54 protein-coding genes and 1 tRNA gene (1 of these 55 cut by a window edge) are annotated in these 57,127 nt (G+C 70.2%); 31 read left to right on the forward strand and 24 right to left on the reverse strand.

Annotated features, from left to right (window positions below; all coding sequences use genetic code 11):
- Positions 1–597 precede the first annotated feature (597 nt).
- On the forward strand, positions 598–1,026 hold the full coding sequence (locus tag RM423_RS26270) for a recombinase family protein (RefSeq protein ID WP_311423963.1): 429 nt from the start codon (positions 598–600) through the stop codon (positions 1,024–1,026).
- A gap of 123 nt (positions 1,027–1,149) precedes the next feature.
- Complete coding sequence (locus RM423_RS15575) at positions 1,150–2,244, forward strand: recombinase family protein (protein WP_311423964.1); 1,095 nt, start codon at positions 1,150–1,152, stop codon at positions 2,242–2,244.
- Here the strand turns inward: RM423_RS15575 and RM423_RS15580 are convergent.
- Positions 2,209–2,293, reverse strand: a tRNA-Leu gene (locus RM423_RS15580). The two genes, RM423_RS15575 and RM423_RS15580, sit on opposite strands and share 36 nt — an antisense overlap.
- A 61-nt stretch (positions 2,294–2,354) precedes the next feature.
- Here RM423_RS15580 and RM423_RS15585 point away from each other — a divergent pair.
- Positions 2,355–3,677 carry a M20/M25/M40 family metallo-hydrolase gene (locus tag RM423_RS15585; RefSeq protein ID WP_311423965.1) on the forward strand — a complete coding sequence of 441 codons (1,323 nt, stop codon included), beginning with the start codon at positions 2,355–2,357 and terminating at the stop codon, positions 3,675–3,677.
- 24 nt (positions 3,678–3,701) lie between these two features.
- On the opposite strand, the gene RM423_RS15590 is transcribed toward RM423_RS15585, so the two are convergent.
- The 7 genes from RM423_RS15590 to RM423_RS15620 form a co-directional block, all read right to left on the reverse strand.
- Positions 3,702–3,929 carry a DUF5703 family protein gene (locus RM423_RS15590; protein WP_311423966.1) on the reverse strand — a complete coding sequence of 76 codons (228 nt, stop codon included), beginning with the start codon at positions 3,927–3,929 and terminating at the stop codon, positions 3,702–3,704.
- A gap of 74 nt (positions 3,930–4,003) precedes the next feature.
- Positions 4,004–5,389, reverse strand: a complete 1,386-nt coding sequence (locus tag RM423_RS15595) for an ABC transporter substrate-binding protein (RefSeq protein WP_311423967.1) — start codon at positions 5,387–5,389, stop codon at positions 4,004–4,006.
- A gap of 31 nt (positions 5,390–5,420) precedes the next feature.
- A complete protein-coding gene (locus RM423_RS15600) occupies positions 5,421–6,269 on the reverse strand; it encodes a carbohydrate ABC transporter permease (RefSeq protein WP_311423968.1) in 849 nt (282 codons plus the stop codon).
- Positions 6,266–7,126, reverse strand: coding sequence for a carbohydrate ABC transporter permease (locus tag RM423_RS15605; RefSeq protein ID WP_311423969.1), 861 nt, complete (start codon positions 7,124–7,126; stop codon positions 6,266–6,268). The genes RM423_RS15600 and RM423_RS15605 overlap by 4 nt, the downstream gene beginning before the upstream one ends.
- A 290-nt stretch (positions 7,127–7,416) precedes the next feature.
- Complete coding sequence (hrpB, locus tag RM423_RS15610) at positions 7,417–9,927, reverse strand: ATP-dependent helicase HrpB (RefSeq protein WP_396327741.1); 2,511 nt, start codon at positions 9,925–9,927, stop codon at positions 7,417–7,419.
- A 43-nt stretch (positions 9,928–9,970) separates the two neighbouring features.
- Positions 9,971–11,377, reverse strand: coding sequence for a glucose-6-phosphate dehydrogenase (locus tag RM423_RS15615; protein WP_311423971.1), 1,407 nt, complete (start codon positions 11,375–11,377; stop codon positions 9,971–9,973).
- A gap of 74 nt (positions 11,378–11,451) precedes the next feature.
- Entirely contained in the window at positions 11,452–13,050 is a 1,599-nt protein-coding gene (locus RM423_RS15620; RefSeq protein WP_311423972.1) for a molybdopterin-dependent oxidoreductase, read from the reverse strand.
- Positions 13,051–13,164: 114 nt separating this feature from the next.
- Here RM423_RS15620 and RM423_RS15625 point away from each other — a divergent pair, with 114 nt between their 5' ends.
- Positions 13,165–14,943 carry an LPXTG cell wall anchor domain-containing protein gene (locus RM423_RS15625; RefSeq protein ID WP_311423973.1) on the forward strand — a complete coding sequence of 593 codons (1,779 nt, stop codon included), beginning with the start codon at positions 13,165–13,167 and terminating at the stop codon, positions 14,941–14,943.
- A 62-nt stretch (positions 14,944–15,005) separates the two neighbouring features.
- On the opposite strand, the gene RM423_RS15630 is transcribed toward RM423_RS15625, so the two are convergent.
- The gene (locus tag RM423_RS15630) at positions 15,006–16,922 is read right to left on the reverse strand and encodes an AAA family ATPase (RefSeq protein ID WP_311423974.1); all 1,917 of its coding nucleotides are present in this window, start codon (positions 16,920–16,922) and stop codon (positions 15,006–15,008) included.
- A 53-nt stretch (positions 16,923–16,975) separates the two neighbouring features.
- A complete protein-coding gene (locus RM423_RS15635; protein ID WP_311423975.1) occupies positions 16,976–17,944 on the reverse strand; it encodes an aldo/keto reductase in 969 nt (322 codons plus the stop codon).
- A 64-nt stretch (positions 17,945–18,008) separates the two neighbouring features.
- Here RM423_RS15635 and RM423_RS15640 point away from each other — a divergent pair, with 64 nt between their 5' ends.
- From RM423_RS15640 to RM423_RS15660, 5 genes are read left to right on the forward strand one after another with little or no spacing between them, the layout of a single operon-like run.
- Positions 18,009–19,058: an LLM class F420-dependent oxidoreductase gene (locus RM423_RS15640; protein ID WP_311423976.1), complete on the forward strand. Its 1,050-nt coding sequence runs from the start codon at positions 18,009–18,011 to the stop codon at positions 19,056–19,058.
- Entirely contained in the window at positions 19,055–19,897 is an 843-nt protein-coding gene (locus RM423_RS15645) for an undecaprenyl-diphosphate phosphatase (protein ID WP_311423977.1), read from the forward strand. The genes RM423_RS15640 and RM423_RS15645 overlap by 4 nt, the downstream gene beginning before the upstream one ends.
- 11 nt (positions 19,898–19,908) lie before the next feature.
- Positions 19,909–20,640 (forward strand): histidine phosphatase family protein, encoded by a 732-nt coding sequence (locus tag RM423_RS15650; protein ID WP_311423978.1) that lies wholly within the window; start codon positions 19,909–19,911, stop codon positions 20,638–20,640.
- 10 nt (positions 20,641–20,650) lie between these two features.
- On the forward strand, positions 20,651–21,223 hold the full coding sequence (locus tag RM423_RS15655; RefSeq protein ID WP_311423979.1) for a DUF3090 family protein: 573 nt from the start codon (positions 20,651–20,653) through the stop codon (positions 21,221–21,223).
- Entirely contained in the window at positions 21,216–21,977 is a 762-nt protein-coding gene (locus RM423_RS15660; RefSeq protein WP_311423980.1) for an SCO1664 family protein, read from the forward strand. The genes RM423_RS15655 and RM423_RS15660 overlap by 8 nt, the downstream gene beginning before the upstream one ends.
- Positions 21,978–21,980: 3 nt before the next feature.
- On the opposite strand, the gene RM423_RS15665 is transcribed toward RM423_RS15660, so the two are convergent.
- Positions 21,981–22,424, reverse strand: a complete 444-nt coding sequence (locus RM423_RS15665; RefSeq protein WP_311423981.1) for an SRPBCC family protein — start codon at positions 22,422–22,424, stop codon at positions 21,981–21,983.
- 122 nt (positions 22,425–22,546) lie between these two features.
- On the opposite strand from RM423_RS15665, the gene mshC reads away from it, so the two are divergent.
- Positions 22,547–23,779: a cysteine--1-D-myo-inosityl 2-amino-2-deoxy-alpha-D-glucopyranoside ligase gene (gene mshC / locus RM423_RS15670; RefSeq protein WP_311423982.1), complete on the forward strand. Its 1,233-nt coding sequence runs from the start codon at positions 22,547–22,549 to the stop codon at positions 23,777–23,779.
- 21 nt (positions 23,780–23,800) lie between these two features.
- Here the strand turns inward: mshC and RM423_RS15675 are convergent, their stop codons facing one another.
- The gene (locus tag RM423_RS15675) at positions 23,801–24,568 is read right to left on the reverse strand and encodes a PP2C family protein-serine/threonine phosphatase (RefSeq protein WP_311423983.1); all 768 of its coding nucleotides are present in this window, start codon (positions 24,566–24,568) and stop codon (positions 23,801–23,803) included.
- Positions 24,569–24,570: 2 nt separating this feature from the next.
- Complete coding sequence (locus RM423_RS15680) at positions 24,571–25,434, reverse strand: PAC2 family protein (RefSeq protein WP_311423984.1); 864 nt, start codon at positions 25,432–25,434, stop codon at positions 24,571–24,573.
- A gap of 171 nt (positions 25,435–25,605) precedes the next feature.
- Here RM423_RS15680 and RM423_RS15685 point away from each other — a divergent pair, with 171 nt between their 5' ends.
- On the forward strand, positions 25,606–26,316 hold the full coding sequence (locus RM423_RS15685; RefSeq protein ID WP_311423985.1) for an HAD family hydrolase: 711 nt from the start codon (positions 25,606–25,608) through the stop codon (positions 26,314–26,316).
- Here the strand turns inward: RM423_RS15685 and RM423_RS15690 are convergent.
- Positions 26,300–27,247, reverse strand: a complete 948-nt coding sequence (locus RM423_RS15690) for a RecB family exonuclease (RefSeq protein ID WP_311423986.1) — start codon at positions 27,245–27,247, stop codon at positions 26,300–26,302. The genes RM423_RS15685 and RM423_RS15690 overlap by 17 nt on opposite strands.
- Before the next feature lie 78 nt (positions 27,248–27,325).
- Entirely contained in the window at positions 27,326–28,042 is a 717-nt protein-coding gene (gene lepB, locus RM423_RS15695; RefSeq protein WP_311423987.1) for a signal peptidase I, read from the reverse strand.
- Positions 28,043–28,176: 134 nt separating this feature from the next.
- On the opposite strand from lepB, the gene RM423_RS15700 reads away from it, so the two are divergent.
- Positions 28,177–29,415, forward strand: coding sequence for a M50 family metallopeptidase (locus RM423_RS15700; RefSeq protein WP_311423988.1), 1,239 nt, complete (start codon positions 28,177–28,179; stop codon positions 29,413–29,415).
- Between the two features lie 20 nt (positions 29,416–29,435).
- Entirely contained in the window at positions 29,436–30,410 is a 975-nt protein-coding gene (locus RM423_RS15705) for a tRNA (adenine-N1)-methyltransferase (protein ID WP_311423989.1), read from the forward strand.
- 27 nt (positions 30,411–30,437) lie between these two features.
- On the opposite strand, the gene RM423_RS15710 is transcribed toward RM423_RS15705, so the two are convergent.
- Complete coding sequence (locus RM423_RS15710) at positions 30,438–30,731, reverse strand: ferredoxin (protein ID WP_311423990.1); 294 nt, start codon at positions 30,729–30,731, stop codon at positions 30,438–30,440.
- A 196-nt stretch (positions 30,732–30,927) separates the two neighbouring features.
- Between RM423_RS15710 and arc the strand changes: the two genes are divergently transcribed.
- The 5 genes from arc (at position 30,928) to prcA (ending at position 36,352) form a co-directional block, all read left to right on the forward strand.
- Complete coding sequence (gene arc, locus RM423_RS15715) at positions 30,928–32,670, forward strand: proteasome ATPase (protein ID WP_311423991.1); 1,743 nt, start codon at positions 30,928–30,930, stop codon at positions 32,668–32,670.
- 76 nt (positions 32,671–32,746) lie between these two features.
- Positions 32,747–34,264 carry a depupylase/deamidase Dop gene (gene dop, locus RM423_RS15720; protein ID WP_311423992.1) on the forward strand — a complete coding sequence of 506 codons (1,518 nt, stop codon included), beginning with the start codon at positions 32,747–32,749 and terminating at the stop codon, positions 34,262–34,264.
- A gap of 171 nt (positions 34,265–34,435) precedes the next feature.
- On the forward strand, positions 34,436–34,642 hold the full coding sequence (locus tag RM423_RS15725; RefSeq protein ID WP_311423993.1) for a ubiquitin-like protein Pup: 207 nt from the start codon (positions 34,436–34,438) through the stop codon (positions 34,640–34,642).
- Between the two features lie 77 nt (positions 34,643–34,719).
- On the forward strand, positions 34,720–35,493 hold the full coding sequence (gene prcB / locus RM423_RS15730; RefSeq protein ID WP_396327742.1) for a proteasome subunit beta: 774 nt from the start codon (positions 34,720–34,722) through the stop codon (positions 35,491–35,493).
- A 64-nt stretch (positions 35,494–35,557) separates the two neighbouring features.
- Complete coding sequence (gene prcA, locus RM423_RS15735) at positions 35,558–36,352, forward strand: proteasome subunit alpha (protein ID WP_311423995.1); 795 nt, start codon at positions 35,558–35,560, stop codon at positions 36,350–36,352.
- Positions 36,353–36,387: 35 nt separating this feature from the next.
- Here the strand turns inward: prcA and RM423_RS15740 are convergent, their stop codons facing one another.
- Positions 36,388–36,933 carry a QcrA and Rieske domain-containing protein gene (locus RM423_RS15740; protein ID WP_311423996.1) on the reverse strand — a complete coding sequence of 182 codons (546 nt, stop codon included), beginning with the start codon at positions 36,931–36,933 and terminating at the stop codon, positions 36,388–36,390.
- A gap of 149 nt (positions 36,934–37,082) precedes the next feature.
- On the opposite strand from RM423_RS15740, the gene RM423_RS15745 reads away from it, so the two are divergent.
- Both RM423_RS15745 and RM423_RS15750 read left to right on the forward strand, forming a co-directional pair.
- A complete protein-coding gene (locus RM423_RS15745; protein WP_311423997.1) occupies positions 37,083–37,631 on the forward strand; it encodes a sigma-70 family RNA polymerase sigma factor in 549 nt (182 codons plus the stop codon).
- Entirely contained in the window at positions 37,628–38,314 is a 687-nt protein-coding gene (locus tag RM423_RS15750; RefSeq protein ID WP_311423998.1) for an anti-sigma factor family protein, read from the forward strand. The genes RM423_RS15745 and RM423_RS15750 overlap by 4 nt, the downstream gene beginning before the upstream one ends.
- 85 nt (positions 38,315–38,399) lie before the next feature.
- Here RM423_RS15750 and RM423_RS15755 read toward each other — a convergent pair whose 3' ends face one another.
- From RM423_RS15755 to RM423_RS15770, 4 genes are all read right to left on the reverse strand, one after another.
- A complete protein-coding gene (locus RM423_RS15755) occupies positions 38,400–39,065 on the reverse strand; it encodes a class F sortase (protein WP_311423999.1) in 666 nt (221 codons plus the stop codon).
- 34 nt (positions 39,066–39,099) lie between these two features.
- On the reverse strand, positions 39,100–39,792 hold the full coding sequence (locus RM423_RS15760) for a DUF4397 domain-containing protein (RefSeq protein WP_311424025.1): 693 nt from the start codon (positions 39,790–39,792) through the stop codon (positions 39,100–39,102).
- Complete coding sequence (locus RM423_RS15765) at positions 39,789–39,950, reverse strand: hypothetical protein (protein WP_311424027.1); 162 nt, start codon at positions 39,948–39,950, stop codon at positions 39,789–39,791. Before RM423_RS15765 ends, RM423_RS15760 begins: the two co-directional genes overlap by 4 nt.
- A 181-nt stretch (positions 39,951–40,131) precedes the next feature.
- A complete protein-coding gene (locus RM423_RS15770) occupies positions 40,132–41,016 on the reverse strand; it encodes a hypothetical protein (protein WP_311424000.1) in 885 nt (294 codons plus the stop codon).
- Between the two features lie 345 nt (positions 41,017–41,361).
- Here RM423_RS15770 and pafA point away from each other — a divergent pair, with 345 nt between their 5' ends.
- From pafA to RM423_RS15800, 6 genes are all read left to right on the forward strand, one after another.
- Positions 41,362–42,720 carry a Pup--protein ligase gene (gene pafA, locus RM423_RS15775; RefSeq protein ID WP_311424001.1) on the forward strand — a complete coding sequence of 453 codons (1,359 nt, stop codon included), beginning with the start codon at positions 41,362–41,364 and terminating at the stop codon, positions 42,718–42,720.
- 80 nt (positions 42,721–42,800) lie between these two features.
- On the forward strand, positions 42,801–43,811 hold the full coding sequence (locus RM423_RS15780; RefSeq protein ID WP_311424002.1) for a helix-turn-helix transcriptional regulator: 1,011 nt from the start codon (positions 42,801–42,803) through the stop codon (positions 43,809–43,811).
- A gap of 18 nt (positions 43,812–43,829) precedes the next feature.
- The gene (locus RM423_RS15785) at positions 43,830–44,774 is read left to right on the forward strand and encodes a helix-turn-helix transcriptional regulator (protein WP_311424003.1); all 945 of its coding nucleotides are present in this window, start codon (positions 43,830–43,832) and stop codon (positions 44,772–44,774) included.
- A gap of 10 nt (positions 44,775–44,784) precedes the next feature.
- A complete protein-coding gene (locus RM423_RS15790; protein WP_311424004.1) occupies positions 44,785–44,979 on the forward strand; it encodes a hypothetical protein in 195 nt (64 codons plus the stop codon).
- On the forward strand, positions 44,976–45,908 hold the full coding sequence (tatC, locus tag RM423_RS15795; protein ID WP_311424005.1) for a twin-arginine translocase subunit TatC: 933 nt from the start codon (positions 44,976–44,978) through the stop codon (positions 45,906–45,908). Before RM423_RS15790 ends, tatC begins: the two co-directional genes overlap by 4 nt.
- Before the next feature lie 420 nt (positions 45,909–46,328).
- Positions 46,329–47,747: an MFS transporter gene (locus RM423_RS15800; protein ID WP_396327743.1), complete on the forward strand. Its 1,419-nt coding sequence runs from the start codon at positions 46,329–46,331 to the stop codon at positions 47,745–47,747.
- Positions 47,748–47,762: 15 nt separating this feature from the next.
- Here RM423_RS15800 and RM423_RS15805 read toward each other — a convergent pair whose 3' ends face one another.
- Positions 47,763–48,545 carry a hypothetical protein gene (locus tag RM423_RS15805; protein ID WP_311424007.1) on the reverse strand — a complete coding sequence of 261 codons (783 nt, stop codon included), beginning with the start codon at positions 48,543–48,545 and terminating at the stop codon, positions 47,763–47,765.
- A 91-nt stretch (positions 48,546–48,636) separates the two neighbouring features.
- Between RM423_RS15805 and RM423_RS15810 the strand changes: the two genes are divergently transcribed.
- Both RM423_RS15810 and RM423_RS15815 read left to right on the forward strand, forming a co-directional pair.
- Positions 48,637–49,242, forward strand: coding sequence for a hypothetical protein (locus RM423_RS15810; protein ID WP_311424008.1), 606 nt, complete (start codon positions 48,637–48,639; stop codon positions 49,240–49,242).
- Between the two features lie 33 nt (positions 49,243–49,275).
- Positions 49,276–52,092, forward strand: a complete 2,817-nt coding sequence (locus RM423_RS15815) for a DEAD/DEAH box helicase (protein ID WP_311424009.1) — start codon at positions 49,276–49,278, stop codon at positions 52,090–52,092.
- A gap of 46 nt (positions 52,093–52,138) precedes the next feature.
- Here the strand turns inward: RM423_RS15815 and RM423_RS15820 are convergent, their stop codons facing one another.
- Positions 52,139–53,086, reverse strand: coding sequence for a 5'-3' exonuclease (locus RM423_RS15820; RefSeq protein WP_311424010.1), 948 nt, complete (start codon positions 53,084–53,086; stop codon positions 52,139–52,141).
- A 22-nt stretch (positions 53,087–53,108) separates the two neighbouring features.
- On the opposite strand from RM423_RS15820, the gene RM423_RS15825 reads away from it, so the two are divergent.
- Complete coding sequence (locus RM423_RS15825; RefSeq protein WP_311424011.1) at positions 53,109–54,086, forward strand: carbohydrate kinase family protein; 978 nt, start codon at positions 53,109–53,111, stop codon at positions 54,084–54,086.
- Positions 54,087–54,119: 33 nt separating this feature from the next.
- Here the strand turns inward: RM423_RS15825 and RM423_RS15830 are convergent, their stop codons facing one another.
- The gene (locus RM423_RS15830; protein WP_311424012.1) at positions 54,120–55,151 is read right to left on the reverse strand and encodes a LacI family DNA-binding transcriptional regulator; all 1,032 of its coding nucleotides are present in this window, start codon (positions 55,149–55,151) and stop codon (positions 54,120–54,122) included.
- A 106-nt stretch (positions 55,152–55,257) separates the two neighbouring features.
- Between RM423_RS15830 and RM423_RS15835 the strand changes: the two genes are divergently transcribed.
- Positions 55,258–56,856, forward strand: coding sequence for an amidohydrolase (locus tag RM423_RS15835; RefSeq protein WP_311424013.1), 1,599 nt, complete (start codon positions 55,258–55,260; stop codon positions 56,854–56,856).
- Positions 56,853–57,127: the beginning of an apolipoprotein N-acyltransferase gene (gene lnt, locus RM423_RS15840; protein WP_311424014.1), read on the forward strand. It continues 1,396 nt past the right edge of the window; only the first 275 of its 1,671 coding nucleotides appear in the window; its start codon is at positions 56,853–56,855; the stop codon falls past the right edge of the window. The genes RM423_RS15835 and lnt overlap by 4 nt, the downstream gene beginning before the upstream one ends.

Below are 57,127 nucleotides of genomic sequence, written 5' to 3' on the forward strand. Positions count from 1 at the left end.
GCCGCAATCGAGACTTACATCGACGCCTGGAACGAACGCTGCCAGCCGTTCACCTGGACCAAGACCGCCGACGAAATCCTCACCAAAGCAACCGGCGGTCAAAGATCATCGTTCACGCGACACTAGGTGTGCCGCCAGCAGGAGCCGACCCCGTGGCGGCCGCTCAACGTTATCCGTTCTCCACAGCGTGGCGAATTAAGTTAGGTAATTGATAAGAAGTTGCGGTCGCGACGGCACTTGAGGTGCTGATTCTCGGAGTTCAGTGACGTCAGATCACCTGAAATACCGGGAGTTGAGCGCCATGTTCCGCGATGAGCTCGATGGCCGCGGGTGTGGTGCCGGAGGCAGACAACTCGCCGATGAGCAGGGGCGGAGCAGAGCGATGCCTGACGACCCACGGCCGGTACGAGTCGTGACTCCTGACGAACCGCCGGCTCTTACGCCTGGTGCCGCCTACGCATTGCTCCGGCTATTGCGCGCTGCGGCTGATCAATGGGTGGATGGACGGGAGGCGGTCGTGCAAGGCGGGTTCGGCCACGCCGGGCGCGACGAGGAGCAGGGGAGGGCAGCCTGCTGCGGTTCGCGTTCTGTGGTCGGGTGTCCACGGAGGACCAGCAGGATCCGGATGCGTCGAGGAACTGGCAGCTCGCGCGCGCCCGGGCCTTGACCGAGCGGCACGGTGAGATCGTCACTGAGTTTTTCGACATCGGGCAGTCGCGGTCGATCCCGTGGAAGCGCCGGCCACGAGCGGCCGAGTTGTTGGGCCAGCTGAAGGATCCTGACCGTGGCTTCGAGGCGGTCGTGATCGGCGAGCCGCAGCGCGCGTTCTACGGCAACCAATACGGCCTCACCTTCCCAGTGTTCGCCCACTACGGCGTGCAGCTGTGGGTGCCCGAGGTCGGCGGACCGATCGACCCGGAGTCCGAAGCCCACGACCTGGTCATGTCGGTGTTCGGCGGAATGAGCAAGGGGGAGCGGACCCGGATCAAGATTCGCGTCCGGGCTGCGATGTCAGCCCAGGCGTAGGTCGAGGGTCGCTACCTGGGTGGCCGGCCGCCCTACGGTTACCGGCTGGCCGACGGCGGCCCGCATCCGCACCCGGCCAAGGCAGCCGACGGCCGGCGACTGCACCGACTCGAACCCGACCCGGTGTCCGCTCCCGTCGTCGCCAGGATCTTCACCGAGTACCTGGCCGGGCGGGGCATGTTCTCGATCGCCGAGGGACTCACCCGAGACGGCATCGCCTCACCATCAGCCCACGACCCGGAGCGCAACCGCCATCGCAGCGGGGCTGCCTGGTCGAAGAGTGCGGTGCGGGTGATCCTGTCCAACCCTCGCTACACCGGCCGGCAAGTTTGGAACAAGCAGCGTAAGGACGAGGTGCTCATCGACGTCGAGGATGTCGCCCTGGGCCATGAGACCAAGATGCGCTGGAACACCCCGGACAAGTGGGTGTGGTCAGCCGACCAGGTACACGATGCCCTCGTCGATACCGAGACCTTCGAGCACGCCCAACAGGTCCTTGCGGCGCACGGCGCCGGCCGCGCCACCCGCGAACGGCACCGCGTCCGCCACCAGTACGCGCTACGCGGCCTGCTGCACTGCGGCTGCTGCACCCGGCGCATGCAGGGCCAGTGGAACCACGACGAGGCCTACTACCGCTGCCGTTATCCCCAGGAGTACGCGCTCGCCAAGACCGTCGAGCATCCCCGCAACGTCTACCTCGCCGAACGCGATGTGCTCCCGGCCCTCGACGATTGGCTCGCTCAAGCTTTCGTCCCGATCCGACTGGCAATCACCGTCGAGCAGCTGTTCGCGTCCCAGCCCGAACGCGTCGCCGATTCGGACGATGGGGCCACTGCGCACACGATCGCCGACTGCGACGCGAAGCTGGCTCGCTACCGCGAGGCACTCGAAGCCGGCGCCGACCCCGCCCTGGTCGCAGCCTGGACCGCCGAGGTCCAGGCCCACAAAGCTCAAGCACTAGCGGCCCGGCGAACGAAGCACGGACAGCCCCGGATGACAAGCGATGAGATCCGAGCCCTGGTCGACACCCTCGGCAACATTGGTGCCATGCTCGCAAACGCTCATCCCGAGGACAAGGCCGAGGTCTACCGCCAACTCGGCACCACGCTGACCTACGAACCGAACAAGCGCCTCGTCCGCGCAGAAGCCGGCATCAGACCCCAACCGTGGGGTTATGGGAAGTGTCCGAGGGGGGACTTGAACCCCCACGCCCAATAAAGGGCACTAGCACCTCAAGCTAGCGCGTCTGCCATTCCGCCACCCGGACGAGTGCGAACGAGAGTCTATCCGACGGCAACGGGCGCTCCACACACTGGTAGGAACTACGTATGACCGCAGCGCCTGGGAGCAACGCTCCGACCACCAAGACCGCGTCCGACGAGGTAGCTGAGCTGCTGTCGGACCTCATCCGGATCAACACCTCGAACCCGACCCACCCCGAGCGGCCAGCCGCGGAGTGGGTGGCTGAGAAGCTCGCGGAGGCGGGCATCGAGTCGACGATCCTCGAATCGGCACCCGGCCGGGCCTCGACCATCGCCCGGGTGCGGGGCAGCAATCCCGACCGCAAGCCGCTGCTCATCCACGGTCATCTCGACGTCGTCCCCGCGGATGCCTCCGAATGGTCGGTGGACCCCTTCGGCGGCGAGATCAAGGACGACTACGTCTGGGGCCGCGGTGCGGTCGACATGAAAGACATGGACGCGATGACGCTGGCGGTCATCCGGGACTGGGCCCGCAACGGCGTCCAGCCCGAGCGCGACATCGTGCTGGCCTTCGTCTCGGACGAGGAGGCCGGCGGCCGGCAGGGCGCGCACTGGCTGGTCGACAATCACCCGGATCTCTTCGCCGACTGCACCGAGGCGATCAGCGAGGTCGGTGGCTTCTCGCTGACCGTCGGCTCGGACCTGCGGCTGTACCTGATCCAGACCGCTGAGAAGGGCATCGGCTGGCTGAAGCTGCGTGCCGAAGCACGGCCGGGTCACGGCTCGATGGTGCATACCGACAACGCGGTCACCGAACTGGCCAAGGCCGTCACCCGGATCGGCGCGCACGAGTTTCCGCTGCACGTCACCCCGACGGTCCGGCAGTTCCTGAGCCGCATCGCCGATGTCACCGGCCTCGATATCGACCCGGAGAACCCCGAGGCCGCGCTGGCGCACCTGGGCGGCATGGCACGGATGATCGGGGCCAGCCTGCGCAACACCGCCAACCCGACCATGCTGCAGGCCGGCTACAAGGCGAACGTGATCCCGTCCAGCGCCGAGGCGACCATCGACACCCGGTTCCTGCCCGGGCACGAGCAGGAACTGTTCGACACCATCGACGAGCTGATCGGGGAGCACGTCACCCGGGAGTTCATCGCACACGACATCGCCGTCGAGACCGACTTCGACGGCGAGCTCGTGGACGCGATGGCGGCCGCCCTGAAGGCGGAGGACCCGCACGGCATTCCGGTGCCCTACCTGATGTCCGGCGGTACCGACGCGAAGTCGTTCTCACAGCTGGGCATCCGCAACTTCGGCTTCTCACCACTGCTGCTGCCACCGGAGCTGGACTTCTCGTCCCTGTTCCACGGCATCGACGAGCGGGTGCCGATCAGCGCCCTGCAGTTCGGCGTACGCACCCTGGACCGATTCCTGCGCAGCTGCTGAACTAACTGCCCGCTGAACTAACTGCTAGGCGCTGAGGCCGGGCATCGGAACCTGCTCGGCCCGGCGCCTGCGGCGCAGCAGCACCTGACGCGAGCCGTCGGTGTATTTGCGGACGCGGGCCAGCTCCCAGCCGCCGTACTCGGCGTGCAACGCGAGACGCACCGCCGCGTTCACCCTCGGGACGTCCGAGGGGATCCGCAGCGGTGCGTACTCCCAGTCCGGGTCTGAGTCCGCCATGTTCTGGATCGGCATCCTCTGATTGTGCTCCTGCGCCCCGCCACCGGCGGCAGCCGGGACCTACTTCGCGTCCCGGCGGCAGCCGGGACCTACTTCACCGCGGCGTTGTACTTGCTGATCAGCGCCTTGGCCTGGGTCGCCGCCTCGTCCAGGGCCGCCTTCGGGTCCTTGTTCGAGGTCAGCACCGACTCGATCGCGTTCTCGACCAGCGCCCGGACCTGCGGCAGCGTGCCGAGCAGGCAGCCCTGGGTCGGAATGCCGGCGGCGCTTGCGGCCAGCTGGTCGATGGCGGTCTTGAACTGCGGCTTCTGCGCCAGCCACTGCTTGTCGACGGGCTCGTTCAGCGCGGCCTTGGACACCGGGAAGTACCCGGTCTGGGTGTGCCACTGGGCGGAGTTCTCCGGCTGCACCAGGAACTTCTCGAACTCCCAGGACGCTCGCTGCTCAGCGGCCGAGTGCCCGGGGCCGTCGATCCACAGCGACGCGCCACCGATGATCGGGCCGCCGGTGTCAGAACTCTGCACCTTCGGAAACGGTGCGGTAGCCACCTCGAACTTGCCGGCAGCGGCCTTGACGTAGCCACCTAGCGCGCCGGTGGACTCCAGGTGCATCGCTACGGTGCCGGACTTGAACGCCGCCTGGGCGTCGTCGGTCTTGCGGCCGGTGTTGGTGGCCAGGCCGTCGGCGACCATTCCCTTCCACCAGGTCAGTACCTTGACCTGCTCCGGGTCATCGAAGGTCACTGCGTCCGCGCGCTTGCTTCGGCCGTTGTCGTTGTTGCAGTACGTCTTGCCCGCCTCAGCCGTCAGCTGCTCGAAGAACCAGCCGTAGATGGCGGCGTTGAACCCGTACTTGGCCGCACCCGAGGACTTGATCTTCTGCGCGGCCGTCCGGATCTCGTCCAGCGTCGTCGGCGGCTTCGCCGGGTCCAGACCTGCCTTGGTGAACGCCGTCTTGTTGATGTAGAGCAACGGGACGGAGGAGTTGAACGGCATCGACTGCAGCTTGCCGCTACGCGAGTAGTAGCCCTTGATGGTCGGCTGCAGGTCGTCCAGGCTCATCTTGTCCACGTCGGCGAAGGACTGCGCGGGGATGATCTGGCCGGAGTCGGTCATGAAGCCGGATCCGACGTCGTACACCTGGATCATGGACGGCGTCTGCTTGGCCTGCACCGCGGCCTTGTACTTGGTCACCGTGTCGTCGTAGCTGCCCTGGAAGGTCGGCTTGACGGTGATCTTGCCCTGGTGGGCGGCGTTGAACTTGGCGACCAGCGCGGTCAGCGCATCGGCGTTGGCGCCCTTCATGGCGTGCCAGAAGTTGACCGTCACCGGGCTGCTGCCCAGCGCGGCGGCACCCGGTGCGGTGCTGGTGCCCGCCCCGTCACTCTTGGAACTGCCGCCACCACAGGCCGCGGTCAACGTCAGAGCGGCCACGACAGCTGTCGTCGACAGCCCGCTCCACAAGCCTCGCTTCATCGATTTGCCTTTCACAGGTAGGTGCATCACGTCAGCGGACCGCACCAGCGGTGAGTCCGCGGATCAGGAACCGCTGGCCGAAGGCGACCAGCAGCGCGGTGGGAATCAGCGCCATGCTGACTCCCGCCAGGATCAGACCCGGGTTGGCCTGCTCGGCGTCGTTGAGGGACGCCAGGCCGATCTGCAAGGTCTGCATGTTGGGTGAGTCCGTGATCAGCAGCGGCCAGAAGAACTGGTTCCACGCCGACAGGAACACGAAGATGCCGACACTGGCCATGGCCGGGCGCGACAGCGGCAGCAGGATCCGGAACAGGAACCGGAAGTGCCCGGCGCCGTCCAGCGTCGCCGCGTCGCGCAGCTCGACCGGGAAGCTGAGGAAGGCCTGCCGCAACAGGAACGTTCCGAAGCCGCCCGCCAGGAACGGCAGCATCAGCGCCAGGTAGTTGTTGCGCAGCTGGTGGTCGGCCATGAACAGGAAGTTCGGGATGATGATGGCTTCCCACGGCACCATCAGGGTGAGCAGGAACAGCGCGAAGAACGCCCGCTTGAACGGCAGCGCCATGAACACGAAGGCGTACGCCGAGAGCACCGCGCAGAAGATCTGCGCCAGCGTGATCACCACTGCCACCAGCGTGGAGTTCAGGTACTGCCGGCCCAGTGGAATGGCGTGGAACACGCCGCGGTAGTTCGACAGCGTCAGGCTGTGCGGAAACAGCGACGGGGGAGCGGAGGCGATGTCTCCGGGACCCATCACGCTGCCGACGACGGTGTAATAGACCGGGAACAGCACCACGACGGCGAGGACGAGCAGGGCCACCACCCGGGCGACCCGTCCGAGTGAGAGGCCCTTCAGGCCGCCGGATTCCTCCCGCACGCTCATCGGTAGAACACCTTTCTCTCCAGGACGCCGAACTGGATGGCGGTCACCACGATGACGACGGCCAGCAGCACGATCGCCTGTGCCGAGCCGGTGCCGTAATCGGAGGCACCGTTCTCGAACGCGGTGTGGTAGATCCAATAGACCAGGGTGGTGGTGTGCCCGGTCGGACCGCCCTTGGTCAGCAGCCGGATCTGGCCGAAGCTCTGCAGTGCCGAGATGGTGTCCACCACGACGAGAAAGAAGAGGCTCGGCGTGATCATCGGCATGGTGATCGACCGTGCGATCCGGAAGGTGCTGGCACCGTCGAGCTTGGCCGCCTCGTACAGCTGCTCGTCCACTCCGCCGACCCCCGCCAGCAGCACCAGCATGTTGTAGCCGACGCTCATCCACACCGTCGTGATCGCGATGCTGATGAGTGCCGTACCCGGGCTGGTCAGCCAGCTCACCGGCGAGAAGCCGAGTGAGGTGACGAGGTAGTTGACGATGCCGATCGCCGGGTTGAACAGCGCCGCGAACACCACCGACGCCGCGGCGACCGAGTACGCGAAGGGCATCGCGAACGCCGAGCGCATGATCCGCAGCCCCCGGATGGGTTGTTGTAGCAACAGCGCCAGTACCAGGGCCAGCAGGATGCTCGGAATGACCGTCAGCAGGACGTAGCCCGCCGTGACTCCGAGAACCTGCCCGAACTCCGGATCCTGCAGCACCGACTTGAAGTTGGCCAGGCCGACCGACCGGTCCGCCCGGCCGAAGAGATCCTGTCCCGTCGTGCTGAGCTGGAAGGTGCGGTACAGCGGCCAAAAGATGAAGAGTCCGAAAACCACCAGCGAGGGAGCCAGCAGGACGAGGCTGAGCACCCTCTCACGGCTGGCACGCTTCTTATGGCTGGTGCGCTGCGGGCTCGCATCCGAGCGCACCGTTTCGCGACGTGCACTGAGCCGTGTCGTCTGAATTCCGCTTGCCAATCTGCCCCCACTAGCGCTGGCGGATCGTCGGCGAGCGACCCGAGAAGTGAAACGTAACCGAAACAAGGTGAATGGGACGCTAACCCGAGCCGTCCGTTACCGGTCCGAAGCACGGCAGCTGTCTTTACGGACCCGTGCCGTGCTTTCCGGACCCGTGCCATGCTTTCCGGCCGATCGAACATTCAGCTCTTCGGCCACGGATGGCGGGTCGGCTGGGCGCGCAGCGGATCCTCCGGCCACGGATGGCGCGGATAGCGGCCCCGCAGTTCAGCCCGCACCTGGGCGTAGCCGCCCCGCGTCCAGAACGAGGCCAGGTCGGCGGTCACGGCGACCGGCCGCCCCGCTGGTGAGAGCAGTCGCAGCACCACCGGCGCCCGGCCGTCCGCGAGCCTCGGAGTCACCAGCCAGCCGAAGACCTCCTGCAGTTTGACGGCCAGGTACGCCGCGCCGTCCTCGTACTGGACGCGGATGCGCGACCCGGACGGCACCTCCAGCCGCTCCGGCGCCAGCTCGTCCAGACGCGCGGCGGCCGGCCAGGGCAGCAGCCGGCGCAGGGCCCGGCCGGCGTCGATCCGCTCCAGGTCCGGCCGCCGGCGCACCGTTCCGAGGTCCGGTCCGAGCCAGCTTTCGAGCCCGGCCAGCAGCGCCTCGTCGCTGACGTCCGGCCACGGGCTCCCGAGCAGGGCGTGGCAGAACGCCAGCCGGGACCGCAACTGGACCGCGTCGGCCGACCACCTCAGCACACCGAGGCCGGACAGCCGCAAACCCTCGCGCACCGCTTCCACTACCGCTGCCGGGTCGGGATCGGGCAGCGGCCGCTCGGTCAACGGAATCGCACCGAGCCGGTCCACCCGCCGCAGCCGCAGGTCGCCGGCGACCCAGCCGATCTCGTCCACCGTCCGTAGCAGCGAGGCGCCGGCCGCACGAGCCGTGCCGGCATCTATCGCGACCGCCAACCGCACCCGCGCCACCGCCCGTCCGGCGGGCCGGTCCGCCACCGCGACGGCGATCCACTCCGACCCGCTCAGCGCCGACCCGGCGGCCAGCTCCGCGCCGGTACCGCCGGCCATCAGGTAGTCCGCACTGCCCGGAACGCGGACCCGCGCCAGCCGCTCGGGAAAGGCCAGCCCGGTCACCAGGCCCGCGGTGAGATCGTCGGCAAGCCGCCGGGGCCTGCTCGGGGACGCGACCCCGCGACTCAACCGGCGGACCTCGTCCCGCCACCGGTCCGTTCCACCGGGGCGGGCGCCGGCTCGCAGGCTCCGCCACAGTGCTACCAGGTCGTCCGAGCCGGCGGCGGAGTCCTCCGACAGCATCGCCACCACCTCGGCGGCCCGGTCCACCCCGACCACCGCCGAGCCGTCCAGCAACGCGCGGGCCAGCCGAGGATGGGCGCCGATGGCGGCGAGCTCGCGCCCCCGGGAGGTGATCCGGCCGGTGCCATCGACCGCGCCCAGCGCCCGCAGGGTCTCTTCAGCGACGTCCAGCGCGGCGGGCGGCGGCCGATCCAGCAGCGCCAGGCCGTCCCCGCGCGGCTGGCCCCAGGCCGACACCGCGAGCGCGAACCCGGTCAGGTCGGCGACGGCGATCTCGGGCTCGGCGTGCTCGGCCAGGTGGGCGTGCTCGGTCTCGGACCAGCAGCGATAAACCACCCCCGGGCCCTGCCGCCCGGCGCGTCCGGCCCGCTGCTCGGCCGCCGCCCGCGACACCCGCGTGGTGATCAGGGTGCTCAAACCCCGGCTGTGGTCCGTCCGGGGCTCCCGGGACAGGCCGGCGTCGACGACGATGCGGACCCCGGGCACGGTGAGGCTGGTCTCGGCGAGCGCGGTGCTGAGGACGATCCGGCGCTGGCCGGAGGGCCGCAGCGCCCGGTCCTGCTCGGCCGCGGACTGCCGTCCGAAGAGGCTGAGCACCGGGACGGCCGAGCCCAGCCGGCGCGCCACGCTCTCGATCTCGCGCTCACCCGGCAGGAACACCAGGACGTCGCCGGGGCCGCTGTCCACCGCGCGGCGGACGGTGCCGGCCACCGCGTCGAGAAACTCCGGATTGACCCGGGCATCGCGCAGCAGCGGCAGGCCGCCCGGCACCCACCGGACCTCGACCGGATGCCGGCGCACCCGGGCCTCGACGACCGGGGCGGCGCCACCACCGCTACCGGCGCCGCTACCGCCGAGGGTCAGCGCCAGCCGGCCGGTGTCGGGCGTCGCCGAGGTCGCGACCAGGGTCAGGTCCTCGCGCAGGGTTGCCCGCGCGTCCAGGCAGAACGCCAACGCGAGGTCGGAGTCCAGGTGCCGCTCGTGGCACTCGTCGATCAGCACCGCGCGGACGCCGGGCAGCTCCGGATCGCGTTGCAGCCGCTGTACCAGCAGGCCGGTCGTGACGACCTCGACCCGGCAGTCCGGGCCGACGACGCGCTCACCGCGAATGGCGTAGCCCACCCGCTCACCGAGCGGCTCGCCCAGCAGCGCCGCCATCCGGCGCGCGGCCGCCCGGGTGGCGATGCGGCGAGGCTCGGCGACCAGCACCCGTCCCGGGCCCAGATCGGCCATCGCGAGCGGCAGCAGTGAGGTCTTGCCGGCTCCGGGCGGGGCGACCAGGACGCCGGTGCCGGCCGCCGCGCTGGCGTCCAGAAAGCGGTCGAGCACGGCGCGCACCGGCAGGTCCGCGCCCGGTACCGACGGCTCGGGAAGCAGCCGCGCGGAGGTCAACGGCGGCTCGCGGGTTTCGGCACGGCGGTCACTGGCCCAGCAGCCAGCCGTCCGGCGCCGCCAGCTTCTTCGCCGCGGCAGGCCCCCAGGAGCCGGGCTGGTACGTCTTGAGCCGCGGGCGCGTCGAGAGCAGCGGGTCGGCGGCCTTCCAGACGTGCGCCAGGCCGTCGGGCCGGGTCACCAGTGACCGGTCGCCGGTCAGCACGTCGTGGATCAGCCGGACATAGGGAGGTAGCGGCTCCTCCGCCGCCACCTCCGAGATCGGCACCCGGGCGCTCGCGACCCCTAGCTTCAACCCGACCCCGGGCGCCTTGGCCACCATCCGCAGATCGATCTCGCCACTTCCGTCCAGAGCGAAGCGGAGCACATTGCCGTCGGGCGGCAGGTCGCCGAACGGCCCGACCGGATCCCGCAGGATGAGGCTGACCGTCTGGCGGGTCTCCGCCAGCCGCTTGCCGGTGCGCAGCAGGAACGGCACGCCCCGCCAGCGAGGCGTATTGACCCACAGCCGGGCCGCAACGTAGGTGTCGGTCTTCGAACCCCGCGCGATCCCGTCGAGGTCGCGGTAGCCGGCGAACTGGCCGAGCACCACCTCGTCCGGATCGAGCGGACGGAACTTGGCGATGATCGACTCGCGGGCCGCCTGCAGGTCGGCCGGCTCCAGGCTGGCCGGCGGTTCCATCGCGACCTCGGCGGCGACCTGGAACAGGTGGGTGACCAGCATGTCCAGCACCGCGCCGGTGTGGTCGTAGAAGTCGGTCCGGTCGGCGACGTCCAGGGTTTCGGGGCAGTCGATCTGCACGGCGCGGACGTGGTCGCGGTTCCACATGCCCTCGAAGACCCGGTTGGCGAAGCGCAGGACGTGCAGGTCCTGGGTGGCTTCCTTACCGAGGAAGTGGTCGATGCGGTACACCTGCGACTCGTCCAGCACCTGGTGCACGGCCCGGTCGAGCTGGCGGAAGCTCTTGCGCGAGGTGCCGAACGGCTTCTCGTAGACCACCCGGGCGTTCTCTGCGAGGCCGTGCTTGCCGATGCTGTCGGTCAGGTCGATGAACGCCTGCGGCGGTACCGCCAGGTAGTGGATCAGCTGCGCGTCCTCGCCGAGGTCCTGCCGCGCCTGGCGCACCGCCTCGATCAGCGGGCCGCCGTCGTCGTTGGCGAAGTCACCACCGGCGAAGCGCAGCTTCTTGCGGAACTGGCCCCAGGTGCGGTTGTCCGGCTTCGGCCCGAACTGCTCGAGCGACCGGTGGACGTGGCCGACGAAATCCTCGTGGGCCACGTCGCCACGACCGCTGCCGATGAGGCGCCAGTCCTCGGGCAGCAGACCCTGCTCGGCCAGGGTGTAGAAGGCGGGCAGCACCATGCGCCTGGCCAGGTCGCCGGTCGCGCCGTACAGCACGAAGATCGCAGGAGTCGGACGTCGAGCGGTTGCCATCGCGAGACCCACTTCAGTAGCACGGACCGATAGCGGCCGTTCAGGCCACCGTTCTCCACGTTAGCGCCGGTTGATCATCGCGCCCGGACTGTCACCTCGTGCAAGCCGGTGGCGCCCGCCGGGAAGGGGCGCGCGACGGCTTCGGACTGCGGCCGGCCCCCGGCGTCGAAGGCCCGCACCCGCAGCCGGTGGGCGCCGCGCGAGGTGGGCGTCCAGAGGTAGACCCACTGGCGCCAGGTGTCGGTCGAGGGAACGGGAGCCAGCACGGCCTGCTGCCAGGCACCGCCGTCCACCTGGACCTCGACCCGGGACACGCCGACGTGCTGGTCCCACGCGACCCCCGCGACCGGAACCTGCGAGCCCACCGCGACGAAGCCCGAGGACGTCGGCCGATCGATCCGCGAGGACAGCAGGACCGGACCGCGCGCCGCCCAGCCGCCGCGCACCCAGTACGCCTGGTGCGCGGCGAAGGTGGTGGCCTCCAGGTCGACGATCCACTTGCAGGCCGAGACGTAGCCGTACAGCCCCGGAACCACCATGCGGACCGGGAACCCGTGCTCGGTGGGCAGTGGCGCGCCATTCATGCCGACTGCCAGCATCGCGTCGCGGCCGTCCATCACGACCGCGGTGGGGGAGCCGATGGTCATGCCGTCGGCCGACACCGCCAGCAACTGGTCCGCGCCAGGACGCACACCGGCCTCGCGGAGCACGTCGGCGAGCAGCACGCCCCGGAACTTGGCCGTGCTGATGAGCGAGCCGCCGACCTCGTTGGACACGCAGGCGAGCGTGACCCAGCGCTCGACGAGCGGCCGGGCGAGCAGGTCGGCGTAGCTCAGCGTCAGTTCGCGGTCAACCAGGCCGTGGATGCGCAGCTGCCAGGTGTCCGGGTCGACCTGCGGAACGGAGAGCGCGGTGTCGATCCGGTAGAACTTCGCCGCCGGGGTCAGGAACGGCACGCCGCTCTTGCCGAGGTCGAAGGCCGCTTCGTTGGCCGCTGCGCTGTTCGCGACGGCGCCGGCGCTGGAGACGGGCTCCGGCAGCCGGATCGCCGCCCGCGCCGCCGAGGCGTTGTAGCGGGTGCGCTGCAGCGCCCGGCCCCCGAAGCCGCCGATCACCGCGAATGCCGCCGCCCCCACCCCACCGCGCAGGAACTGCCGCCGGTTGGCCACCAGCGTGGCCGGTCGGGTCGCCGCGTCTAAACCGGCACCGGTGCCGGTGCCGGTGACGGAACCGGTGCCGGTGACGGCACGCACGAGCGCCGTCAGCGCGGTCATCCCGGCCAGCGTCCCGAACACCGAGGGAACCACGTCCGTGCCCTGGTGGCCGTTCGCGGTGAGCGCGCAGTAACAGCCGACAGCACCGAGGACGGCCACCCCGAACAGCCCGAGCGCGAGCCGGCGCACCGCTGCCACACCGATCAGGACGGCCAGCACCGCGACCGCGAGGTAGATGCCGGTGAGCAGCACCCGCTTGTCGTCGGTGCCGAACTCGCGGATGGCCCAGAGCTTGACCGGCTCCGGAGTGAGGGTGATCAGGCGGTTTCCGATCGCGATCACCGGCGAGGCCACCGGCCGGACCAGGGACGCGACGAGCTCGCCGGCGCCCACCGCGACGGCTGCCGACAGGATGCCGACCAGCCCGCTCAACGCCAGTCTTCGGGTGTGGAGGTTCACGACACCATGATGACCCGCCTAGCCTTGAACGGCGCGTCGCTTAACAAGGAGTTGATACTTGGCGACTATTTGGCTAAAGTGCCTCGACTACCCACTCCTAAGAAAACGGGGACCATGGCCCACATCACCCGGCTCGTCGGCGCGTCAGCCGCCGGTCTACTCCTGCTCGGCGCCAGCGTGACGCTGGCTACCGGAGCAGGCGCGGCTACGCCCGCTCCGCTGACCGGTTCGGCCCCCGCGTACGCGCATGGACCCGCCCAGATCACCTTCAGCTACAGCATCACGCTCGCTGACCCGCTCACCTCGGCCGTGCTGACCACCCACCAGGACGCGGCGCTGCCTGCCGACCTGGCCGGCGTGCAGGTCGACGGCGTCGCGGTGCCCCCGACGCAGGTCAGCCGTCCGGACTCGGTGGACATCGCCATCCGGACCGGCGCCCTGCCCACCGACGTCCTCGCCGCCGGAGCCCACACCATCACGTTTCTGGCCACCGTGGGCACCGGAGCCGGGGCGGCCACCTCGTCCAGCGCGACGCTGACCGGTGTCCAGGGCGTCGACCCGTTCACTGAAACCTCGCCGCCGGTCGCGGTCCAGGTCAACCAGCCCGACATCGCCGTCGTCCGCACCCCGGACAGCGGCGAGGACCAGACCGGCATCGCGGGCACCGGCCAGGACCTGTACATGGGCGTCGACATCAGCAATGCCGGCTACGGCACACCGACCACGTCCATGGAGATCGACCTGCCCGTGGGCCTGGTGATCGGTCGGGAGGGCGTCAGCCGCGACTTCGACGGCTCGCCGCTGGACTGCTCGGCAGACCCGACCCAGCCCCAGCACATCCTCTGCCAGCTCGGCACGCTGAGCCACGCCGTCAGTGGAGCCGACTCGACCATCGTCATCGACCTGACCACCACCGACAGCCCGCCGGTGGGCACGACGGCTCCGATCACGGTGTCGGCCGCTCCGGACGCGGGTCAGGGCACTGACGACAACCCCGCCAACAACTCCGTCACGGCGCACATCCGGTTCACCGGCAGCGCGGCGCTGAGCTACACCGTCACGCCTGCCACCACCACGGTGCCGCTCGGCGGCAAGACCACCGTCAAGCTGACCGTCCACAACAGTGGTCCGCAGGCGGCCACAGGCGCGGTCGGCTTTGTGATGACGGCCGGTGACAGCTTCGAGATCACCGACTTCACCGGTAACACCAAGCCGCCGGCCGGCTATGTCGGTGGCATCGGCTCAGCCGGCGGAAGCGGCTATGTCGCCATGGGCAAGTCCTCGTCGGCTGCCGGCAAGTCCCACCCGCTGGGCTGGGGAAGCACGACCTCCGGTCTCGCCACTGCCCACGCCGCCACTGCTCACGCCGCCACTGCCCCGGGCGCCGTGGACTCGGGGACGGGTGACGCCCGGCCGTGGTTCCTCGGCGACATCCCGTCGGGACAGTCGGCGAGCGCGGTGCTGACGTTGAAGGCCGTGAAGCTCGGTACGGCGCAGGCGCAGCTCCTGGCCTTCTCCGAGGCCGGGGACCCGAACTGCCGGGACATGTTGTGTGACCCCACCACGGCCGACATCGAAGCGGTCGCCGTCACCGCGCCGGTGCTGCCGCCGGTTCAGCCGACGCCGAGCACGCTTCCGCCGGTGTCCACAGTGCCGGTCTCGACGGTGCCGGTGTCCACAGTGCCGGTCTCGACGGTGCCGGTGTCCACAGTGCCGGTCTCGACGGTGCCGGTCGCCGCCGTCACGCTCGGCGGTGGAGCGCAGCCGGTGCTCGCCAACACCGGTGCCAGCTCCACCCCCGCGCTTGGTCTGGGAGGTGCGCTGCTGATCGGTGGCGCCACGCTGGTCTTCTTCACCCGCCGCCGCACCGCCGCGGACGTGACCACGCGCTAGCCGCAGAACCGGGCTGAGCCCGCCGGCAAGAACCGCGGTGCTCCGCCGGGCACCGACGAACGTCAGCTCGCCGCCGCCCGCAGGGCGGCGGCGAGTGTCGTTCCGCGGGGCTTCGCGCCGATGTCGCGAACCGCGCGCAACAATGCCGGCCCCGATCCGTGCACCACCGACAGGTGCCGCTGCGCCCTGGTCAGCGCGGTGTAGACCAGCGGCCGGGACAGCATCCGGCCCGCCTCCGGGGGCAGCACCACGATGACGCCGGGGAACTCCGACCCCTGCGCCCGGTGCACGGTGATCGCCCAGCCGTGACTGATGTCGGCCAGCGTCTTGCCGCTCACCTCGGCGGGGCCGGAGCCGAAGTCGATCGTCACCACCTTGCCGACCACCTTCGTCACGGTGCCGACCTCACCGTTGGCGAACCCGGTCGGCGTCGCCTCCAGGTGGTTGGCGGTGGCCACCACCCGGTCGCCCGGGTCGAAGCGTCCGGCGCTCTTCTTGAACGGCGACGGGTTGAGCCGCGCCTTCAGTGCCGCGTTCAGCTCGATGGTGCCGGCGGGGCCGCGGTGGACGGGAGTCACCACCTGGATCTGGTCCACCGCGATGCCCAGCGCCCGCGGGATGGAGTCGGTCATCAGCTGCACGACCCGGTGGGCGCAGTCGGCGGAGCCGCGGGCCGGCACCACCACGACCTCGCGCTCCGGCGAGTCGATGGCGGGCAGCTCACCACCTCGGACGGCGGTGGCCAAGGTGGCGATGGACCCGCCGGCGTCCTGCCGGTACAGCGTCCGCAGCTCGACCACCGGCACCGTTGCCGAGGCGATGAGATCGGCCAGCACCTGCCCCGGCCCGATCGAGGGCAGCTGCGCGGAGTCGCCCACGATGAGCAGGTGGGTGCCGTCGGCGCACGCACGCAGCAGCGACGCGGCGAGTTCGACGTCGAGCATCGACGCCTCGTCGACCACGACCAGATCCTCGTCCAGCGGCCACTCCTGGCCTCTGGCAAAGCCGGCCGTGAAGTCCACCTCACCGTTGTCCCCGGAGGACCGCGGCTGTACCCCGAGCAGCCGGTGAATCGTCATCGCCTCGGCGTCACACAGCTCCGCGAGCCGCTTGGCGGCCCGCCCGGTCGGTGCGGCCAGGGCTACCGACTTGCCGGCCCGCTCCGCCTCGCGGACCACGGTGGCGATCGTCCGGCTCTTGCCCGTGCCGGGGCCGCCGGTCAGCACACTGACCCCGTGCAGCAGCGCGTTGTCGACCGCGGAGCGCTGCACCGCGTCCAGGCCCTCCGGATCCGTGGCGGCGGACGGCTTGCGGGCCCGCTTCGCGGTGCCGATCGGCTTCGCGGCACCGATCGGCTTCGCAGACGTGACGAGCCGGTGGATGGACCGGGCGATCTCGTGCTCGGCGCCGCAGTATCGGGCCAGCCCCACCAGCTCACCCGAGTCAGGCTCGACCGACACCGCCTGCACGTCTTCGCCCGCGCACGCGTCGGAGATCGCCCGCTCCGGGTTGGCCACCCGGTACAGCTCCAGTTCGGTGCTCACCAGCTCGACCGGCAGGACGGTGTGCCCGTCCCTGGCCGCCTGGGCGAGCACGTAGCCGACCAGGGCTCGTGAGCGGCGGGCATCGGACTGCTGCACACCCGGGATCGCGACCTTGGCGAGGGCGTCCGCATCGGCCACCTCGACGCCCGGCAGCTGCAGCAGCCGCCACGGGTCATCGCGCAGCAGCCGGTGGGCACCGGGGCCGAAGACGTCGACAGCGCGGCCGGCAAGGCGGGCCGGCAGCCCGGCGCCGAGCAGCAGCGCCACCAGGTCATAGGCCGGCTGGGCGGCGATGAAGGTGGAGAACAGCCTGCCCGCGCGCAGCTGACCGACCTTCGGCAAGCCGGCCAGGGCGCTGGCCGAGACGTCCTCCGGCGTGCGGATGCCGGCCTCCGCCAGCTCGCCGGCCAGCGTGCTGCCCAGTCCCTGCCACAAGCCGGCCGAACAGAAAGCCGCGAAAACCCGCTCGTCGGACCGGTCAGCCCCAGTCAGCGGACTTCCTCGGGATAGCCGAGGTAGGGCGACGATACGTCGTCCAGGGCGAGTTGGATCTCCAGCGGCAGCTCCACGGCCAGCGACTGGACCGCGGCTGTCAGCTGGCCCAGGGTGCGGGCGCCCACGATCGGGGCCGCCACTCCGGGGCGGTTGCGCAGCCAGGCCAGGGCCACTGTGATCGGTGAGGTGGCAAGGCCGTCCGCAGCCGTCGCCACGGCTTCGACGATGCCGACCTGTCGGGCGTCGGCGTAACTGGACATGCTCCGTCCCTGAGCAGCGCCGCGGGAGTCGGCCGGGATGCCGTGGCGGTACTTGCCGGTGAGGACGCCGCCGGCCAGTGGCGAGTACGGCAGGATGCCGAGCCCCAGTTCCGCGCACGCCGGCACGACCTCGCGCTCGATGCCGCGGTCCAGCAGCGAGTAGCGCACCTGGTTGGAGACCAGCGGAGCGCGGCCGGGCACGGCCCGCTGCCAGGTGGCGGCCTGCGCGGTCCGCCAGCCGGAGTAGTTGGACACGCCGATGTAGCGCACCTTGCCCGAGCTCACCGCATAGTCCAGGGCTCCCAGGACCTCGTCGGCGGCGACCGTCGGATCGGGGGTGTGCACCTGCCACAGGTCGAGGTAGTCCACGCCGAGGTTGACCAGGGATTCGTCCAGCCTGCGCAGCAGCGCGCCGCGGGAGGCGTCCACCCAGCGCTCGTCACCCCGCCGGGTGATGCCGGCCTTGGACGCCAGGATCAGCTCGGAGCGGGGGACCACATCGGCGATCAGCGCGCCCAGGATGCGTTCGGACTCATCGAGCGAGTAAGACCCGGCGGTGTCGACGAACGTCCCACCGGCGTCGTGGAAAGCCACCAGGATCGCAGCGGCCTCGTCGGGATCGGTGCCGTTACCCCAGGTTGCCGTACCCAGTCCCAGCCCGGACACCTTCAGTCCGCTACGCCCCAACGCTCGCTCTTCCACACCGCAAAACCTAGTGCAAGCGCGCCGCCCGGCGGGTTACTGGCGAGTCGGTATCGTTCGGCCTGTGAAACTGGGACTGAACCTCGGCTACTGGGGCATGGGCAACGATGCCGACAATCTGGCCCTCGCCAGGGAGGCCGACGTCCTCGGCTACTCCTGTGCGTGGGCGGCCGAGGCGTACGGCTCGGACGTGCCGACGGTACTGGCGTGGGTGGGCGCGCAGACCGAGCGGATCGGCCTGGGCAGCTCCATCCTGCAGATTCCGGCCCGCAGCCCGGCGATGACGGCGATGACCGCGGCCACCCTGGACACGCTGTCAGGCGGCCGGTTCCGGCTCGGTCTCGGCGTGTCCGGGCCGCAGGTGTCCGAGGGCTGGCACGGGGTCCGCTTCGACAAGCCGCTGGCCCGCACCCGCGAGTACGTCGACATCGTCAACCTGGCGCTGAGCCGCAAGCGGGTCCGGTACGAGGGCGAGCACTACACCCTTCCGCTACCCGACGGTCCCGGCAAGGCGCTGCAACTGACTGTCCACCCGGTACGCGACCACATTCCCATCTACCTGGCCTCGGTGGGGCCGAAGAACCTGGAGCTGACCGGCGAGATCGCCGACGGCTGGCTGTCCATCTTCTTCTCCACCGACTTCGCCGCCGAGCAGCTGGCGCTGATCGAGGCCGGCCGTGCCAAGGCAGGCAAGACGATGGACGGCTTCGACGTGGTGGCGACCGTTCCGCTGGTGCTGGGGGACGACATCAAGGCCGCCGCCGAGCCGGTCCGGCCGTACGCCGCCCTCTATATCGGTGGGATGGGCAGCAGGGAGGCCAACTTCTACAACGAGCTGGCCGTCCGGATGGGCTACGCCGCCGAGGCCGCCGAGATCCAGGCACGGTTTCTGGCCCGCGACTACGACGAGGCCGCCGCGGCCGTGCCGTTCCAGTTCATCGACTCGACCTCGCTGCTCGGTCCCGAGTCCCGGGTCGCGGAGCGGATGGCGGAGTTCGCGGAGGCAGGGGTCACCACGCTGAGCATCACGCCGCAGGCCGAGACGTTGGAGGACCGCCTGGACGCCTTACGGATCGCGGCGCACGCGCTGCGGGATTCGGGCGTCGGCGAATGAGCGCCGGAGTGTCGGTCGGCCAGGCAGCGCTGTACGGCGTGGTGCAGGGGCTCACCGAGTTCCTGCCGATCTCGTCCACCGCGCACCTGCGCATCGTCCAGGCCTGGATGAACCCGGGCGTCGACCAGGCCGGTTTCACCGCCTTCACCGCCGTGATCCAGCTGGGCACGGTGGTCGCGGTCGTCCTCTTCTTCTGGCGTGAGCTGCTGCACGTCGCGCTGGCGTGGGGACGGGGGCTGGTCGACAAGAGCGTCCGGCACACCCTGGAGTACCGGATGGGGTGGTACCTGATCCTGGCCACCATTCCGGTCGGAGTGTTCGGGCTGGTCTTCAAGGACCAGATCAAGACCGGCGCGCGCAACCTGTGGCTGATCGCCACCGCCCTCATCGTGATGGCCCTCATCCTGCTCGTGGCAGAGCGGCGCGGGAGCAGGAGCAGGTCGGAGGAAGAGATCACCACCCAGGACGCCCTCGTGGTCGGCACCGCTCAGGCGCTGGCCCTGATCCCGGGCGTCTCGCGCTCGGGGGCGACCATCACCGCGGGCCTGTTCCGCGGCCTGGACCGGGTCACCGCCGCCCGGTTCTCGTTCCTGCTGTCGATTCCGGCCGTCGTGGCGTCCGGGCTGTTCGAGCTGAAGGACATCGGCGGTGCGGGCGCCCCCGGAATGGGCGTCACCGTGGTCGCCACGCTGATCTCGTTCGTGGTCGGGCTGGCCTCCATCGCCTGGCTGATCCGCTACATCTCCAGGCACTCCACCTTTATCTTCGTCGGCTACCGGATCGCGCTCGGGGCACTGCTGCTCGTGCTGCTGTCCACCGGCGCCCTCTCAGCGACCTAGGCGGTGCGAACATGCCCACAGTCTTTCTGCTCCGGCACGGCCTCACGGCGATGACCGGCCCCGTGCTGGCGGGCCGGCTGGCCGGCGTGCACCTCGACGAGCGCGGTCAGGCGCAGGCCACCGCGGCCGCCGAGCGCCTCGCCGTGCTGCCGTTGGCCGCGGTCGTCACCAGCCCGTTGGAGCGCTGCGCCGAGACGGCCAAGGCGGTGACGAAGGCACAGCGCGCGGCCGGCCGCACCCCGGTCACCAAGACCGATCGCCGGTTGCTGGAGTGCGACTACGGCGACTGGACCGGCAAAGAGATCAAGACGCTCGCCAAGGACCCGCTCTGGCCGATCGTGCAGGCCCAGCCCTCCGCCGCGACCTTTCCGGCAGGCGAGGCGATGGCCGCCATGTCCGAGCGGGCGGTGCGCGCGGTGCGCGGCCTGGACGCCGGCTTCGGCGAGAGCGCCGGCCCGGACGCGGTGTGGGTGGCCTGCAGCCACGGGGACGTGATCAAGGCCATCCTGGCGGACGCCCTGGGCATGCACCTGGACCTGTTCCAGCGCATCGTCGTGGACCCGTGCTCGGTCTCGGCCATCCGCTACACCGCCGGACGGCCCTTCGTCCTCACCTCCAACGACACCAGCGGCGACCTGAGCAGGTTCCTGCCACCGCCGCCCGGCAAGGCGGGCACCCGCCGCCGCCGTCCCGCCGCTTCGGATGCCACCGTCGGCGGTGGCGCCGGCGCCGGTGCCGTCTAGGCTGATTGCAATGAGCCGCCAGTTGTTCTTCTTCGATCAGCCGCGACGTTTCGTCGTCGGCACCGTCGGCCAGCCGGGGGAGCGGGTCTTCTTCCTGCAGGCCGTCGATCAGGGGCGCGTCGTGAGCGTCGCGCTCGAGAAAAGCCAGGTCTCCGTGCTCGCCGAGCGCCTGGAGCAGTTGCTGGACGAGGTGAGCTCGCGGGACGGCTTCGAGTTCCCCGACGCCGTCTCGCCGGACACCGAACCGCTGGAAAGCCCCATCGACGAGGAATTCCGCGTCGCCGCCATGGGCCTGGCCTACGACAGCGAGACCGGCCTGATCGTCATCGAGGCGCAAGCTCCCGGCGAGTCCGCCGAAGAGGCCGAGTCCACACTCCTGGAAGAGACCGACGAGGGCCCCGACGCCTTGCGCGTGCGGCTGGCGCACCAGGCCGCCGCGGAATTCATCGAGCGCGCCCGGCGGGTGATCAGCGCCGGCCGGCCACCGTGCCCACTGTGCAACCAGCCCCTCGACCCGGCCGGGCACGTCTGCCCCCGCAGCAATGGCTACCGCCGTTCGGTGCGGCTGGGATCGGGTGACTGAGCTGACCCGGCCGGTCGCGATGCCGGCAGCCCAGGCGCTGGACCTGCTCAACCGGGGTGAGCTCACCATCGAGGCCCGGGTCACCAGCGCCTCCAACGCCACCCTGTACTGCCGGGTGGAATGCGAGGGAATCGCGGCCGCCTGTGTCTACAAGCCGGTCTCGGGTGAGCGGCCGTTGTGGGACTTTCCCGACGGCACGCTGGCCGGGCGCGAGGTGGCGGCCTATCTGGTGGCCGGCGCCGCCGGCTGGGAGCAGATCCCGCCGACGGTGCTCCGTACCGGGCCGATGGGCACCGGCATGGTCCAGTTGTGGATCGAGCAGGACGACGAGTTCGACATCATCGCCGCGATCAATTCCGGCGAGGAGCCGCAGCTGCGGCGGATGGCGCTGCTCGATGCCGTGCTGAACAACTCCGACCGCAAGGTGTCGCACCTGCTACCGGTGCCCGCCAGCGACCTGCACGGCTCGGCCCTGCACATCTTCGGGATCGACCACGGCGTCAGCTTCGCGACCGAGAACAAGCTGCGGACGGTGCTCTGGCAGTGGGCCGGCGACCCGGTTCCGGACGAGGGCATCGAGATGCTGAACCGGCTCGCCGAGCAGCTCGATGCCGAACTCGGCGAGTGGCTGTCGGAGCTGCTCACCACCAGAGAGGTGCGCGCGACCCGGCGCCGGGTACAGCGGCTGCTGGCCAGGCAGACGTTCCCGATGCCGCCGACCGACTGGCCGGCCGTTCCGTACCCGCCGTACTGAGAGCTACGTGGTTACCAGATCGTTGAGCCGGTCCAGGGTGGCGGTCATGCCCTTCTTGTTGCGCTGGGGAAACCGCAGCAGCACCAGGCCGAGCCGGTTCTTGGCGCCGCGGGCGTCCCATTCCTCGGTGACCTCGGTGCCGCCCTCGACCTCGGTGAACCGGTAGCGCCAGATGTGGCCGTTGAAGTGCCGCCACGCGATGACCTCGGGCTCGTCGAACTCCACGACGGTGTTCAGGATCTTGTAGCTCGTCCCCAGGTGCATGTCCATCGAGAAGGTGGTTCCCGGACTCAACCGCGCCGGGCCGCCGGACCGGACTGCCTTCACCGAGCCGGAGCCGTCGATGACCGGGTGCTGGGCCGGGTCCGCCACCACGTCGAACAGGGCCCGACGGGTGGCGGGGATGAGCTTGCTGACCGAGACGAGATACCGCGAATTGGCTGTCACCGGCCCAGTTCTACCCCACGGGTCCGCGCCGCCCGCCCGCTGCGGCTGTGACACAGGCCCCACGAGCGCGCCAGTCCGGCGCGACAGCCGGCCACGGGGAGGTCAGGCGCTAACGTGTGCGCATGAAGTCCTGGTCTGCCCCTGACGTCCCGTCGCTGCCCGGAGCCGGCCGTCCGCTTCGCCTCTATGACACCGCCACCGACGAGGTCCGGCCCACCACGCCGGGGCCGACCGCCCGCCTGTATGTCTGCGGCATCACCCCCTACGACGCCACCCACCTCGGCCACGCAGCCACGTACCTGGCCTTCGATATCGTCCAGCGGATGTGGCTCGACGCCGGCCACGACGTGCACTACGTGCAGAACGTGACGGATGTGGACGACCCGCTCCTCGAACGCGCCGCGGCCACCGGAACGAGCTGGACGGAGCTGGCCGAGCGTGAGACCAGCCTGTTCCGGGAGGACATGGCGAGCCTGCGGGTGCTTCCGCCGCGGGACTACATCGGCGTCGTGGAGTCGATCGGCGAGATCGCGGCGGCCGTCGCGGAGCTGCTGGCGAGCAACGACGCCTACCGGCTCGACAACGACATCTACGCCACTACCAAGGGCAGCGGGCATTTCGGTTACGAGTCCCGGTACTCCACCGACGAGATGCTGGCCCTGTCCGCCGAGCGGGGCGGCGACCCCGAGCGGGTCGGCAAGCACGATCCGCTGGACGCGATGCTGTGGAAGGGCCGCAGCGACGGCGAGCCGTACTGGGATTCCGTCGTCGGGCAGGGACGGCCGGGCTGGCACATCGAGTGCTCGGTGATCGCGCGCAACCGCCTCGGCATGGGCATCGACGTGCAGGGCGGTGGCTCGGACCTGCGCTTTCCCCACCATGAGCACTCAGCCGCGCACGCCGAGGCGCTGACCGGGGAGTGGCCGTTCGCGCGCCACTACGTGCACGCCGGCATGATCGGGCTCGATGGCGAGAAGATGAGCAAGTCCCGCGGCAACCTGGTGTTCGTGTCCAAGCTGCGGGGCGCCAAAGTTGACCCGATGTCCATCCGGCTGGCGCTGCTCGACGGGCACTACCGGGCCGACCGGGAATGGACGGGTGGCCGGCTGCCCCGTGCCGAAAGCCGACTGGCGGCCTGGCGACTCGCAGTGGCCGCCGAGGCGGGTCCGGACGGACAGGCAGTCGTGAACCGCATTCGCGACCGGCTGGCCGACGACCTGGACACCAGCGCGGCCATCGCCATCGTGGACCGGTGGGCGGCCGAGACCGTCGAGCGCACCAGCGACGCCGCCGATCCGTCCGCGCCCGGCCTGGTCCGCGACGCCGTGGACGCCCTGCTGGGGATCAGGCTGTAGCGGGATCAGGCTGTAGCGGGATCAGGCGGCAGCGGCGCGGAGGTCCACCACGATCGTGGTCACGTTGTCGTTGCCGCCGGCCTCGTTGGCACACCGCACCAGCTCGTCCGCCGCCGTCTGCGGGTCGTCGAACTCCCGCAGCAGCGTGGCGATGTCGGTGTCCGCCAGCTCGCCGGTCAGGCCGTCGGAGCACACCAGAAAGCGGTCGCCGGGCACTGGCGGAAACAGCCAGATATCCGGAACGGGCGCCGGGTCGGACCCCAGCGACCGGGTCACCACGTTGCGGCGCGGATGCCGCCGTGCCTCGTCCGGGGTGAGCCGGCCGGCCGCGATGAGCTCCTGCACCGCGGAGTGGTCGACCGTCAACCGGGTCAGGGAGCCGTCGGCATACCGGTAGACCCGCGAGTCCCCGACGTTGAACACCGCCCACCGCTCGCCGTCCGCGGTCGCGACGACCGCAATGCCGGTCAGCGTGGTACCCATTCCCAGCAGCTCGTGGCGGCCCGCGGCCTCGGCGACGATCCGGTCATTGGCCTGCCAGATCGCCTCGGCGAGCACCTGTGGTGTCAGCGGTCCGAGTTCGGCGCTCCGGCGCAGCTCCTCGATCGCCAGGGCGCTGGCGACCTCACCGCCCGCGTGGCCGCCCATCCCATCGGCGACCGCGAACAGGGTGGCCGAGGCCCACACGCTGTCCTCGTTCTGCTGTCGGACCCGGCCTACATCGGTCGCCGCACCCCAGCGCAGCGCCAGCCGGGACGCCGCCTGCTCTTCTCCCTCGACGTTGGTCACCGCTACATCGACCCCGGGGGGCCGCCCTTGTCGCGGCGCCGCAGGTACCGCTCGAACTCCTTGGCGATGGCGTCGCCGGAAGCCTCGCGCATGTCGCCGTCGTCGTCGCGCTCTTCGAGGTTGCGGATGTACTCCCGCACGTCCTCGTCCTCGTCGGCCATCTCGTTGACCAGCTTCTGCCAGTCATCGGACTGGGTCGGCAGCTCACCGAGTGGAACCGCGATGTCCAGCACCTCTTCGACCCGGTGCAGCAGCGCGATGGTGGCCTTGGGGTTCGGTGGCTGCGAGACGTAGTGCGGCACGGCGGCCCAGAACGAGATCGCCGGGATGCCGACCAGCACGCAGGCCTCCTGCAGCACCCCGACGATGCCGGTCGGGCCCTCGTAGCGTGAGCGCTCCAGGCCGAACCGGGTGGCGCTCTCGCCGTCGTAGGAGGTCCCGGTCACCGGCGTCGGCCGGGTGTGCGGGGAGTCCGAGAGCAGGGCGCCCAGCGTGACGACGGTCTGGATCCCGAGCTCGCGCATGATTTCGAGAAGCTCGTCGCAGAAGCCGCGCCAGCGCATGTTGGGCTCGATGCCGCGCACCAGTACGAGGTCGAAGTCCGCGCCGGCGGGACGGCAGACCGACAGCCGGGTGGTAGGCCAGGCGACGCGCCGGGTGACACCGTCCACCAGGGACACGGTCGGTCGGTTCACCTGGAAGTCGTAATAGTCATCCGGGTCAAGCGCGGCCAGCGGGGTGGCCTGCCAGACGAGTTCCAGGTGCTCGATGGCTCCGGTGGCGGCGTCCCCGGCGTCGTTCCATCCCTCGAATGCCGCCACGAGAACCGGGTGCCTCAATTCCGGCCAGTTCTCGAATTCCGTCATCCACCCAGCTTAGGACCGACGGGCGCGCCTGTGCGGACAGACTCACTTCGGCGACGCCTGAAGAAACCGCCGGGCCGCGTCTCGGTACCCTCCACCGGTGCCTTTCTGCCGCCCCGCCAGTCCGTATTGCACCGATCTGATCGACGCCCGCGCGGCGCGGAACAGCACGGCGTGAGCCCGTCCACGACCGGCATCGGTTCCCAGGTCGGACGGCTGCAGGCGGTGCTGTGGGACATGGACGGGACACTCGTCGACACCGAGCCGTCCTGGATCGCGGCGGAGTACCGGCTGGTGGAGTCCTTCGGGGGCACCTGGAGCGATGAGCACGCGCACGCACTGGTCGGCAACGCATTGCCGGTGTCGGCGGCCTACCTCCGCGAGCACGGGGGTGTAGGCCTGCCGCTGGACGAGATCGTGCGGCGGCTGCTGGTCGAGGTCGTCGCCGACGCCCGGGTGCACACGTCCTGGCGTCCAGGGGTGCACCGCCTGCTCGCCGAGCTGCGGCAGGCCGGCGTGCCGTGCGCCATGGTGACCATGTCGTACCGGAGCCTGGCCGACGCGATAGCCGACCAGCTGCCGCCCGGAACGTTCTCGGCCGTGGTGACCGGTGACCAGGTCAGCAACGGCAAGCCGGACCCGGAGGCCTACCTGCGGGCGGCCGAGCTGCTCGGGGTGGACCCCGGCGGGTGTGTGGCCATCGAGGACTCGCCGACCGGTGTCACGTCGGCAGAGGCGGCCGGCTGCGTGGTCATCGCGGTGCCGAATCAGGTACCTATTCCAGCCGCACCGACGCGCACTATCATCCCGGACCTGGCCGCGGTCAGCGTGGCCGACCTGGTAGAGCTGGTAGAGCTGGTGGGAACGGTCAGTTCGGGCGGCTGACCGGCCAGGGTTCCGGCTCTACCCTGACGCCGACCGGAGTCGCCACCCGCCTGTCCTCGGACGCCGCCGCCAGCGCATGTGCCGGAAACGGCGGGGGAGTGCCGCCTTTGGCCGGGCACAGCGCCTGGTGGGAGCACCAGTCGCAGAGCCGTGACGGGCTCGGCCGGAAGTCGCCGGTCATGCTGGCGTGGGCGATGGCCTTCCAGATGGCCTGCAGGGTCCGCTCGAACCGCGCCAGCTCGTCAGCCTCGGGTTGATAGCTGAGCGTGTCGGAGTCGGCCAGGTAGATCAGCCGCAGCTGGCGCGGAACCACCCCCCGTGTTCGCCACAGCACCAGCGCGTAGAACTTCATCTGGAACAGCGCCTTGGCCTCGAACGCCTCGCGCGGAATCGACCCGGTCTTGTAGTCGACCACCCGCAGGTCACCCGCCGGTGAGACATCGAGGCGGTCGACGTAGCCGCGCAGCCGCAGACCGTCCAGCACAACCTCGACCAGCTGCTCACGTTCGGCCGGCTCGAGTCGCTGCGGATCTTCTAGAGTGAAGTAGTTGGCCACCAGTTGCCGGGCCGATTCCAGCCACTCGGTCAGCTCGGCGCCCTCGGCATCATCGTCGAAGAGCTGGGCCAGCTCGGGCTCCCCGGTCAGCAACTGCTCCCAGGACGGCGCCACGTCGGCCTGCGCCTGCTCGACCGTGCGCTCGCCGGCGGGCAGGTCGTAGAGGTGCTCGAGCACCGCGTGGACCACGGTGCCTCGAGTGGCGGCGCGGGTCGGGGTCTCGGGCAACCGGTCGATGCTGCGGAAGCGGTAGAGCAGCGGGCAGGTCTTGAAGTCCGAGGCGCGCGAGGGTGACAGCGACCCGACCACCGCGACCGGCAGGGGCTCGGGCGCGGTCGCTGGCACAGCGGGATCGGTGAGAGCGACATCGGTCATCGGCGTGCGTCTTCTCGGGGGTCCTTCATGCCAGCAAGGCTAGGGCAGGCCTACGACAAGAACGGCTGACACCGCCGGTCACAGGCCGCCGAAGTGCTTGACCGGCCAGATCACCGCGAACGCCCTGCCCACCACGTTCGATTCGGGAATGAACCCGAAGAATCGGGAGTCGAAGGAATTGCAGCGATTGTCGCCCATCATGAAGTATTCGTGCGCGGGGACCTTGACCGCGGCGAAGTCGGCGGTGCCGTCACATGCCGGGTTGAGGTAGGGCTCGATCAGCGGCTTGCCGCCGATGTAGACGTGCCCGTCGTGGCCGCTGACCGTCTCGCCGGGGAGGCCGATCACGCGCTTGATCAGCTGCTTGTCCTCCGGCGGAGCCAACGGCGGCCGGTTGAACACCACCACGTCGGTACGGGACAGGTGCGAGAAGTGGAGGGAGAGCTTGTCGACGACCACCATGTCCGGCTCGCAGTGCGGGCAGCCGTGCAGCGTCGGCTCCATCGACGCCGACGGTATGTAGAAGGAGGCGACGACGTACGTGCGGACGGCGACGATGGCGAGCAGCGTCATCAGCAGCAGCAGCACCGTGCGGAGCAACGACCGGGCTCTGCTCTCGGCCGGTGCTGGACCGGCCGGCTTCGACTCGACAACGCTCGCGGGCGCGTCGTGCACAGGTGCATTCTGCACGGGCGCAGCAGCAGACTGCTGGCGGCGCTCGAGCATCCGAGCCTCGATCTGACTGCGGAGCCCCGGCGCGGCGCTCGGCTGGGTCGGCTCGTCGGGTTGTGCCACCGGCACAGGCTAGCCCGCCGGTGCCCGTTCCCGGCCGGACACAACGACTTGACGTCCGTCATACCGACGCTCCGGTCTGCCTGCGGGTCGCGAGAACGGCCGGCCGGCTCAGGCAGCGGCCGTAGGATCACAGCGTGAGCAACCAGAACGCCGAGCGGCAGAAGGCCGCCGGCCCCGGCGGCAGTGGCTCCATGCTGCTGCGTATCGGGTCCGTGCTGGGCGTTCCGGTGTTCGTCACGCCGAGCTGGTTGCTGGTCGTCCTGTTCATCACCACCAGCTACGCGGAGTTCCTGCGCGACCAGATTCCCGGTGCCTCCAAGCCGGGCTCGTACGGCCTGGCGTTCGTGTTCGCGCTGGCGCTCGCGGTGTCGGTGGTGCTGCACGAGGTGGGCCATACGGTCGTCAGCCGGCTGCTGGGCCTGCGGGTCCGACGCATCGTGGTGTTCCTGCTGGGCGGGGTGTCCGAGATCGAGGGGGAGGTGGCTCGTCCCCGCGACGAGTTCGCGATCGCTGCCGCCGGGCCGGCCGCCTCGTTCGCGCTGGCCGGGGTGTGCTGGGCGGCCAGCCTGCTTGCGGCCACCGACTCCGCCACGGCCGTGCTGCTGCTGCTACTCGCGTGGAGCAACCTCGTCATCGCGGTCTTCAACGTGCTGCCCGGCCTGCCGCTGGACGGCGGCCGGCTGGTCCAGGCACTCATCTGGCGGTTCAGCCACTCCCGGTTGACCGGCGTCCGGATCGCGGCCAGGAGCGGTCGGGTGCTGGCCGTCCTGCTGGCGGTGGCGATCCTGTTCGGCAACGTCGTCGTCGGCGGCGATCGCCCGGCCACCGTCTCATCGGTCATCGCCACCGCGATGGGGTTCGCGGTCGCTGCCTTCCTGTGGTTCGGGGCCGGCCAGACGCTGCGCGCCGCCGAGCTGGGCCACCGGACGGCGACCCTGCAACTGCGCCGGCTCGTCCGCCCGGCCGTCTACCTCCCGGCGCAGACGCCGGTGTCCGAAGCGGTCCGCCAGGTCGCCCGGGCGGGAGCGGCGGGAATCGTGGTCGTCGACGCCAACGGCTTCAGCCGCGCCATCGTCCGCGAGTCCGAGATCGCCCGGCTGGAACCGCACCGCCGCCCCTGGGCCACCCTCGGCGAGGTGTCCCAGCCACTGCGCCCAGGGCTGATACTGGCTGAGGACCTCTCCGGAGAGGCGGTGCTGAGCACCGTCCGGTCCAGTCCCGCGAGCGAGTACCTCGTCGTCGGAGCCGACGGCGTCAGCAAGGGCGTCATGGCGGCCACCGACCTCGCGCGCGCCCTGGGAGTGCCGGCGGGCAGGCTCCCGCCAGCCCGCCTCGCACAGCCAGTACCGCCGGTACCGGACCCGCCCACCTGAACAGATTGGTTCCCTCCCCCGTGCCGAGCACCACACCGTCCGAATCCCGCTTCGAGACCGACAGCACCGCAAGCGCCGACAGCTCACTCTTCCGAGTCGGTGACCGGGTCCAGCTGACCGATCCCAAGGGACGGCTGCACACGGTGACCCTGGAAGCGGGCAAGCAGTTCCACACCCACCGCGGTGCCATCGAGCACGACCAGCTGATCGGCGTCGCGGAGGGCTCGGTGGTGCAGTCCGCGTCAGGGACCGCCTATCTCGCGCTGCGGCCGCTGCTGAGTGACTACGTGCTGTCGATGCCGCGTGGCGCGGCCGTCATCTACCCCAAGGACTCCGCGCAGATCGTGGCCCAGGGCGATATCCACCCCGGCGCCCGGGTGCTGGAGGCGGGCGCCGGCTCGGGTGCCCTGACCTGCTCGCTGCTGCGCGCGGTCGGTCCGACCGGAACGGTGATCTCCTACGAGCGGCGCGAGGACCACCTGGAGCACGCCCGCCGCAACGTCGACGCGTTCTTCGGCGAGGCACCCGGCAACTGGGACCTGCGGCTGGCCGATGTGACCGAGCATCCGGCCACCGAGATCGTGGACCGGGTCATTCTCGACATGCTCGCCCCGTGGGACGTCCTCAGCACAGTCGGCCCCGCACTGCGTCCGGGCGGGGTGCTGATCGGCTACGTGGCCACCACGACGCAGCTGTCCCGACTGGTCGAGACACTGCGCGAGGACGGCGGCTGGACGGAGCCGCACTCGTGGGAATGCATGGTCCGCAACTGGCACGTCGTCGGTCTGGCTGTGCGGCCGGACCACCGGATGCAGGGGCACACCGCGTTTCTCGTCACGGCGCGGCGGCTGGCACCCGGGGTCACCGCGCCCACCCGGCAGCGCCGTCCGGCCAAGGCGGCGGAGCTGGAAGAGGCCTTCGGCGTCAGCTCCGCGAGCTCGGCCGGCGACACGCCGGACGTGCCGGGCGAGCCGTTCCGTCCCAAGCTGCCGTAGCGACCGTACTGCCGTAAGAAGGCTCGTTCAGGCGTCGGGGCCGGCCACCGGTGTGCCGTCAGCGGCGTCGGCGACGTGGATGCAGTTGCCCGGGCACTCCTTGGCGGAGTCGAGCACGTCCAGTCGCAGGTTCGCGGGTACGTCCACCCGGACTCCGGCCGCGAGCTTGAGGTCCCCGGCGGCGTCCTTGACGTAGGCGAGCCCGTCGATGTCGAATTCGAAGACCTCCGGTGCGTACTGCACGCACAATCCGTCACCGGTGCAGAGCTCCTGGTCGATCCACACCTCGAGCTCGGCGGTACCGGTATTGCTCTCAGACACGCGGCGTCCTCTCGTCGGCTAGTCGCAACCGCGGCCCTGATAGCCCCCTGCTCGGCAGGCAGGGACATCCGCGCGCGGCAGGCGTGATCTATGTGTAATCAGATACCAGAGTAGATGCCTCGCGATTTCACACCGCCTGTGTAGGGTGAAATTCGAAAGACGCCTTACTCGGCACTGGCATCGGAAGGGCAAGTAGATGGCGGAAGAGTCCAGCACCGACCCACGCTCCGGCAGGTCCGACGCAGCCGCGCTCGCCTACGAGATAGAGGTGCTGCGGGCTCGGATCGCCGAGTCGCCGCGGCAGCTGCGGGCTCTCGAGGACCGCCTCGTCGAAACGCAGGCCAGGGTCGCCTCGCTCACCGACCGTAACGAGCGCCTCGCCGACACGCTGCGAGACGCCCGCGACCAGCTGGTGACGCTGAAAGAAGAGATCGACCGGCTGGCCCAGCCGCCGTCGGGCTACGGCGTCTTCCTCGAGGCCGTGGACGAGCACAGCGTCGACATCGTCACCGGCGGCCGCAAGCTGCGGGTCTCCGTCTCTCCCGAGGTCGGCATCGACGCCCTTCGCCACGGCCAGGAGGTTCTGCTCAACGAGGCCATGAACATCGTCGCCGCGCGCGGCTACGAGCGCGCCGGCGAGGTCGTCACCCTGAAAGAGATCCTGGAGGACGGCGAGCGCGCCCTGGTCGTCGGGCACACCGACGAGGAGCGCGTCGTCTACCTGGCCGAGGACCTGCGCGGCATCCGAATCCGCTCCGGTGACTCGCTGCTGATGGAGACCAGGTCGTCCTATGTCTTCGAGATCATCCCGAAGAGCGAGGTCGAGGAGCTGGTCCTCGAAGAGGTGCCGGACATCGACTACACCGACATCGGCGGCCTCAGCTCCCAGATCGAGCAGATCCGCGACGCTGTCGAGCTGCCCTTCCTGCACGCCGACCTGTTCATCGAGCACCAGTTACGCCCACCCAAAGGCATCCTGCTCTACGGGCCGCCCGGCTGCGGCAAGACGCTGATCGCCAAGGCCGTGGCCAACTCGCTGGCCAAGCAGGTGGCCAGGGTCCGCGGCGACTCCGAGCAGGGTCGCTCGTTCTTCCTCAACATCAAGGGTCCCGAGCTGCTGAACAAGTACGTCGGGGAGACCGAGCGGCACATCCGGCTGGTCTTCCAGCGCGCCAGGGAGAAGGCCAGCGAAGGCACCCCGGTGATCGTCTTCTTCGACGAGATGGACTCGATCTTCCGCACCCGCGGCTCCGGCGTCTCCTCCGACGTCGAGAACACCATCGTGCCGCAGCTGCTGAGTGAGATCGACGGCGTCGAGGGCCTCGAGAACGTCATCGTGATCGGCGCGTCCAACCGTGAGGACATGATCGACCCGGCGATCCTGCGTCCGGGCCGGCTCGACGTGAAGATCAAGATCGAGCGCCCGGACGCCGAGGCGGCCCGCGACATCTTCGCCAAGTACATCCTGCCCACCCTGCCCATCCACCCCGACGACCTCGCCGAGCACGGCGGGTCGGCCGAGGCGACCGTGAACGCGATGATCCAGCACACGGTGGAGCGGATGTACACCGAGAGCGACGAGAACCGGTTCCTCGAGGTCACCTACGCCAACGGCGACAAAGAGACGCTGTACTTCAAGGACTTCAACTCCGGCGCCATGATCCAGAACATCGTGGACCGCGGCAAGAAGATGGCGATCAAGGACCTCCTGACGAACGGCCAGCGGGGCTTGCGCATGCAGCACCTGCAGGCAGCCTGCGTCGATGAGTTCCGCGAGAACGAAGACCTGCCCAACACCACCAACCCCGACGACTGGGCCCGGATCTCGGGCAAGAAGGGCGAGCGGATCGTCTACATCCGCACGCTGGTCTCGGGCGGCAAGGGCAGCGAGGCGGGACGGGCGATCGACACCATCTCCAATACGGGCCAGTACCTCTAAGGTCGATGGTGGCGCTTAGGACGATGGAGGCGCTGGGCCGAGCGCAGGCAAGGCGCTCGCCACGTAGCGTGATCACATGAGCGCAATCCGGGTCATGGGCACCGAGGTCGAGTACGGCATCAGCATGCCGGGCAATCCGAACGCCAACGCCATGTTGATGTCGGCCCAGGTGGTCAACGGTTACGCGTCCCTGTTGCCCGGTGGCAGGCGACGACGGCCGGGCTGGGACTTTGAAGAGGAGTCGCCACTACGCGACGCCCGCGGCTTCGACCTGTCCGGTCCGAACAACGTCGCCGAGCAGTTCCTCGCCGACGAGGAGGACGCCGGTCTGGCGAACGTGGTACTCCCGAACGGCGCGCGGCTGTACGTCGACCACGCCCACCCGGAGTACTCCACCCCCGAGGTCACCTCGCCGCTGGACATCGTCCGCTTCGACAAGGCCGGCGAGCTGGTGATGGCGGCCGCCGCGGCGCAGGCGCAGCGGCTCAACGGCGCCACGATCACGCTCTACAAGAACAACACCGACAACAAGGGTGTCTCCTACGGCGCCCACGAGAACTACCTGATGAGCCGGCAGACCCCGTTCAGCTCCATCGTCAGCCAGCTGACGCCGTTCTTCGTGACCCGCCAGGTGGTCACCGGCGCCGGCCGGGTGGGCATCGGCCAGGACGGTCACCAGCACGGCTTTCAGCTGAGCCAGCGGGCGGACTTCTTCGAGGTCGAGGTGGGGCTCGAGACGACGCTCAAGCGACCGATCATCAACACCCGGGACGAGCCGCACTCCGACGCCGAGAAGTACCGGCGGCTGCACGTCATCCTGGGCGACGCGAACCTGGCTGAGCTGTCCACGTTTCTCAAGGTGGGCACTACCGCGCTGGTGCTGGCGATGATCGAGGACGGCTGGCTGGGCGAGGACCTGCGCATCGCCGAGCCGGTCCGCGAGCTGCGGGCGGTCAGCCATGATCCGTCCCTGCGGCACGCGGTGCGGCTGGCCGACGGGCGGAGCATGACCGCTCTGGACGTGCAGCGGGAGTACCTGGATCGGGCGCGCAAGTACGTCGATGACCGGTACGGCAGCGACGTCGACTCCCAGACCGGGCAGGTGCTCACCGAGTGGGAGTCGGTGCTGACCCGGCTCGGCGAGGACCCGATGCTGCTCGCCGGTGAGCTCGACTGGGTGGCCAAGCTGCGGTTGCTCAACGGCTTCGCCGAGCGTGACTCCCTGGACTGGTCCTCGCCGCGGCTGCACGCGGTGGACCTGCAGTACGCCGACATCCGCCCCAGCAAGGGGCTGTACCACCGGCTGGTGCAGCGCGGCTCCATGCGCACCCTGGTAGCGCCCCGGGACAGCGCCGCGGCGGCCGACGAACCGCCTACCGACACCCGCGCGTACTTCCGCGGCGAGTGCCTGCGCCGCTATCCGGAATCGGTCGCGGCGGCGTCCTGGGACTCGGTGGTCTTCGACGTGGGGCGGCAGTCACTGGTGCGGGTTCCGACGATGGAGCCGCTGCGGGGGTCCAAGGCGCACGTCCAGGATCTGCTCGACCGCTGCCCCACGGCAGAGGCACTCGTGGCGGAACTGCTCGGCCGTTAGCACGCCGAGCGAACGCTCGGTTGATTGCGCCGTCGGGATCTGGGCCGGATCGACTGAACGGCCGTCCACAACACGCTGAGGGTGTCGAAACGCCGATCCTGGACTGGCGTTGACGGATCGGGCTACTAGTGTCGAGATAAACCCGCGCCGGGCGGGTCTGCGGAGGTAAACATGGCCAGTCACGAAGGCGGACAGTCCCGTCCCGCCAAGCAGCGCGACGAAGTAACCGACGTCGCGGAGGACACCACCGGCGATGTCGCGGAGCGGCACGAGAAGCTGACCGACGAGGTCGACGCGATCCTGGACGACATCGACGAGGTGCTCGAGACCAACCCCGAGGACTTCGTCCGCAGCTTCGTGCAGAAGGGCGGCCAGTGAGCGGACAGCACAGTGATTCCTCGCACGGGCTGCTCCGGCTTGCAACCGCAACCGGGTCCTCGTCGTTCGTCGACTTCATGGCCACGGCGGCGGCCGACCTGTTGCCCACCCCGACGGTGACCGGCGCGCAGGCCTCCCACGGCGCCGGCTTGGTGCACGCCACCACGATCGTGGCCGCCACGTTCAACGGCGGCGTCCTGATGGCCGGTGATCGGCGAGCGACCATGGGCAACCTCATCGCCCAGCGCGATATCGAGAAGGTCTTCGCCTCCGACGACTACTCCCTGGTCGGCATAGCGGGCACCGCAGGCATCGCCATCGAGCTCGTGCGGCTCTTCCAGGTCGAGCTGGAGCACTATGAGAAGATCGAGGGAACGGCGCTTACCCTCGACGGCAAGGCGAATCGCCTGGCCACCATGATCCGGGGCAACCTCGGTGCCGCGATGCAGGGCCTGGCAGTGGTCCCCCTGTTCGCCGGATTCGACCTGGACAGCGCCGGCACCAGCGGAGCCGCCGAGGCGGGCCGGATCTACAGCTACGACGTCACCGGTGGGCGTTACCCCGAGCGGTACTACCACTCCGTCGGGTCCGGTTCGGTGTTCGCCAAGAGCTCGCTGAAGAAGCTGTGGCACCCCGGGCTGACCGAGGACGACGCCGTTGCGGTGGTGGTCGAGGCGCTGTACGACGCTGCCGACGACGACTCCGCTACTGGTGGCCCCGACCTCACTCGGCAGATCTACCCGGTCGTCTACGCGGCGACCGCTGACGGAACGCGCCGGGTTCCGGACAGCGCGCTCGACGCGGTCGTCCGCGCGCTGCTCGAGCGCCGGGCCGCGGCCCCTGGCGCCTGAACCGCCTCCTGCCAGCCCCCGAATCACCGCCCTCGAACTACGCCTATGAAACCCGGAGAATTCCATGTCGATGCCGTTCTACGCCTCGGCCGAGCAGATCATGCGCGACCGGTCCGAGTACGCCCGCAAGGGTATTGCCCGGGGTCGCAGCGTCATCGTCCTCACCTACGCTGACGGGGTGCTCTTCGTCGCCGAGAACACCAGCTCGGCGCTGCACAAGGTCTCCGAGATCTATGACCGCATCGGTTTCGCCGCGGTGGGCAAGTACAACGAATTCGAGAACCTGCGCGTCGCCGGCATCCGGCTGGCAGACCTGCGCGGCTACTCCTACGACCGCCGGGACGTGACCGCGCGGGCTCTGGCCAACGCCTATGCGCAGACGCTGGGCTCGATCTTCACCGAGCAGCAGAAGCCGTACGAGGTGGAGCTCTGCGTGGCCGAGGTGGGCTCGCAGCCAGGTGCTGAACAGCTCTACCGGCTGTCCTATGACGGCACCATCGTGGACGAGCGCAACTTCCTGGTGATGGGTGGCCAGGCGGAGGCCGTCGCGGCGTCGGTGAAGGACGCCTACAGCGCCGATCTGCCGTTGACCGAGGCGGTGTCACTGGCCGTGCGGGCCCTCGGTTCGGTGGGCGCGGACGGCGGCGGGTCCCGGACGCTGTCGGCCGAGAGCCTCGAGGTGGCGGTGCTGGACCGCAACCGGGGCACCCGCAAGTTCCGCCGCATCGCCGGTGCGGCGCTGGCCAGCCTGCTCCCGGCGAGCGCTGAGTCAGGAACGGCCGACACCGGCACCTCCGCGGCTGGTCCCGCAATCGACGGTCCGGACACGCCACCCGGGGCACCCGAACTCGGCGACTGAGTCCGGGCGACCCAGCTCGCGTCTTGGCTCGCGAGTCAGCCCGCGACGATGTTCGTGCCCGAGATGGCGACCTTCACCGCGGGCAGCGGGCGCGAAGCCGGTCCGTTGAGCACGGCTCCGGTAGTGACGTCGAAGACAGAACCATGACAGGGGCAGTCCAGCTGCTTGCCTGCCGGCGCGACAGCGCAACCCTGGTGCGTGCAGATGGCGCTGAAACCCGCCACCGTGGTGGCGGTCGGACGCGAGATGATGATCTTGGATCCGTCCGCGCCGGTCGCTGCGATCGCCTCGCCGACCTTGATGTCGGACAGCTTGGCCAGCGCCGGACCGGCCGCTGCCGCCGAACTGCCCGCACCGGCCGTGGCAGAACCGGATGCGCCGCCGCTCGCGGAACCGGATGCGCCGGCACCGGCCGAACTGGCAGTGGTCGCGGGGGTCGTCACGGTGTCGCTGCCAGGCTGCGCGGCCTGGGAGCACCCGGCCAGTGCGAGGCCACCGACGCCGACCACTCCCGCAGTCAGCACATTGCGCCGGCTGACGCCGCCCGACAAGATCCTGCCGCCGTTCTCAGCATTGCTCATGAGGTTCTCCACTCGTCGTCCACACTGGTTGCATCTTCAAGTAGAGCCAACGGGATGCGCGCCCGTTCGGTTCACCGCCACGCGCGATTGAACCGAATCCACAGCGGACCCGTATGGGAGATAGCCACCGAACGCCGAAGGGAGCCGGGATGCAGCGCGACACCGCGGCCGTCGATGAGCGCGAACTCATGCGCGCACTGCACGACGAGCACGCGGCTGCCTTGTGGGTCTTCGCCATACGGTTGACGGGCGGTGACCGGCAGGCCGCCGAGGATGTCGTGCAAGAGACCCTGCTGCGCGCCTGGCGCAATCCGGGTCACCCTGTCTTCACCGCCGAGCAGGCCGGCTCCGCACGCAGCTGGCTCTACACGGTGGCCCGGCGGATCGTCATCGATGACTGGCGAGCCCGCAGCGTCCGACCCGAGAAGCTGATGCCCGACCTACCCGAGCACGGCGGCACCGATCACACCGATGGCCTGGTCGAGCAGCGGTTGATCGCCGACGCGCTGCAGCGGCTGAGTCCGGAGCACCGAGCGGTCCTGGTGGAGATGTTCTACCGGCGGGCAACCGTCCGAGAGACTGCCGTCCAGCTCGGGATCGCCGAAGGCACCGTGAAGTCGCGAACGCATTACGCGCTGCGCGCGCTGAAGCTGGCACTGGCCGAAATGGGAGTGATCGAGACGGGGAGAATCCAGTGACGGCCGAGCACGCCGACTTCGAGCACGATGACGCCGCCTACCTCCTCGGCGGCCTGGACGAGCCCGAGCGGATCGCGTTCGAGGCACACCTGGCCGGCTGCTCGACCTGCCGGGCTCGGCTGGCTGAGCTGGGTGAGCTGCCGGGGCTGCTGGCGCGCGCTGACGCCGACTACCTGCAGGCCACCCTGGACGCGCCGGAGCCGGTCCCCGAGACCCTGCTGCCGCGATTGCTGCAGGCCGTCACCGCCAGTCGCCGTCGGCGGCCCCGGCGCTCGGCCGGGATGGGACTCGCGGCGGCCTGCCTGGTGGTGCTGCTCGCGATCGCCGGAGTCAGCGGCTGGCGGGCGTCGCACCGTCCCGATGCGCTCACCATGCAGGCGGTGGGCCCGAACGGCGCGGACGTGCACGCGACCATCCTGCTGACCACGGCCGGGTCGGGGACCAGGGTCAAGCTCGACTGCGGTTACCACGCGGGCACCGGCCGCTATCCGAACGCGGTGCCGCCCTCGTACCGGATGGTGATCTTCAATCGGCTGGGGGAGCGGGCCGACCTGGGTGTCTGGCAGCCGCTGCCCGGCGAGGACGTAGAGATCGCGCGCACCAGCCCGTGGCCCCGCGCCAGCATCACCAAGATCGAGGTATCCAACGCCAGCGGCGAGACCGTCCTGCGGCTCACGCTGTGACACCCGCCCCCTGCTGGCTAGCTGTAGCTCAGGCGCGGGGCCGAGCGGCTCAGTGCACATCCGTCCACGCGGGCGCTCCGAATGCTCAGGCCAGCCGCGCGGACACCACGAGGTTGTCCAGGTAGCTGTGCGCGTCCCGGTCGAACTGGCCGGTGCAGGTGATCAGTCGCAGCTCCGGCAGCGGCGTGGGCCCGTACACCGCCGTGGTCGGAAAGTGGTCCTTGGGATAGGACCGCATCGCCTCGACAACGAAGCGCAGCGTGCTGCCGTCCTTGCGTTTCACCAGCACCGGATCACCGACGCGCAGGTCCCCCAGCCGGAAGAACACCGCCGGGCCGGACATCGAGTCCACATGTCCGATGATGACCGCCGGGCCGGTGCCGCCGGGCACGATGCCATCGGCGTACCAGCCGGCCTGTTGCCACTCGGTCGGCGGCTGGAGTTCACCGTTGGCCAGCAGGCCCAAACTCTCCAGGGAACTGTCCACGCCGATGGACGGGATGCTGACCCGGGTAGGCGGGCTGGTACCTGCAGCGGGCGGCAGTGTGCCCAGCGTGGGCTCCGCGAGGCTGCCCTCGGGGCTCTGCTGGTCGGACGTCCCCGGGGTTGTTGTCGCTGAGCCCGCCGAGCTGGGCACCACCGCACCCAGCACAGCCGGTGGACGAGAAGACCCACCGGAATCAGACCGGTTCAGGATCAACAGGCCGGTGCAGGCGGCGAGCACCAGTGCCGCCACCAGAGCCAGCAGCACGCCTGGGTCCCGGTGCCACTCGGTCTCGGCCCGGTCACCGCCCCAGCCGTCGAGCCGTCAGGACCGCTCCTCCCGCGAGCACCGGGCACAGCAGCGCGAGCCCCAGCACGCCGGTACCGCCGTGCGAACCGGCTGCGGTGCCGCCGCCACCCGCGGGAACAGCGCCCACCGGCAGCACGCCGGCACCGGCCGCGTCGACGACGGACCGGATGGTGATCCCGCCGCCGGGCGCGTCCAGCAACAGCACTGAGCTCACCGCTCCGGAAGCGACCGTGACGTTACCGGCCGCGCTCACCACCGATCCACCGACCGAATTGGCCCGCAGCGACCACGTCCCTGCCTTCACCGAGGTGTACTTGGTGGTGGTGGCGAAGGCGGCCTGATCGGCGACGGTCGGACCGCCGATTGCCACCACGTCCGCCCGGGACGCCCGGCTCGCCGCCTGGATCAGCCGGACCTTGCCGGTGCCCGGCGCCGGCAGGCTGAGGTCGTCGTGCAGCACGATCGAGCGCAGCGACGCGGACGAGCCGATCGCGGCGGTGGTGTAGGCCTGGGCCGCCTTGAGATCGAGATTCCACGAGATGACCGGCCTGCTGGTCGCGGCCGCGCCATGCGGTCGCATCGAGACCACGTAGAGCCCGGCCGGGACGGAGCTGTACGGGGTGACGGCACCATAGACGGCGTCCGGAACCCATAGCCGCGCCGTCTTTCCGGCGAACCCGGTCAGGTAGACGTCGACCCCCGGGTGTCGGGGGAGAAGTGCGCGGCTCGGATGAGCGCGGGTGCGTCGGCAGCACCCGCCGGGCTGGTGAGCCCAACCGTGGCCAGCAGCCCCGCGAGCAGGACGGCGGACGCGGCAGCCCAGCGGGATATCGATCGGACCATGTCGGCCTCCAGGTCGGAACACGAGGGTCGTGCCCGCGTACATCGGCCATTCTCTTCATGACCGTCCTGCTGCCAGCGCGGGGGACCGCACTGAGCGGTGACGTGAGCGTCCCACCCTCGTGAGCGGGACGCGGGCCTCAGCCCACCGGCGGCTGGACCTCAGCCGACCGGCGGCTGGACCTCAGCCCACCGGCGGCTCCGGTGCGACGTCGGGCAGCCAGGTGATCAGCTCGGACCCGTCCGCAGCGGCGTGCGACGACAGTGGCCGGTAGCGCGCGGACAGGCTGGCCAGGACGCCGGTCAGCGCGGACCGGTCGACGGCAAGCCGCAGCGTGCGCACCGGGGCGTTGGCGCGCTGCTCAGCCGCGTTCTGCGGAGCCTCCAGCAGCCGAACCGGGGTGCTGGCGGCGAGCGCGGCGACCATCGTGGCCGGCCGCAGATCGAGGTCTCCGGCGTCGAGCACCGTGCGAACATCCGGGGCTGTCTCGACGTTCGGATTCGTCAGCAGCTGGCGTCCGGCCTCGGCGCGCGTCGACACGTCGACGGGGTTGGCGGCGTCAGCGGGGGACAGGATCTGGCGGATCTGCACCTGGTCGGATGCGCTCCCGAAGACCGCCACCGAACGCGATCGGCTCATCGCCTGCGCCTGCACGGTGCCGGCGGTGCCGGTCGAAGCGCGCGCCCGGTCCGCCGGTCCGGCAACCACATAGTCGTAATGCTCATTCGCGCGGCCGGCGTTGAAGTCGATGACCTGGTTCGCGGGAAAGCCCTGCTTCACCAGGGCGTCGCGCAACTGGACATCGGCGAGCAGCCGACTGGTCCGAGGCAGGTTGGCCACCACCCAGCCAGCGGTCTGGGACTGGGTCGCCGCGCTTACCGCCACCTCTGCGGCGGTCCGCACGTTGCTGCCGTCCGGGCGAGCGGCTGAGCCGTCCTCGCCCCGCGCGCGCTGCCCCGCGACCAACACCACCGCGGCGACGGAACCGAGGATCCCGATGGACAGCAGCAGCCGGATCAGCGCCTGGGAACTGCGGTGTGTCGAGGCATAGCCCGCCAAGCCGACCACGTCGCCCCCGGTCCGTCCCGACTGAGCGTGTTGGAGTTCCAACGTGCTCAACAAGCTTCGCGGGCTGTGGCCCTCATGCCGGCTCAGGTCACTGAGCGGCGGTGGCGATAGGCGAGGGCCCCGAATCGCCGCCTGTCACCTCTGTGAATACTCCGCCGCGCGGGCGGCTCGCAAGGTTGCCCGGCAAGATTGCCGGAAAGTCGACCGCCGTCCTCACACGGACCAAAAGTCGTTGACCGTGCGTAGTACAACGGCCGCTGAAGGTGGCCGGTCGAGTAACAACAGAACCACGACATCGACGTCAACAGCGCGCATGGCGCGCCTCCGCTGACTAGGCTGAGGATCGTGCAGCGACGTATCTTCGGCCTAGAGAATGAATACGGTGTGACCTGCACGTTCGAGGGTCAACGCCGGCTCAGTCCTGACGAGGTTGCCCGCTACCTGTTTCGGCGGGTGGTCAGCTGGGGCAGGTCCTCGAATGTCTTCCTTCGCAATGGCGCCCGGCTCTATCTCGACGTGGGCAGTCACCCCGAGTACGCGACGCCCGAGTGTGACTCGCTCACTGCCCTGGTGACCCATGACAAGGCGGGGGAGCGGATTCTCGAGGGCCTGCTCATCGACGCCGAGAAGCGGCTGAACGACGAGGGCATCGCCGGCGACATCTACCTGTTCAAGAACAACACCGACTCAGCCGGAAACTCCTACGGCTGCCACGAGAACTTCCTGGTCGCCCGGCACGGCGAGTTCAGCCGGATGGCCGACGTCCTCATTCCGTTCCTGGTCACCCGGCAGCTGATCTGCGGTGCCGGAAAGGTGCTGCAGACTCCCCGCGGAGCGGTCTATTGCCTGAGCCAGCGGGCCGAACACATCTGGGAAGGCGTCTCGTCGGCAACGACTCGATCGCGCCCGATCATCAACACCCGGGACGAGCCGCACGCCGACGCCGAGCGCTACCGGCGGCTGCACGTCATCGTGGGCGACTCGAACATGAACGAGTCCACCACGCTGCTGAAGGTTGGCAGCGCCGACCTGGTGCTGCGGATGATGGAGCAAGGCATCACCTTCAAGGACCTCACGCTGGAGAACCCCATCCGGGCGATCCGCGAGATCAGCCACGACCTGACCGGAACCCGCCAGGTCAAGCTCGCCAACGGCCGGATGGCGAGCGCGAGCGAGATCCAGCGCGAGTACTACGAGAAGGCCCGAGCCTTCGTCGACACCGCCGGGTCGGACCCGGCGACCGAGCAGGTGCTGGACCTCTGGGGCCGCACCCTGAAGGCGGTCGAGTCCTCCGACCTGAGCCTGATCGACCGCGAGATCGACTGGGCGACGAAGTACCAGATCATCGAGCGTTACCGCAGCAAGTACGACCTGCCGCTGTCCTCGCCGCGAATCGCGCAGCTCGACCTGACCTACCACGACATCCGGCGGGACCGCGGGCTGTTCTACCTGCTCGACAAGCGTGGAGCGGTTGCCCGGATCTCGAGCGACCTCGCCATCTTCGAAGCCAAGAGCGTGCCGCCACAGACGACCCGCGCCAAGCTGCGCGGGGAGTTCATCAAGCGGGCGCAGGAGACTCGCCGCGACTTCACCGTCGACTGGGTGCACCTCAAGCTCAACGACCAAGCCCAACGGACCGTCCTGTGCAAGGACCCGTTCCGCGCTGTGGACGAACGGGTCGAAAAGTTGATTGCCTCGATGTGAACGTCGGGGTGAACGGCCCCGAGCGCTCCTCGCGGGGTGGTGCGCGGACATCAGGTGGCCGTCGCCTACCGTTGTCGGATATGGCAGCGCGACGGCAGCAACGACTGGTCAGTCTGGTGTTGTGCCTTCTCTCCACCCGGCAGTTCATCTCCGCGGACCGCATCCGCGACACCGTCGAGGGCTACGAGGTCGCCGACGACTCAGCCAATCCGGACGAGGCCTTCAAGCGCAGCTTCGAGCGGGATAAGGCCGAGCTGCGTGAACTCGGTGTCCCGCTGGAGACGGGGCGCAATTCGGCGTTCGACACCGAGGACGGCTACCGCATCGCCCGCAAGGACTTCGAGCTGCCACCGATCGAGTTCACGGCGGACGAGGCGGCCGCGGTGGGCCTGGCGGCCCGGCTGTGGAGCACTGCCTCGCTGGCGACCGAGGCGCGCACCGCGCTGATCAAGCTGCGTGCGGCCGGTGTCGAGATCGAGGACCCGCCCGGCGCGGATGCGCTGCCGCCGCTGGCCGGCAACGAACCGGCGCTGCCCGACCTGGTCGCCGCCGTGTCCGGTACCCGGGTCGTCCAGTTCGGTTATCGCAAACCCTTCGCCGAGGCGGCCGAGCGCCGGACGGTCGAGCCGTGGGGCGTGCTGTCCTGGCGCGGGCGCTGGTATGTCGTCGGCCACGATCGCGCGCGCGACGAGGTGCGCAGCTTCCGGCTGGATCGGATCGCCGGCGAGGTGAAGACGCTCACCGGGCCGTCCGGCGTCGCCCGCACCACCCGGCCGGCCGGCCTGGACATGCTCGACCTGGTCCGTGGCGCCAATCCGCAGGCCGACCAGCGGGCGCTGGTCTGGGTGCGGCCCAACCGGGCCGGTCAGCTGCGCCGGCTCGCGCGCGCCGCCGAGCCCAGGATGCACGACGGCGAGCCGGGGCACCTCCTCACGATCGACTACCGGGACACCGATCGACTCGGCGGACTCGTCGCCGGCGCGGGCACAGACGCGTACGTGCTGGAGCCCCCGGCGCTGACCCGCTCCGTGGTGTCGCTGCTGGGCGCCGCCGCAGGAGTCGGCACGCCGGGCTATGAAGGAGCGCAGTGAGCGCGGAGGTGAGCAGAAATGACTGACACCGGGGACAAGGTGTCGCGGCTGCTGGCACTGGTGCCCTACGTCCTGAACAAGGGTGTGGCGTCGATCAGCGAGACCGCGAACACCTTCGGCATCGGGGAGGACCAGCTGCGCAAGGAGCTGGAGATGCTCTGGCTGTGCGGCCGGAGCTCAGGCCCCGAGGACCTGATCGACCTGATGTTCGAGGGCGACACCGTCTCGGTCACCTACGACGGCGGCCTCAGCCGTCCCCTGAAGCTGACCGCGACCGAGGCGATGACCCTGGCCGTCGCGCTGCGAACCCTCACCGACCTGCCCGGCGCGATCGAGGGCGGCTCCGCCGAGCGGGCGCTCAGCAAGATCGAGACCGCGGCCGGCCAGCACCTCGACACCGCCGCGGTCGATATCCGACTGGCCGGGCAGGACCGCTGGCTCAGCCTCGCCCAGCACGCGGTCGCCGACAAGCGCGCCATAGACCTGCACTACTACAGCGCGACGCGGGACGAGTCGACCCACCGGGTTGTGGACCCCATCAGCGTGTTCCACGCCGACGGGCTGGCCTACCTGGAGGCATGGTGCCGGCGCGCCGAAGGCATCCGGATCTTCCGGCTCGACCGGTTCGAGGACGCCACGCTGCTCGACGAGCCCGCCCGGGTCCCGGCGGACCTGACCCCGACCGACGTCAGCGCCGGTGTCTACCGTCCGGCCCCGGAGCATCTGCTCGTCGAGCTCAGTCTCGGCGCGGGCTGGGAGTGGGTCAGCGAGTACTACCCGTGTGAGTCCACCAGCCCGGCCGAGCATTCTCTGCGCGTCACCCTGCGGGTCGCCGAGCCGGCCTGGGTGTCGGCGCTGGTCCGCCGCTCGGGTGGGGCGGTACGGGTGCTCGCGCCGGAATGGCTGGCCCGCGGCGTGCGGAGCGACGCGGCGCAGGCGCTCGCCGCCTACGGCGAACAGTAAGCTCCCCGTCATGCAGGCATGGATCGTCGGCGGCGCCTGGTTGTTCGCCGTCCTCGTCGCGGTGGTCGTGCTCGGTTTCGCGCTGTACGAGCTGGTCTGGAAGACCCGCCGGCTGACGACCGAGCGGGCGTCACTGGAGCAACTGGTGGCCGAACTGACCGCTGTGGGCGAACAGCTGCGAACCTCGGCGGACCGGCTGAGATGACCCGGCTGCCGCGGCGGGCGCCTCGGGAGCCCAATCCCGAGGGCCGGATGGCCGTCCTCGACCACCTGCGCGAGCTGCGTCGCCGGATCATCATCGTGATGATCCTGATCGCGCTCGGCGCGGTGATCGGGTGGCTCGTCTACAACCCGCTGCTCACCGTGCTCAAGCATCCCTACTGCAACATTCCCTACCAGCACCGCCTCGGTGCGCTGAACCAGAGCGAGGGCCAGTGCAAGCTGCTGTTCCGCGCGCCGCTCGACGGTTTCACCATCCGGTTGAAGGTCTCGGTGGTCGCCGGGGCGATCATCACGGCGCCGCTGTGGCTGTACCAGCTCTGGGCCTTCGTCACACCCGGCCTGCGGCGCAACGAGAAGCGCTGGACGGTCGGCTTCGTCATCGCCTCGACCCTGCTGTTCGCCGCCGGCATGGCGCTGGCCTACGTCACCCTCTCGAAGGGCCTGGACGTGCTGATCACCCAGGCGGGCAGCGGCACCCAGGCGGGTCTGGACGTCACGAGCTACATCTCGTTCGTCATCCTGATGCTGATTGTGTTCGGGGCATCGTTCGAGCTGCCGCTGTTGATCGTCATGCTCAACGCCGTCCGGGTGCTGCCGTTCTCGGTCCTCAAGCGCGGACAGCGGCTCGGCATCTTCCTGATCTTCGTCTTCGCCGCGGTGGCCACCCCGTCGACCGATCCGTTCACCATGACGGCGATGGCGCTGCCGATGTGCCTGCTCTTCGAGCTGGCGGTGCTGTGGTGCTTCCTGCACGACCGGCGCCGGGCACGCCGCCAGGCCGCCGAAGAGGCCGAGCAGTTGCCCGACGATGTCGCCTCGGCGGTCGACCCGATTCCGGAGCGGCTGCCCGAGAACGCGGGCCGGACGGGTTCGGACAGCCGCGCTGAAACGGAGTGGACGGACCTGCCGTGACCCGGTCGCTGATCACGCTCGTCGGAAACCCGGGATCGAACACCTGGTCCCGCGTCGGGTCACCACCCGCCGGGCTGTCGGCCACGCCGCCGGGCGGATGGCAGAGCGAAGGCGATCTTCAGGCACCATAGTGAGGTGACCTTGCCATCCTCAGAACGACCCGGCGTGGACTCCCGCGCTGATAGCGGCCCCCGTGGCCGGCACTCCTCAGGCGCCGTGGCGAATCCGGTGCCGGCCGCGGAGCTGATCCGGGCGCTGTCCGAAGAGTTGCCCGCCGGTGCCGCGTCCAGCGATGGCTCAGCGGGGCACGCAGCCGATCCACCAGCCGCTGACCCGAAAGCCGCTGACCCGCTCCCTACGCCCAACAGCTCCGACGGCCCCGACTACGTCGCCGACCCGAACCGGTGGAAGGCGCTCGCCATCTGCCTGGTCGGTGGCTTCATGGTGCTGCTCGACGTCTCGATCGTGAACGTGGCACTGCGCTCGATCAACCAGGGCCTGCACGCCTCCGGCGACGCCATCCAGTGGGTGCTGTCCGGGTACTCGCTGACGTTCGGACTGCTGCTCGTTCCGGCCGGCCGGCTGGGTGACGCCCGCGGCCGCCGGCGGCTGTTCATCGCCGGGCTGCTGTCCTTCACACTGGCCAGCGCCCTGTGCGGGGCCGCGCAGAACTCCACCTGGCTGGTCACCGCCCGGTTGGTGCAGGGACTGGCAGCCGGACTGCTGACGCCGCAGATCAGCGCGCTCATCCAGCAGCTGTTCCGGGGTCGCGAGCGCGGAAAGGCGTTCGGGCTCTTCGGGGCCGTCGTCGGCATCTCGACCGCGCTGGGCCCGCTCATCGGCGGTCTCCTCATCCAGGTCTTCGGCGAGGCCGAGGGCTGGCGCTACGTGTTCTACGTCAACCTGCCGATCGGGCTGATCGCCGTTCCGTTCGCGCTCAAACTGCTGCCTGGCGCCTCTGCTGAGCAGCGCAAGCGCAAGCACGACTTCGACCCGGTCGGCGTGATCCTGCTCGGCGTCGGCATCGTCGTCCTGCTGCTGCCCCTCGTGCAGGAGCAGAGCTGGAAGGGTTCGGCCAAGTGGCTGCTCATCCCGGCGGCCGTGGTCATCCTGGCCGGCTTCCTGGCCTGGGAGGTGCACTACCGCAACCGCGGCCGGGACGCCCTGGTGGACCTCACCCTGTTCCGGCTGCGTTCCTTCTCGTTCGGCAGCTCCATGATCACCGTCTACTTCGCCGGCTTCACCTCGCTCTTCTTCGTGCTGACGCTGCTGCTGCAGTTCGGGCTGGGCTACTCTGCCCTGCTCGCTGGTGTCGTCTCGCTGCCGTTTGCCCTGGGCTCGGGCCTCGCCGCCGCACTGGCCGGCCGGGTCGTGCACCGCTTCGGCCGCTCCCTGATCGTGATCGGCCTGACCCTGGTCGTGGTCGGCTATCTCGGTGTCATCGTCGCCGTTCGCGAGGTGCCGACGCACAACACCGGCTGGGCGCTGCTGGCGCCGCTGCTGATCGGTGGAGCGGGCTCGGGCATGGTGATCTCGCCCAACCAGACCCTGACGCTGGCAGAGGTTCCGGTGCGCCAAGGTGGCACGGCGGGCGGCCTGATCCAGGTCGGGCAGCGGATCGGTGCCTCGATCGGGATCGCGGCGGTCGGCTCGGTGTTCTACTCCGAACTGGCCTCCAGTCACGGCAGTTACAACAAATCACTGCAGCACGGACTGGTGGTGGCGGTGGGGTTCCTGCTGGTCGCCCTGCTGCTCGCGGCCGGCGATGCGGTGTGGCGGACCCGGCAGACGAGCGACCCCGCACCGGAGAAGCTGGCGCAGGAGCCGGCCGCCGCCTGAGCGGTAACCCGCTGGTCACCTGAGCGGTAACCCGCGGTGCCGCGCCAGATAGGTGGCCGCCGCCGTCCCGCCCACCCAGATCAGCAGCCCGAACACGAAGATCACCAACCCCCGGACGTCGATGGTGTGCCAGCGCCGCGGTAGTTCCCGCAGGATGGCGCCCGGGGTGTCGCCGACGGGGTCGACGGCGTAGAGCAGCGCGTACGGCAGGACGAGGTGGGCCAGCCAGCGGGCGGTGCGCCGCAGGTTCCGCCGCTCCCGCCAGCGCTGCCGCACCGGCTTGGTGGCCACCGGGAGCAGCACCGACACCAGATTGCCAATCCCCAGCCAGGCCAGCATAGGCAGCGCGACCCCGGGCAACGTCAGCACCAGCCGGTTGGCGGTCTCGCTGCGAGCGGTCAGCACGGCCGTGAACACCAGGGTCGGCAGCCCCACGATCACCAGCAGGGCCAGGTTCTTCGGAAGCAGGATCCGTCCCAGGGTCACCCCACGCTCCAGGCTGCCGCGTACCCGGGCGGCGTCCAGGCCCAGCACGTTGGTCGTCGTCACGTCGGCCATGATGAACACCGCGAAGTACGTGCCCACCAGGATCACCCAGTCGCCGTGGCGCTGCCCGCGTAGCGGCACCCACAGCAGCCAGAGCAGCGACAGCACCAGGTTCAGCGCCACCCCGGCGAGCCACGTCCAGGGCCGCTTGAAGGACCACCGCAACTCGCTCAGCACCCGGCGCAAGATCCTGCGCTCGAGGATGCCGGGATCGCGTGGAGTCCGTGGCGGAGCCGTCGCGGAGTTGGACACTCGCCCATTGTGGCAAAGCGAAAAACGGGATACTGGACGGCGGGCACAAGAGAGCGCCGCAGGCCGAAGCCAATCCGGAAGGCACTCCCACGTGCAGGTCGTCGAGATACAGGGCCGGTTCGGCGCGTTCCGCGCCGGCGCGGTCGGCCATGTCCGCGAGGCCGGGGTGCCGATCGAGCTACGCCGGGTCCGCCGGGTGCTGGACGTCCGGTCGTCCCCGCTTGCCGCCGTGGGGGTGCCCGCGCTGCTCGTGGTGCTGTTCCTGCCGCTGGTCGTGGTACGCGAGCTGACCGATCCGAGCTGGCTGCTGCCGGCACTCGCCGAGGCAGGCTGGCTGGTCCTGGGCATCGCTGCCTGGCTGCTCTGGCGGCGCAGCGCGGCCGGTGAGAGCCGCCGCGCCGCGACGCAGCAAGCCGCCGCGCTGACCTCGCTGGCCGAGGCGATGGCGGCCGGTGCGGGCAGGTTCACCTGGGACGAGCTGGTGCTCCGGGTGGACCCCGCGCACCGATTGCTGACCACCCACCGCGCCAACGGCACCGGCGAGACGATCGAGGACTGGCCCGGTGACCTGGTCGAGGCCTACCTCGACCTGCGTGCCGCCTTCGCCCGGCCGGGTGCGGAGCTGCGCATAGTGGAGGTACACGCGCTGCGCTCCGGTGCGGTGACCGGCCGGCTCAGCTACGTCCACAAGAGCTGAGGCCGCACGCGGCCCGGACCGTACGCTGAGGCCATGTCCTCGCCGGCTGAAAATTACTCCCGTTCCCGTCAGCGGACCCGCTTTCCCACCCTGACCGATTTCCGCTCCGGTTACTCCTTCGAGCTCGACGACTTCCAGATCGCGGCCTGCGAGGTGCTGGAGCAGGGCCACGGCGTCCTCGTCTGCGCTCCTACCGGTGCTGGCAAGACCATTGTCGGCGAGTTCGCGATCCACCTGGCGCTCTCGCTGGGCCAGAAGTGCTTCTACACCACGCCGATCAAGGCCCTGTCGAACCAGAAGTACAACGATCTCATCGACCGGCACGGCTCCGCGAAGGTCGGCCTGCTCACCGGCGACAACGCCATCAACCCGAACGCGCCGATCGTGGTGATGACCACCGAGGTGCTGCGCAACATGCTTTACGTCGGCAGCGACGCCCTCACCGGCCTCGGCTTCGTCGTGATGGACGAGGTGCACTACCTCGGCGACCGATTCCGCGGCGCGGTGTGGGAAGAGGTGATCATCCACCTGCCGGACGCGGTGCGGTTGGTCTCGCTGTCGGCCACGGTGTCCAACGCCGAGGAGTTCGGCGACTGGCTCGTCGAGGTGCGCGGCGACACCCGGGTCATCGTCCACGAGGAACGGCCGGTGCCGCTATGGCAGCACATGCTCGTCGGCAACCGGATGTTCGACCTGTTCGCCACCGAGGAAGACGCCGACGAGGCAGCGGGGCCGGCCGCGGCGGTGCGCGTCGACCGCAGCCTGCAGCAGTACGTCCGCGAGCGGATGCGCTTCGGTGACATTGCCGACGGCCGGGACCGCGACGGCGGGCGGTCAGGTCGCGATGGCGGGCGGTACCGGGTGCACGGCCCGCGCTGGCGGCCACCGCACCGGGCCGATGTGATCGCCCGGCTGGACCGCGAGGGACTGCTGCCCGCGATCACCTTCATCTTCAGCCGTGCCGGTTGTGACGCCGCCGTCCGGCAGTGCGTCGCGTCCAACGTCCGGCTCACCACCGACGAGGAGCGGCTCGAGATCCGAGCGCTGGTCGAGGATCGCACCAAGCACCTGGCCGCCGACGACCTCGACGTGCTCGGCTATTGGGACTTCCTGGACGGCCTGGAGCGGGGCATCGCCGCGCACCACGCCGGCATGATCCCGGCCTTCAAAGAGGTGGTCGAGGAGCTGTTCGTGCGCGGCCTCGTCCAGATGGTGTTCGCGACCGAGACCCTGGCGCTGGGCATCAACATGCCCGCCCGGACGGTCGTGCTCGAGCGCCTGGTGAAGTTCAACGGCGAATCACATGCCGACCTGACCCCGGGGGAATACACCCAGCTGACCGGACGGGCCGGGCGGCGGGGAATCGACATCGAGGGCCACGCCGTCGTGCTGTGGACCCCGGAGGTGGATCCGGCCCGGGTGGCAGGCCTGGCCTCGACCCGGACGTACCCGTTGCGCTCGTCGTTCCGGCCGTCCTACAACATGGCGATCAATCTGGTGTCACAGGTGGGACGCGAGACCGCCCGGGAGCTGCTGGAGTCCTCGTTCGCCCAGTTTCAGGCGGACCGCTCGGTGGTCGGCATCAACCGGCAGATCGTGCGCAACGAGAAGGCCCAGGCCGAGCTGCGCGCCAAGATGCGGTGCCACCTCGGCGACTTCGAGGAGTACAACGAGCTGCGCGTCCGGCTCTCCGAACGAGAGAAATCGCTGTCCCGGCAGGGCGCCTCGGACCGGCGGGCAGCGGTCGCCCAATCGGTCGAGGCGCTGTCGGTCGGCGACGTGATCCGGGTGCAGACCGGCCGCCGAGCCGGGCTCGCGGTCGTGCTCGACCCCGGCGTATCGCCGATCGCGGACCCCCGGCCGCTGGTGCTCACCGAGGACCGGTGGGCCGGTCCGGTCACGCTGCTGGACTTTCCCAACGCCGTCGAGGTGCTGGGCCACCTGCGGGTCAGCAAGCACTTCAACCACCGCAACGCCGCCGCGCGCAAGGACCTGGCCGCCTCGATCCGCAACCTCCGCCTTCCCGACGATCCGCGAGCCGGACGGCGGCGCCGGGGCAACCCTGCCGGGAACGATCCGGAGTTGACCGAGCTGCGCCGGCAACTGCGGGCGCATCCGTGCCACGGCTGCCCGGACCGTGAGGACCATGCCCGCTGGGCCGAGCGCCACAACCGGTTGGAGCGCGAGACCGAGGCACTGCGCCGCAAGGCCGAGGGGCGCACGCACTCGCTGTCCCGGACGTTCGATCGGGTGTGCGCCCTGCTCACCGAGCGCGGCTACATGAACCCGGTACCGATGGCGGCCTTGGCAGGCGCGGAGCCGAGCAGGCCCGGCATCACCACCGCCGGCCGCCAGCTGTCCCGGATCTGGTCCGAGTCGGACCTGCTCATCGCCGAGTGCCTGCGCGCCGGGGTGTGGAAGGGTCTGAACGCCGCCGAGCTCGCGTCGGTCTGCTCGGCGATGGTGTATGAGGCCCGCCGGGACGAGCCGACCGCTCCCAAGCTGCCGCAGGGCAGCGTGCGCGAGGCGCTGGCCGAGACCGTGCGGCTCTGGGGCGAGGTCAGCGAGCGCGAGGCGGAGTACGACCTGCCGCTGTCGCGGGAGCCTGACCTGGGTTTCGGGTGGGCCAGTTACCGGTGGGCGCGCGGGGATTCGCTGGACAAGGTGCTGAGCTCGCTGGCCGATGACAGCAGCGCGCTGCCCGCAGGCGACTTCGTCCGGTGGATGCGCCAGCTCCTGGACCTGCTGGAACAGCTCTCGCGCGCCGACGCGATCGACCCGGGCATCCGCTCGACCGCGGCCGCTGCCATCTCCGCGCTGCGCCGCGGCGTGATCGCACAACAGCTCTAGCGAAGGCCTGCCCGAGCTCGAGCTGTCAATCGGGTATAGCACAGCTCTAGCGAAGGCTTGCCAGCTTCTCCAGCGCGGTGGTCAGCCGTCCGGTGGCGCTGCCGATGCCGAACTGCTCAGCCAGCGCCGCCAGCATGTCGAGATCGGCCGGCGCCGCCGGGATGGCGGTGTCGAGCTCCGGCACCGGCACGTCCTGACGGCCCCGGACCACGGCGGGCGCCACCGCCAGGTAGTCCCTCGCGGCCAGCACCTTGGCCCGCACCGACGCGCTCATTGCCTTGTCCCCGGACTCGGCGGCGGCCACGATCTGCTCGATCGGCCCGAACTCGCTCACCACGATGGCGGCCGTCTTGACGCCGATCCCGGCGACACCCGGCAGGCCGTCGGACGGATCGCCGCGCAGGATGGCGAAGTCGGCGTAGTGCTCCGCCGGCACGCCGTACTGCTGCCGCACCTCGTCCGGGGTGAACTCGACGATCTTGGCGATCCCCTTGCCGGTGTAGAGCACCCGCACCCGTTCGGTGGTCAGGTCGATCAGGTCCCGGTCGCCGGAGACCACGTCCACCAGCTCACCGCGCTGGTCGTGACGGTGGGCCAGGGTGGCGATCACGTCGTCGGCCTCGAAGCCGGCCGCCCCGACCGAGCACAGTCCCGCCGCCTTCAGCACTTCCAGCAGCACCGGCACCTGCGGCGCGAGCAGGTCGGGTGTCTCTTCGACGTCCGGCTCGCCGTCCGCGGTCTCGGTCATCACGCGGTGCGCCTTGTACGACGGAACCAGGTCGACCCGGAAGGCCGGGCGCCAGTCGTAGTCCAGGCAGGCCACGAAGTCGGTGGGCCGGTAGCGGGTGATGAGGGTCGAGACCATGTCGGTGAAGCCGCGTACCGCGTTGACCGGCATGCCGTCGGGCGCGGTCACCGACTCCGGCACCCCGTAGAACGCCCGAAAGTACAGGCTCGCCGAATCCAGCAGCATCACGCGCTTCGCCTCAGGCACTGGCACACGATAACGTCGCGGCATGGTGTGTGTGATCGGTGAGGCCCTGATCGACCTGGTGTTGGACGCTGAGTCGAACCCAGCACCCGACCCGGCCGCCGGCGGTGACCGGACGTACACCGCCCATCCCGGTGGCAGCCCCTTCAACGTCGCCATCGGCCTGGCACGGCTCGGCCAGCCCTCACAACTGCTGGGCCGGGTTGCCGTGGACGCGTTCGGCCGCCAATTGCGCTCGCACGCCGAGGCCAACGGAGTCGACCTGTCCACCGCGGTCCGGGCCCCCGAACCGTCGACGCTGGCCGTGGTGAGCCTGGACGACGACCGCAACGCCACCTACGACTTCTACGTCCGGGGCACCGCGGACTGGCAGTGGACCGCTGAGGAGCTGGACCGGTCCCCGGCGGACACGAGCTGGATCCACACCGGCTCGCTGGCGTCCTGGACCGCACCCGGTGCGGCGGTGATCCGCGAGCATCTGGCTCGCCGGCGGGCGACGTCGCAGGCGGTGGTGAGCTATGACCCGAACATCCGGCCGGCGTTGATGGCAGACCACGCGGACGCGGTGGCGCAGGTGGAGGCCACGGTGACGCTGAGCGACGTGGTGAAGGCCTCTGCCGAGGACCTGGCCTTCCTCTACCCGGACGTTCCCGTCGACACCGTGCTGCGCCGATGGCAAGAACTCGGCCCGCGGCTGCTGGTGGTGACCGAGGGCGCGGCCGGCGCGCGGGTGCTGGGCACGGACGGAACCGTGTTCGGCGTGGAGGGGCGCACGGTGGACGTGGTGGACACCGTCGGCGCGGGTGACGCGTTCATGGCCGGCCTGATCAATGCCCTGGTACGCGCGGGGTTTCACAGAGACAGCGCCTGGCAGCCGGCACAGACGGAGCTGCGAGAGGTGATCGACGAGGCAATCCTGGTCGCGGCCCTCACCTGCGCCCGGGCGGGCGCCGACCCACCGACCGCCGCCGAACTGGCCGCCGCCGGTAGCCGGCCGGATTAACGGCGCAACCCAGCCGAGCGGTACCTGGATCGGCTAGTCGCCGCTGCCGACCTGCGCGTACACGCTGGCCGCGGGCACCGTCGAGCCGCGGACGACCAGCTCGGTGTCGAGCACCAGATCGCTCGGTTCGGTGTCATGGGCCAGGCTCGCGAGCAGGCCGCGCGCCAACAGCGCTCCCTGCTCGGCGACCGGCTGGCGTACCGTGCTCAGGTCCAGCAGGCCCGCGGTGGCGTGGTCGTCGAAGCCCACCACCGCGATGTCGTACGGCACCCGCAGGCCGGCCCGGCGGATCGTGCGCATGGCCCCGTACGCCATCTCGTCCGACTCGGCGAACACCGCGGTCGGCCGCTCGTCCAGCGCCAGCAGCTGCAGCATGGCCGCCTCGCCACCGGCCACGGTGAAGTAGCCCAGGCCTTCCAGGGCCGGATCGACGTCGATGCCGGCATCGGTGAGCGCATCGCGGTAACCGGTGCCCCGGTGGTGCGGGGGAGTGAAGCGCATCGGGTCGTCGGTGTCGCCGCCGATGAGCGCGATCCGCCGGTGCCCGAGCGAGAGCAGGTGCCGCACGGCCGACCGCGCTGCCGCGACATCGTCGATCCGCACCGAGAACAGGCCCGGGTGCTTGACCCCGAGGACGCCCACCGGTAGTTCCAGGCTGCTCAGAGCCTCGACCTCGTAGTCACTGAGGGCAAGGCTCACGACGAGGACGGCGTCGACGCGCTTGCGCACCGGAAGCATCGAGAAGAACCGCTCACGGCCGTCGCTGTCGCCGAGGTTGTGCAGCAGCAGGTCATAGCCGGCGGCGCTGAGGACGGTCTCCACCGCGCCGAGCACCTCGGCGAAGAACCAGCGATTGATGAACGGAACGACCACACCGAGGGTCGACGAGCGGCCGCTGGCCAGCCGGGCGGCGAACGGCGAGGCGACGTAGTCGAGCTCGCGGGCAGCTGTCACAACTCGATCCCGGGTACTGGCCGCGACGTCGGGCAGCCCACGCAGGGACCGGGACACCGTTGCGATCGAGACGCCGGCGCGTTTTGCCACATCCTCGATGCTGGCTGACATGAGAGTGCCTCCTGTGAAGTGATGACAGCACCGTATTGCATGGTATGGGGCTGGGCCAGCTTGGCTGACGGACTTGCTGTCAGCATCGGCTGGCACACTCGTAGGCGTGCGCACTCTGCTGACCAACGGACGGATCTACAGCCCCTGGGCCCGCAACGCCACCGCACTGCTCCTGGACGGCACCGACATCGCATGGCTGGGTGACGCAGAGTCCGCCGCCACGATGACCGCAGACCGCACCGTGGACCTGGCCGGCGCGCTGGTGCTGCCTGCCTTCGTCGACGCGCACTTCCACGCCACGGCGACCGGGCTGGCCCTCAGCGGGCTCGATCTGTGGCCGGCCGGCTCGCTCGCCGCCGCGCTGGGGCTGATCGAGCAGCACGCCCGCCGCGGCCGCGGCCGGCCGCTGCTCGGCTCCGGCTGGGACGAGACCCGCTGGCCCGAGCACCGGCCGCCCACCGCCACCGAACTGGACCGCGCCAGCTACGGGGGCGTGGTCTACCTCGCCCGCACCGATGCCCACTCCGCGGCGGTGTCCTCGGCTCTGATGGCCTCGGTTCCCGGCCTCGCCGCCATGGCGGGCTACTCACCGTCCGGGCACCTCACCAAGCAGGCCCACCACGCCGCGCGGGCGGTCGCGCTGTCGGCCATCACCAGCGGCCAGCGTGCCGACCTGCACCGGGGCGCGCTGCGGCACGCTGCCAGCCTCGGGGTGGCCGCGGTGCATGAGATGGCGGGTCCCGAGATCTCCAGCGCCGAGGACCTGACGGGGTTGCTGGGGCTGGTGTCCGGTGCTGAGACCGAGCCGCTGCCCGAGGTGTACGCCTATTGGGGCGAGCTGCGCGGCGTCCACACCGCCCTCGAACTCGGCGCTGTCGGCGCCGGCGGCGACCTGTTCTGCGACGGCTCGATCGGCTCGCACACCGCCGGGCTGCTGCGGCCCTACGTGGACAGCGACACCTCGGGGTACCTGCGGTACGAGACCGCCGAGCTGGCCGAGCACGTCCGGGCCTGCACGGAGTCGGGCCTGCAGGCGGGGTTTCACGCGATCGGTGACGCCGCGACCGACCAGGTGGTGGCCGCGATGCGGCTGGCGCAGGAGCGGTTCGGCGGCGCGGGCGTGTTCGGGGCAGGGCATCGGATCGAGCACTCCGAGATGGTCACCGATGTCGCGGCGCTGGCCGCCACCGGGTTGACCGCCTCGGTGCAGCCGGCCTTCGACGCCACCTGGGGCGGATCGGCGGGCATGTACGCCGAGCGCCTGGGGGCCGAGCGGGCGAGCACGCTCAACCCGTTCGCCGCGATGGCAGCCGCCGGGGTTCCGCTCGCCCTGGGCTCCGACTCGCCGGTGACCGCCGTGGACCCCTGGGGAACCCTGCGCGCGGCGACCTACCCGACCAACCCCGAGCACGCCCTCGGCCCCCGGGCCGCGCTGAACGCGCACACCCGCGGCGGCTGGCGGGCGGCACGCGCGGACGGCGACGGCTCGGGGGTCGTGGCACCCGGGTCACCCGCCACGTACGCGATCTTCGCCGCCGGCTCGCTGGGCGTCGATGCACCGGACGAGCGGCTGGCGCGGTGGAGCACCGACGAGCGCTCCGGCGTTCCCGGACTGCCGGACCTGGCACCGGGCGCGGAGCTGCCCCGCTGCCTGCGCACGGTCGTCCGGGGCCGGCAGATCTTCGACTCCGGCGAGCTCGCATGATGCTGACCCCCGCCGATCGCAGGCGCGCCCGAGCAAGGCTGTCCCTGCGGCTGGTGCTTGCCGCGGTCGCGGGACTGCTCGGCACACTCGCCTTTCCGCCTTTCGGGATCTGGCCGCTGGCGTTCGTCTCGATCGCCGGGCTGTCGCTGGCGGTCCGCGGGCAGCGCTGCCGCACCGGGGCGCTGACCGGCCTGGTCTTCGGCGCCGGGCTGTTCCTGCCGATGCTGCACTGGACCGCCACCTATGTCGGCGCGGTGCCCTGGCTGGTGCT

The sequence above is a fragment of the Jatrophihabitans lederbergiae genome, assembly GCF_031845305.1.
GTDB classification, from domain to species: domain Bacteria; phylum Actinomycetota; class Actinomycetes; order Mycobacteriales; family Jatrophihabitantaceae; genus Jatrophihabitans_A; species Jatrophihabitans_A lederbergiae.

What these genes read in the sequence shown, in the direction of transcription:
- RM423_RS15615 (WP_311423971.1), bottom strand. Translation starts at nt 11,377, where the DNA reads ATGGCAACCGCTCGACGTCCGACTCCTGCGATCTTCGTGCTGTACGGC.
- RM423_RS15645 (WP_311423977.1), top strand. Translation starts at nt 19,055, where the DNA reads ATGAGCGCCGGAGTGTCGGTCGGCCAGGCAGCGCTGTACGGCGTGGTG.
- RM423_RS15780 (WP_311424002.1), top strand. Translation starts at nt 42,801, where the DNA reads ATGGCAGCGCGACGGCAGCAACGACTGGTCAGTCTGGTGTTGTGCCTT.
- dop (WP_311423992.1), top strand. Translation starts at nt 32,747, where the DNA reads ATGAGCGCAATCCGGGTCATGGGCACCGAGGTCGAGTACGGCATCAGC.
- RM423_RS15690 (WP_311423986.1), bottom strand. Translation starts at nt 27,247, where the DNA reads ATGACCGATGTCGCTCTCACCGATCCCGCTGTGCCAGCGACCGCGCCC.
- RM423_RS15740 (WP_311423996.1), bottom strand. Translation starts at nt 36,933, where the DNA reads ATGAGCAATGCTGAGAACGGCGGCAGGATCTTGTCGGGCGGCGTCAGC.
- RM423_RS15585 (WP_311423965.1), top strand. Translation starts at nt 2,355, where the DNA reads ATGACCGCAGCGCCTGGGAGCAACGCTCCGACCACCAAGACCGCGTCC.
- RM423_RS15625 (WP_311423973.1), top strand. Translation starts at nt 13,165, where the DNA reads ATGGCCCACATCACCCGGCTCGTCGGCGCGTCAGCCGCCGGTCTACTC.
- RM423_RS15825 (WP_311424011.1), top strand. Translation starts at nt 53,109, where the DNA reads ATGGTGTGTGTGATCGGTGAGGCCCTGATCGACCTGGTGTTGGACGCT.
- tatC (WP_311424005.1), top strand. Translation starts at nt 44,976, where the DNA reads ATGACCCGGCTGCCGCGGCGGGCGCCTCGGGAGCCCAATCCCGAGGGC.
- RM423_RS15590 (WP_311423966.1), bottom strand. Translation starts at nt 3,929, where the DNA reads ATGCCGATCCAGAACATGGCGGACTCAGACCCGGACTGGGAGTACGCA.
- RM423_RS15790 (WP_311424004.1), top strand. Translation starts at nt 44,785, where the DNA reads ATGCAGGCATGGATCGTCGGCGGCGCCTGGTTGTTCGCCGTCCTCGTC.
- RM423_RS15650 (WP_311423978.1), top strand. Translation starts at nt 19,909, where the DNA reads ATGCCCACAGTCTTTCTGCTCCGGCACGGCCTCACGGCGATGACCGGC.
- RM423_RS15680 (WP_311423984.1), bottom strand. Translation starts at nt 25,434, where the DNA reads ATGACGGAATTCGAGAACTGGCCGGAATTGAGGCACCCGGTTCTCGTG.
- RM423_RS15745 (WP_311423997.1), top strand. Translation starts at nt 37,083, where the DNA reads ATGCAGCGCGACACCGCGGCCGTCGATGAGCGCGAACTCATGCGCGCA.
- RM423_RS15785 (WP_311424003.1), top strand. Translation starts at nt 43,830, where the DNA reads ATGACTGACACCGGGGACAAGGTGTCGCGGCTGCTGGCACTGGTGCCC.
- RM423_RS15655 (WP_311423979.1), top strand. Translation starts at nt 20,651, where the DNA reads ATGAGCCGCCAGTTGTTCTTCTTCGATCAGCCGCGACGTTTCGTCGTC.
- prcA (WP_311423995.1), top strand. Translation starts at nt 35,558, where the DNA reads ATGTCGATGCCGTTCTACGCCTCGGCCGAGCAGATCATGCGCGACCGG.
- RM423_RS15815 (WP_311424009.1), top strand. Translation starts at nt 49,276, where the DNA reads ATGTCCTCGCCGGCTGAAAATTACTCCCGTTCCCGTCAGCGGACCCGC.
- arc (WP_311423991.1), top strand. Translation starts at nt 30,928, where the DNA reads ATGGCGGAAGAGTCCAGCACCGACCCACGCTCCGGCAGGTCCGACGCA.
- RM423_RS15595 (WP_311423967.1), bottom strand. Translation starts at nt 5,389, where the DNA reads ATGAAGCGAGGCTTGTGGAGCGGGCTGTCGACGACAGCTGTCGTGGCC.
- prcB (WP_396327742.1), top strand. Translation starts at nt 34,720, where the DNA reads ATGGCCACGGCGGCGGCCGACCTGTTGCCCACCCCGACGGTGACCGGC.
- RM423_RS15830 (WP_311424012.1), bottom strand. Translation starts at nt 55,151, where the DNA reads ATGTCAGCCAGCATCGAGGATGTGGCAAAACGCGCCGGCGTCTCGATC.
- mshC (WP_311423982.1), top strand. Translation starts at nt 22,547, where the DNA reads ATGAAGTCCTGGTCTGCCCCTGACGTCCCGTCGCTGCCCGGAGCCGGC.
- RM423_RS15765 (WP_311424027.1), bottom strand. Translation starts at nt 39,950, where the DNA reads ATGGTCCGATCGATATCCCGCTGGGCTGCCGCGTCCGCCGTCCTGCTC.
- RM423_RS15600 (WP_311423968.1), bottom strand. Translation starts at nt 6,269, where the DNA reads ATGAGCGTGCGGGAGGAATCCGGCGGCCTGAAGGGCCTCTCACTCGGA.
- RM423_RS15725 (WP_311423993.1), top strand. Translation starts at nt 34,436, where the DNA reads ATGGCCAGTCACGAAGGCGGACAGTCCCGTCCCGCCAAGCAGCGCGAC.